The sequence below is a fragment of the Kineothrix alysoides genome (assembly GCF_000732725.1).
Lineage (GTDB): Bacteria > Bacillota > Clostridia > Lachnospirales > Lachnospiraceae > Kineothrix > Kineothrix alysoides.
The window spans coordinates 2,249,192-2,304,341 of the sequence record NZ_JPNB01000001.1; the positions used below are offsets into that span (position 1 = coordinate 2,249,192).

Annotated in this window: 35 protein-coding genes (1 of these 35 only partly in view); 3 read left to right on the forward strand and 32 right to left on the reverse strand. The window is 36.7% G+C overall.

Annotated features, from left to right (window positions below):
- The 31 genes from CC90_RS0110755 to CC90_RS23110 all read right to left on the reverse strand — a co-directional run.
- Positions 1-505: the 5' portion of a 4'-phosphopantetheinyl transferase family protein gene (locus CC90_RS0110755; RefSeq protein ID WP_408606088.1), read on the reverse strand. The gene continues 194 nt to the left of window position 1, outside the view; only the first 505 of its 699 coding nucleotides appear in the window; it begins with the start codon at positions 503-505; the stop codon falls past the left edge of the window.
- 102 nt (positions 506-607) lie between these two features.
- Entirely contained in the window at positions 608-1,000 is a 393-nt protein-coding gene (locus tag CC90_RS23100; RefSeq protein ID WP_051869394.1) for an acetyl-CoA carboxylase biotin carboxyl carrier protein subunit, read from the reverse strand.
- Positions 1,001-1,051: 51 nt separating this feature from the next.
- Positions 1,052-2,560, reverse strand: a complete 1,509-nt coding sequence (locus CC90_RS0110765) for a pyruvate carboxylase subunit B (protein ID WP_081905944.1) — start codon at positions 2,558-2,560, stop codon at positions 1,052-1,054.
- A gap of 16 nt (positions 2,561-2,576) precedes the next feature.
- Positions 2,577-4,052 (reverse strand): acyl-CoA carboxylase subunit beta, encoded by a 1,476-nt coding sequence (locus CC90_RS0110770; protein WP_031390780.1) that lies wholly within the window; start codon positions 4,050-4,052, stop codon positions 2,577-2,579.
- 4 nt (positions 4,053-4,056) lie between these two features.
- Entirely contained in the window at positions 4,057-4,668 is a 612-nt protein-coding gene (locus CC90_RS0110775) for an accessory gene regulator B family protein (RefSeq protein WP_031390781.1), read from the reverse strand.
- A complete protein-coding gene (locus CC90_RS23725) occupies positions 4,668-4,823 on the reverse strand; it encodes a cyclic lactone autoinducer peptide (protein WP_081905945.1) in 156 nt (51 codons plus the stop codon). Before CC90_RS23725 ends, CC90_RS0110775 begins: the two co-directional genes overlap by 1 nt.
- A 146-nt stretch (positions 4,824-4,969) precedes the next feature.
- Entirely contained in the window at positions 4,970-5,647 is a 678-nt protein-coding gene (locus tag CC90_RS0110785) for a DUF4097 family beta strand repeat-containing protein (RefSeq protein WP_031390782.1), read from the reverse strand.
- Between the two features lie 16 nt (positions 5,648-5,663).
- A complete protein-coding gene (locus tag CC90_RS0110790; RefSeq protein WP_031390783.1) occupies positions 5,664-6,356 on the reverse strand; it encodes an ABC transporter ATP-binding protein in 693 nt (230 codons plus the stop codon).
- Positions 6,349-8,814 carry an ABC transporter permease gene (locus CC90_RS0110795; RefSeq protein ID WP_031390784.1) on the reverse strand — a complete coding sequence of 822 codons (2,466 nt, stop codon included), beginning with the start codon at positions 8,812-8,814 and terminating at the stop codon, positions 6,349-6,351. Before CC90_RS0110795 ends, CC90_RS0110790 begins: the two co-directional genes overlap by 8 nt.
- A 96-nt stretch (positions 8,815-8,910) precedes the next feature.
- Positions 8,911-10,182, reverse strand: a complete 1,272-nt coding sequence (locus CC90_RS0110800; RefSeq protein ID WP_051869395.1) for an MFS transporter — start codon at positions 10,180-10,182, stop codon at positions 8,911-8,913.
- A gap of 26 nt (positions 10,183-10,208) precedes the next feature.
- Positions 10,209-11,507 carry a condensation domain-containing protein gene (locus CC90_RS0110805; RefSeq protein ID WP_031390786.1) on the reverse strand — a complete coding sequence of 433 codons (1,299 nt, stop codon included), beginning with the start codon at positions 11,505-11,507 and terminating at the stop codon, positions 10,209-10,211.
- A 9-nt stretch (positions 11,508-11,516) separates the two neighbouring features.
- Positions 11,517-16,418 (reverse strand): non-ribosomal peptide synthetase, encoded by a 4,902-nt coding sequence (locus CC90_RS0110810; protein WP_031390787.1) that lies wholly within the window; start codon positions 16,416-16,418, stop codon positions 11,517-11,519.
- Positions 16,419-16,430: 12 nt separating this feature from the next.
- Positions 16,431-18,293, reverse strand: a complete 1,863-nt coding sequence (asnB, locus tag CC90_RS0110815; protein ID WP_031390788.1) for an asparagine synthase (glutamine-hydrolyzing) — start codon at positions 18,291-18,293, stop codon at positions 16,431-16,433.
- Positions 18,294-18,299: 6 nt separating this feature from the next.
- Positions 18,300-18,500, reverse strand: coding sequence for a hypothetical protein (locus CC90_RS23105; protein WP_242843276.1), 201 nt, complete (start codon positions 18,498-18,500; stop codon positions 18,300-18,302).
- A 75-nt stretch (positions 18,501-18,575) separates the two neighbouring features.
- Positions 18,576-19,088 carry an aspartate/glutamate racemase family protein gene (locus tag CC90_RS22320; protein ID WP_051869398.1) on the reverse strand — a complete coding sequence of 171 codons (513 nt, stop codon included), beginning with the start codon at positions 19,086-19,088 and terminating at the stop codon, positions 18,576-18,578.
- Between the two features lie 11 nt (positions 19,089-19,099).
- Positions 19,100-32,383, reverse strand: coding sequence for a non-ribosomal peptide synthetase (locus tag CC90_RS22325; RefSeq protein WP_035315316.1), 13,284 nt, complete (start codon positions 32,381-32,383; stop codon positions 19,100-19,102).
- A complete protein-coding gene (locus CC90_RS0110830; protein ID WP_031390790.1) occupies positions 32,367-33,296 on the reverse strand; it encodes an ACP S-malonyltransferase in 930 nt (309 codons plus the stop codon). The genes CC90_RS22325 and CC90_RS0110830 overlap by 17 nt, the downstream gene beginning before the upstream one ends.
- A complete protein-coding gene (locus CC90_RS0110835; protein WP_035315318.1) occupies positions 33,293-34,048 on the reverse strand; it encodes a thioesterase II family protein in 756 nt (251 codons plus the stop codon). Before CC90_RS0110835 ends, CC90_RS0110830 begins: the two co-directional genes overlap by 4 nt.
- Positions 34,049-34,050: 2 nt before the next feature.
- Positions 34,051-36,057, reverse strand: coding sequence for an SGNH/GDSL hydrolase family protein (locus tag CC90_RS0110840; protein WP_132038529.1), 2,007 nt, complete (start codon positions 36,055-36,057; stop codon positions 34,051-34,053).
- A 60-nt stretch (positions 36,058-36,117) separates the two neighbouring features.
- Positions 36,118-37,905, reverse strand: coding sequence for a carbamoyltransferase family protein (locus CC90_RS0110845; protein WP_031390793.1), 1,788 nt, complete (start codon positions 37,903-37,905; stop codon positions 36,118-36,120).
- Positions 37,906-37,963: 58 nt separating this feature from the next.
- Positions 37,964-38,752: a nitrilase-related carbon-nitrogen hydrolase gene (locus CC90_RS0110850; RefSeq protein ID WP_031390794.1), complete on the reverse strand. Its 789-nt coding sequence runs from the start codon at positions 38,750-38,752 to the stop codon at positions 37,964-37,966.
- A 174-nt stretch (positions 38,753-38,926) separates the two neighbouring features.
- Positions 38,927-40,243, reverse strand: a complete 1,317-nt coding sequence (locus tag CC90_RS0110855) for a sensor histidine kinase (RefSeq protein WP_031390795.1) — start codon at positions 40,241-40,243, stop codon at positions 38,927-38,929.
- Positions 40,244-40,259: 16 nt separating this feature from the next.
- Positions 40,260-41,000 (reverse strand): LytR/AlgR family response regulator transcription factor, encoded by a 741-nt coding sequence (locus tag CC90_RS0110860; protein ID WP_031390796.1) that lies wholly within the window; start codon positions 40,998-41,000, stop codon positions 40,260-40,262.
- A 501-nt stretch (positions 41,001-41,501) separates the two neighbouring features.
- Positions 41,502-41,648, reverse strand: coding sequence for a hypothetical protein (locus CC90_RS23730; RefSeq protein ID WP_165919312.1), 147 nt, complete (start codon positions 41,646-41,648; stop codon positions 41,502-41,504).
- Positions 41,649-41,804: 156 nt separating this feature from the next.
- Positions 41,805-43,403 (reverse strand): recombinase family protein, encoded by a 1,599-nt coding sequence (locus CC90_RS0110870; protein ID WP_165919314.1) that lies wholly within the window; start codon positions 43,401-43,403, stop codon positions 41,805-41,807.
- Positions 43,387-45,042 (reverse strand): recombinase family protein, encoded by a 1,656-nt coding sequence (locus CC90_RS0110875; RefSeq protein ID WP_165919315.1) that lies wholly within the window; start codon positions 45,040-45,042, stop codon positions 43,387-43,389. The genes CC90_RS0110870 and CC90_RS0110875 overlap by 17 nt, the downstream gene beginning before the upstream one ends.
- A 24-nt stretch (positions 45,043-45,066) precedes the next feature.
- Positions 45,067-46,722 carry a recombinase family protein gene (locus tag CC90_RS0110880; protein WP_031390799.1) on the reverse strand — a complete coding sequence of 552 codons (1,656 nt, stop codon included), beginning with the start codon at positions 46,720-46,722 and terminating at the stop codon, positions 45,067-45,069.
- 121 nt (positions 46,723-46,843) lie between these two features.
- Positions 46,844-47,134, reverse strand: coding sequence for a DUF6870 family protein (locus CC90_RS0110885; protein ID WP_031390800.1), 291 nt, complete (start codon positions 47,132-47,134; stop codon positions 46,844-46,846).
- A gap of 210 nt (positions 47,135-47,344) precedes the next feature.
- Positions 47,345-49,669: an ATP-dependent DNA helicase gene (locus CC90_RS0110895; protein ID WP_165919316.1), complete on the reverse strand. Its 2,325-nt coding sequence runs from the start codon at positions 49,667-49,669 to the stop codon at positions 47,345-47,347.
- A 525-nt stretch (positions 49,670-50,194) separates the two neighbouring features.
- A complete protein-coding gene (locus CC90_RS0110900) occupies positions 50,195-50,641 on the reverse strand; it encodes an RNA polymerase sigma factor (RefSeq protein ID WP_031390802.1) in 447 nt (148 codons plus the stop codon).
- Between the two features lie 1,175 nt (positions 50,642-51,816).
- Positions 51,817-52,482 carry a hypothetical protein gene (locus CC90_RS23110; protein WP_051869400.1) on the reverse strand — a complete coding sequence of 222 codons (666 nt, stop codon included), beginning with the start codon at positions 52,480-52,482 and terminating at the stop codon, positions 51,817-51,819.
- A 295-nt stretch (positions 52,483-52,777) separates the two neighbouring features.
- Here CC90_RS23110 and CC90_RS0110915 point away from each other — a divergent pair, with 295 nt between their 5' ends.
- The 3 genes from CC90_RS0110915 to CC90_RS0110925 are packed head-to-tail and all read left to right on the forward strand — an operon-like array spanning position 52,778 to position 54,611.
- Positions 52,778-53,203: a BlaI/MecI/CopY family transcriptional regulator gene (locus CC90_RS0110915; RefSeq protein ID WP_031390804.1), complete on the forward strand. Its 426-nt coding sequence runs from the start codon at positions 52,778-52,780 to the stop codon at positions 53,201-53,203.
- A 48-nt stretch (positions 53,204-53,251) separates the two neighbouring features.
- On the forward strand, positions 53,252-54,397 hold the full coding sequence (locus tag CC90_RS0110920) for a M56 family metallopeptidase (protein ID WP_031390805.1): 1,146 nt from the start codon (positions 53,252-53,254) through the stop codon (positions 54,395-54,397).
- On the forward strand, positions 54,390-54,611 hold the full coding sequence (locus CC90_RS0110925) for a hypothetical protein (protein WP_031390806.1): 222 nt from the start codon (positions 54,390-54,392) through the stop codon (positions 54,609-54,611). The genes CC90_RS0110920 and CC90_RS0110925 overlap by 8 nt, the downstream gene beginning before the upstream one ends.
- A 314-nt stretch (positions 54,612-54,925) precedes the next feature.
- On the opposite strand, the gene CC90_RS0110930 is transcribed toward CC90_RS0110925, so the two are convergent.
- The coding region (locus tag CC90_RS0110930) for a helix-turn-helix domain-containing protein (RefSeq protein WP_031390807.1) at positions 54,926-55,150 on the reverse strand (225 nt) is incomplete at its 5' end.

Genomic DNA, 55,150 nt, shown 5'->3' on the forward strand with positions numbered 1-55,150 from the left:
TAGAAAACCCTATTCCCAGCGCCTTAATGTATGCTTCCTTCAAAGACCAAATGTCATAGAAGCCTTGAAGTCTATCATTTACCTTTAAAGACAGCAAATAATCATTTTCCTCTTTGGTAAAAAAACGTTCCGCAATAGATAGTTCTATACTTTCAATTTCTTGTACATCTATACCCACAACAGAATTATTAATGACACAAACAACCCAATCTCCGGAATGAGACACATTAAAATATATTTTACCGCATTCAGATACAAAAGGTTTCCCATATTCGTTCTCAGTAATTTTAATCTCATCATTCCTCAAACCAAAGTTTTTTATAATTGCATACCTGGACAAGAGGCAGCCGAAAAGCGAACGCTGCCTGTCTTCCCAAAATCGATACCGCAGAATTCGTTCCTGATAATCCAAGTCTACCAACTTTAACAGTTCCTCATATAACGTGTCTGACAGGCGTATCCGACTGTTCACCGAATATATCTTCATACTGTGATTACCACTCATTCATAAATTATGCTTACCGCTTAGCATTATATTTTATGCTTTTGCAATGTAAGTACTTAGGAAAATTGTTCTATCGTTGTTTGGCGAAATAAAAATAATCATTTAAGTTTCTCTTTTTACTACAAATAACTCTTGATTGTTTTTCACGAAATCTCCCTCATGAATATTAATGTCCCGTATGAATCCATCAACATTGGAACTTATACTTATCTCCATTTTCATGGATTCGAGGCTTGCTATTTTTTCTCCTTTTTTCACTATCTGTCCATTCTTAACAATGATATTCAGAATTTTTCCCTGCATCGGGCTGTAAATCGTTTCCGTATTATTATCATCGATAAAATGAAAATCCGGCAATATATCCTCCATTGATACTTCTTTTACCATATCGCTCATTTCTATATTTTCTTTTTCAACCTCTGCTTCACAGCACACGCCATTGTCAGAAACATCAACACAATATTCTTTATCTCCCAAAACTATTCTATATTTCATGTTTTCCACTCCTTTACCCTCTTAATTTACAATAAAAAAAGAAGCCAAGATTTATCTTCCAACCTCGTTCAGCGCATTTATAGTCAGTGCCTCCACGGATGACCGTGTTTTATATGCAATAATTGATAGGATAATTGCCATTATCTTCCCGTCTGTCTTGTCTAAAATATCATCCCCAATCAGGTCATCATCTTTTTGCATTTCACAAATACTATAGAAATACTTATTATCCCTATCCTTAAAGAAATCACTTGCCAGAGCTGGAAACATTATCGATGTCAGGATATCACTCCTGCTGATTTCTGACATCTTACATCTTTCCTTAACGGCCTCATAAGCCGGAGGAATTGTAACAGATAACCTTTTAGAAGAAAAACCGGTAGTATTCGCTAACTTATACATTAGATCTTGATTCACTTTTCCGGGAGGTATACCATATTCACCCCTGAAATATGATTTCACTTCATCAATAACTTGTTTATATCGTTCTCCTAACAGTACATTTATTGTTGCCTGAGTTCCTATCATCTGGCTAATCGGTGTCACTAAGGGCGGATAACCCAGATCCTTCCTTATTCTGATAACCTCATCCTCCACTTCGGATATTCTCTCTTCTGCATTCTGTATCCTTAACTGCGAAAGGAGATTCGAGTACATTCCGCCCGGAATTTGATTTTTAATCGTCCGGGGGTGTGTCATAAGGGTCTGAGGCAATAGTGTTCCTGCTTTTATTTCCGATTCCATTACTCTTTCAAAATGTTCGTTTATGAGCTGCACCCTATCTATATCTATGCTTACTTTTCTCCCTGATTCCGTAGCTGTACGGCAAATCACCTCCGTCGCGGGCTGAGAGGTTCCCCCGGAAAAACTTGAGACAGCCGTATCTACTATATCAACACCTGCCTCAATCGCCTTCAAATATGTCATATATGCATATCCTGTACTGCAATGGGAATGCAAAACAATGGGTACCCTGATACAACTTTTCAACTCTTTTATCAGCTCAAATGCAACGGATGGCAATAATATTCCTGACATATCTTTAATACATACCGAATCTGCCCCCATATTTTCCATTTGCCTTGCCAATAAAATATAGTTATCAATGCTATGGACCGGACTGACTGTATAACAGATCGTACACGAAGCATGAGCCCCGTTCTTAATAGTTTCATTGACTGCAACTTCTATATTTCTGATATCATTCATAGCATCAAATATACGTATGATATCTATCCCTTTTTCTATTGAATTATATACAAACTTTCGTACTACATCGTCAGAATAATGCCTATATCCCAATAAGCTCTGTCCCCTGAGCAGCATCTGCAATTTTGTATTAGGCATTTTCTTTCTTATGTATTTCAATCTTTCCCATGGATCTTCACGAAGATACCGAATACAGGAATCGAAAACTGCACCTCCCCAACATTCCACCGAATAATATCCCGCCTGATCCATTTCCGGTAAAATATCTTCAAATTGATTCCTTGTCATTCTGGTTGCAATCAGCGATTGATTGGCATCGCGCAAGACAGTTTCTGTTATTTTCAGCTCCATTCAGACACCTCCAAAATCATAAAGGAATATTACTGTGCTTTTTCAAAATACGATTCGTTTCTTTTTCTCTTTGCAAAGAACATAGATCATACGATATCCTATGACGGATTTCCTCCGGCCTTATCACATCGTCAACGTAACCGCAATTCAGCCCTTGCGTTGCATTCATATATTTCAGCTTATATTCTTCCATTTTATTTTGAAAAATATATTGATATTTCTCCCCGTCATCCTTACACTCTTTTAGCTCTTTTGCATATAATATTTCCGTCGCTCCTTCTGCTCCCATTACTGCGATTTCCGCACCTGGCAGCGCATACACATAATCCGCCCCCAAATGTTTGCTTCCCATCGCTATATACGCGCCGCCATATGCTTTCCTTACAACGATCGTAATCTTAATGCTTGTTGCTTCTGCATATGCAAACAGCAATTTAGCTCCATGTCTGATAATTCCGTTATGTTCTTGTTCTAATCCCGGTAAATATCCCGGTGTATCCACAAATGTGATGACCGGAATATTAAATGAATCGCAAAAGCGTATGAATCTGGCTCCTTTATCACTTGAATCGCAATCCAAAGCACCCCCATTATTCATTGGCTGATTTGCTATGATCCCAACTGTTTCTCCGCATATTTGGGCAAATCCCACTACCAACGAGCCTGCATAATCCGTATGAATTTCAAAAAAACTGCTTGAATCAACACATTGCAAAAGCAGTTTTTTTATGTCATAAGGTATCTGAGGCTCTTTTGGCAACACTGGTTTCCAATCCACAGGTTGTCCCAGTAAAGAGATATCTGCTTTCTTAACACTTCCTCCATACCAGGAAGGAAGCATGTCGATCAAACTGCGCACTTTCTGAAAACACATCTTTTCACTGCTGCAAACTACATGCGCAACTCCTGAAACTCTGGAATGGACATTTGCACCGCCTAATTCTTCCGCCATACATATTTCACCCGTAATCTTTTCGATTACTTTAGGTCCGGTAATATACATATTACTAATTGAATTCACGCAGAAAATAAAATCACTGATTGCCGGAGAATAAGAAGCAGCTCCTGCACATGGCCCCAGCACCATGGAAAGCTGCGGTATGTATCCGGAAGCTCGCGTATTGGCATACATCATCTCCCCGCAGCCCGCCAAAGATTTTATTCCTTCGTTAATTCTCGCACCCCCGGAATCATAGATTCCAACGACCGGACATTTATTTTCAATAGCCATATTAATAATATGCGCTATTTTTTCACCATGACAAAGTCCAATGGAGCCACCATGTATCGTAAAATCCTGAGAAAAGGAAAAAACACATTTTCCATTGACTAACCCTCTTCCTGTTATTACACCATCATACTCGTATCTGCCTTTTTCATCTTTCCTATTGCCGCCGATTTCAAAAAATGTATCCCTGTCAAACAATAACTTCAAACGTTCTATCGCATGATACTTCTTTTTCTCATGCTGCATTTGAATATTATAATCCATGGTTTTATCCCCTCAGTTTTCTATGTACAAGGCCACCATATCCTTTTCTTTTTAAATACACAGCAAGTAAAGAAACCGCCTGTACAACATGTGCCATTACAATCACCAAACCAAATTTATTCATTTCAAAAAAGCAAAAAAATATGAGTGCCAAAAATAATTCTATTATCAAAATGAATCGAATATATTTTTTATATGCTTGCTTTTCTTTATCGCTCAATTTTTTTGCATCGCTTTGTATTGGCGCCAAAAGTAATATGACAACAGCACAAATCACTTCTATGATAAGAACAGGCATATAACCCATAACTAAGTGGAATCCCTTGGCAACGAGTACGATAGCTGCTACAATTATGTTAGACAATATGATACATATCCATCCTTCAGAAGCATGATAACCGCCGCAATAACTTCTCAAAGGTATAAACATCATCAAAAACAGAGCTACACTTGTTAATTCTCTCGAAATTAACCCAATTATTATAGCTATAATAATATTTATCATGACCTCTAACACCAGTGTATAACCGTACTGGTATACACTGGTGTCTTCTTCAGAAATCATTCCGTTTTCAATCTGTTTGTTAAGAATACAATGAACAACTTTTAAGATCATTATTGAACCCTTTTAAACTTGTTTGCCGCTTCCGGAAATTCAGGTTGATGAAATGCCCAAATACAACATACATTTGCCGTATGTACTACCAGCATAAGCGCAAAGCAATTCATAACACCGAGCATTCTGCATACAACATTTTTTTTCGTTTTCATACAATATACCTCCATGCTTTTTTCGTCATTCTACATTTATCTGCATAAATATACAATGCTACTGGCAATTTTTGTAATTTGAAAGACAGTTTTTGTATTTTATACTTCCGGTATAGCAAAAAACTTTATTCCATTTATACGCATGCTTAACAAAACTTTACTGTGACCGTTCCATTTGATGTCTTCAAATCCATCTTTTTATCTCCGTATTTACAATCGTCAGGTATCTGTACGTTTGCATTCATTGTTTTTGCACGTACTTGAAAATCATCCGGAATTCCATAAACCGTGCAATCAATTGATGCGTTAGAAGTCTTACATCTCATCTCCCCGTCAAAAAGAATTTTTTCAGCATTAATATATGCATTAAAGGTTTTAAGTGTAATATCGCTTTGGGAGATAACATTCATGATTCTGATAGGACCATTGTTCGTTTTTACAAATATACTGTTCGCCTTGCAATCATAAATGTCTACATTACTGTTATTTGTTAGTAAATTTAAATTTCCTGTCACTCCTTTTTCAATATATATATTTTTATTCTTTGTTTTTATTTCAATATCCAGCAAATCATTCTCGGGTACTTTCAGAATCAGTTCTTTTGTCTCTCTGCCCCAGTTTAATATATGCCGGTGCCATTTAACTTTCTTCTTAATTTCTAGAATACCACTGTTTAACGAAGTGCTGTAGCTTTCTCCATCTTCATCATATAAATTAATATATATTTTGCTATCCGGAGACTGAAGTAGCCTGACCACAGTGTTAAAATCATGAACTGTAATTTTTTTCACATCATTTATTAAATAACTTTTAGTTTGATACATGGCTCCCCCTTATTTATCATGCATTTAAAATGATACCATCCTTCATCGAAATAATTTTCTGTCCATATTCCGCTGCTTTATTTGAATGTGTGACCTGAATAATCGTTGTATTTTTTTCCTTATTAATTCTTCTAAACAAATCCATTATCTGTATTCCTGACTTGCTGTCCAGATTACCGATCGGTTCATCTGCCAAAATAATATCAGGATCGGTAATCAATGTGCGTGCTATCGCTACCCTCTGCTGCTGTCCGCCGGATAATTCCCTGGGGGTAAAATCCTTTCTGTCAGTAAGTCCGACAAAGTTCAGAATGTCCTTTAATTTGTCCTGAAAGTTTAAAACTTTTTTACCATCCATAACAATTGGTAATAATATATTTTCGCTGACGGTTAAATTCGGTATGAGATTATAAAATTGAAAAATAAACCCTAATTTATTCCGTCTGACCGATCCCTTTTCTTTATCTGTCATTTTTCCAAAGCTTTTTCCTTCGATCAATACCTCTCCGCTATTCGGTGTGTCAAGTCCTCCCAGAATATATAATAATGTGCTTTTTCCACAACCGGAAGGACCCATAATAGAAATAAATTCTCCTTGTCCTACGGATAAATTCAGATTCTTTAAAATCTGAAATTCTTCTTTGCCTATCTGATACATCTTACTGATCCCTCTGGCATCAATCGCTTTTTTATTTTCATTATTATTCATACTTAAGCTCCTTTACAATATTCATTTCACCAATTTTTTTGATTGGACCTATAACCGTCAGCGATAATATAATAAATATTGCAGCCATTATACCGATCATAATTGACGGATTCAGATTGAAATCAATGATAAGCCCCAATCCGTTTGTAAATTTAGGGATACTCATAACTATAGGTACGCTGAGCAGGACAATCGTAATTATTATTCCCACATATGAAGCAACGGTTTCCCATATGAGCATGCTCTTTAATTGATGCATATCCATACACACACTATATAAAGTCGCAAATTCTTTTTTCCTCTGTATAAATGAAACGATCAGATTACTCGATATCCCGATAATGATCACGCAGCCGCATAAAATAACTGATGCTATTAATATTCCTAAAATGGTATTTACTGTCGCTACCTGCTGTGAAAGAAATTCTTCTGCTGTCATGACGGAAATATCTGTATCAACATAATCTTCCGCTATTTGGTCCGATATCATTTCCGGATTGGACTGCGTAATAGCAAGGATGCGTTCCGGAACTTCATCAAAGATTCTTTTATAATTATCCAGACTGATACCGACAAACACCCTGTCTGTTGTTCCTTTGGAACAATCCCATATATCTGCAACAACAAAATCCGCAGCCTTAGTTGTTTTTTTGTCGTCGTAATAAAGCTTTATTTTATCCCCTACCTTGATGTTCTGGACACGGGCCCAATATTGATCTATGACAATTCCATTTTTTATCTTTGATAATTTGGCATCCAGATCCGTTCCGTTATAACGCAGTGCTTTCATATATTGATTAAGCTCAGAAAACTTATCTATTCCGTAAACTCTGCAATATCCGTTTGCATAATCTCCATATGCCATTACTTCATAGGATTCATATGCACCCGACACTCCCTGATAAGAAGCAATGTCCTCTTCGCTTACGTTCTCATCCCCATTCAATATGGCGATCATATCAAAACCATAAGAATCCAAATCCATCTGCGCCGTGTTGGCAATCCCATTAATGATCGTTGCAATAATCATGAATATCATACTGATGACTACAATCATACTGCTGTTATTTCTGATGAAACGATTATTTTTCAAATTATTGATACCTAATTCTGCGCTTCCGTTAAGCAGATGGGCTTTATTAAATAGTCCCAGTATTTTTACCAGTATAAACTGTACAAGAAATACCCCTCCTGCAATCAAAGCACTGATTCCAAGCAAGCCTATGATAAAATTATCCTTCTGGTTAAAAAAATATAACAGCAGGCTAATTTCAAAGGCAACGATCGTCTTTGTCAAATAGTTACTTTTTCTTATTTCTTTACTGTCATCCACGCGTAATACTACATCTTTCAAGTTCTTCTTACTGACCCTTTTTACACTTACTAAAGCAACTGCAGGAGGGAGAAAAATACCGATGCCTGACGCGATAACGAAATACCATGTGTTAAAAGAAACGGCTGTCCTTACACCATATTCTTTATATTGATTAAATAAGTCCGCTACATAGGGCAGCCCTGCCATACCCGCAATAATACCGATCGCAGTTCCAATGAAACCATATGCCATGAATTCCATTAACAAAACCTTTTCTATTTTTACCTGATCCGTACCGATGCTCCTGAACGTTCCGATAATTGGGATTCTGTCTGTTACAATGACTTCGGCAATTGACGATATGATATATCCGCCAACCAAAATTATTATACACAAAACAATCAGCATGGAACTGCTTACCGTCTGCATCTGAAAATGCAGATTATCATATTCCTCTCCGGCGGCTATTGACAAGTCTTTATTTTCTAATCTTAATTTTTCAACGGCATCCGTTGTATCTCCGGCGGCTTTCAATCTCAGCTTTGAAATCATATTTTCCGTCCCAAGAATTCCGTTTGCATCATCAAGGCTTATCAACAACTGAATATTTCCTTTTTCTTCATAAAAAGTTTTATTGCTTTCACCTATTGCGGCTACCGTAAATTCATGCGGTTGGGAATGAACGTATACCGTAACCGTATCACCGGTATTTAAGCGATACTCTTTCGATGTCTTTGCGCTTATAACGCATTCTCCTCTTTGAAGTTCCTTCACATTATTCAATAAATTGACGGAACCCATATTAATATATTCCTGTATATCTACCCCGCGTATATCTGCCTTTAAGCTCTTACCATTTGCTATAAATTTTCCATAAAGAGTCAGTATGCGTTCTATCTTTTCGACTGTAACTCCCCCGTAATTTACTTGATTTTCATTAAAATCACTTTGACCTTCCATTGTTATATTCGCGTCGCCGATCGACGCACGATATACACTTTCATACGTTCCTTCCACTACCTGTTGTAAATTTAATGTAATAATAGAAACGCAGGAAGCCAATACCACAATGACGAGTACAATGGCGCTCCGTACCTTGTTTTCAAATATATTCCGAACTATATATTTCGATAATATTAACACCTTTTGTCCTCCGTTTTCCTATTTTTACATTTTACCATGAAAATTCCTCCTTTATTTTGCTGTTATATATATAAGTGAGGCAATATCTGTAAAACGTTACAGGTTTTCTATATCTTTTACAAAAAATCCTTTAATTTGTTTATTACAAACGGCAAAGGTGCTTACTAATAATACAATAATACTGGATAAAACTATTCCGGATTCAATATTGATCTTCTCAATCAAAAATCCATACAGCCATATTCCTATAGGTGCCGCGATTGTTATACAGCAGACAACTACTCCATAAATACTTGCACGAATATTTTCCGGAACAGAGATTTGCAGATAGGTTAGCAGAGGGATATTTATAATACTGTTCAAGGTTCCTCCGACCAGCAAAACCGCACTAAATATAATTGCACCTAATATTACGGAATTATTTATTTTTCCAAGCAATAAAGGCGCTGCCCAAAATAAGATGACAATTCCCTGAACCTGTAATAAGCTAAAAATCCTTTTTGTAACTTTGGATTGGACTGCCTTAACGGAAACAACTAATGCACCCGCTATTATACCCAGAGACCAAACTCCCTGGACCACCCCATATTGAGTAGATGACAGCATCATAATTTTATATCCTAAAAAGGGTAATACTACCGAGGTCAGAGGGATGGAAACGAAATTAATGGCTAATACAATCAAGAGCAGATAGAAAATAACTTTTTCTTTCCTTATATAAGCAAAAACATTATTTAAATTCTTGCGGTAACTATCTCCGCTTACAATTTCATTTTCAAAATAAACCAAGCCTATTTCTACCAGCGCGGCAAGAAAATATACTATCGTAATAATTCCAACCAACAGCTTGAAGTCCATCACGGTATAAAAAACACCGCCCAATACCGGCCCTAAGATGTTAACGATCGCGCCGATTCCCTGATAGCTTGAGTTCATCTGCATTACTTTTTCCTTTTGAAAGAAATTGGGAATTGCTGAATATATAGTGATGGAAAAGACCGACTGAACCGTACTGATGAGCATAGAATACAATATTAATATTCCAATACCGTTTAAATTTCCCATCAGCATACTTAATAACAGAAACATGATTAAGCCGCTTAATAAATCACAAATAATGATAATTTTCTTTTTATCACTTTTATCAATCAAAACACCCGCAAAAATGTTTACAAAAATACCCGGAACCATACCTATTGCCAATACAGTAGAAAACATGGTTGCTGATCCTGTCGTATCCAATATGTATAGGCTCAGGGCAAATTTAAAAATTGAACTGCCCAGCTCAGAAGCAATACGCCCGAACATAAAGCATATTGAATTTCTTAAAACACTTGTATCTTTTTGAAACGTTCTTATATTATCCATTTTATCCTCCAATTCATTCATTCGGTTTATGATATCAAATCCATTTGTGAATCTAATACACTGCTGCTTAAATCATTTGACAAATTACATTTAATGTGAAGTACATCGTCCCATATAAGTGCGGTAAACAAAATTGTCCTCTCAGAGTTGTTTTTACTTATGCTATTAATATTTTTGTCAAACTCTTCATTATTTTGCACTTCACCAATAAAGTTAAATAAAATTTTTATCATCTTATAGCATTCCGATAGGTATTTTGTGACTTTTTCAAATCCTTTCGGTGACCATTCCTTCGTTAAAAACATAAGAAAATTAATATTCTTTTCTCTTTTAATGTTCAACAGGTTCATTAATCCGGAAATATTTTCTCTATTTTTGCTATCATAAACAACAGGAACAAAATCGATAAATAAACCTATTAAATCCATATAAACATTATTTTCATAGATGCGTCCCATGTTTACCATAAATAACGGAACCTGCGTCATATATAAATACTTTTTACATATATCTGATATAATTTCGACTGACTGAGTAAACGGGTCTTTATCTACCGATAGATGACATTCATAATATTCAGGCAATATTATGTGTTTTTGTGCATTAAGTGAAATGTTCATATTTATCATGCGCTGGTAGAACTCACCAATTTTAAACATTGTGATCAGTTCATTTTCTTTAATATTTACCGGTCCTTTTCTCATTTGCTTTAAGTATGAGGAATATTCTGTTGTTATGACTTGATTTATTTTACCTTTTTGCAGCAGCTCCTCATAAAAACAAAATAAGTTTTCCAGTAATATATTCGCACTCATTGCATCGAATATGATATGGCACATCGGCGCCATTATAATAAAGCTTTCCTTCGTATCTCTAATAATACAGATTCGATATTTTATCGTATTCAGAAGCTTGTACTCATGCAAATACACTTTTTCAATACATTCATTTATTATTCTTTCTCTGGAGTTCTCCGGATAAGCGGTAATATCCACGATAGGAATCCTTATATTGTCATTAAATTGATGTACCTGCCATTTATATGTATTCGCTTCCTTAATCAAACAACTTCTTAAAAACCCCTGCTGCTCAATCAAACAATTAAATGCCAGATTCAATGCTTTTTCATCCAGCTCTAACTCTATCCTTTTGCAAAAGCCCGAATAGTCGGGGTTGTCCAGATAAATACTTTGAGCGGGTCCCAGTTCATGATAACCAATTATAGGCATATGAAGTATTTGATCAGAAAAATATATATTTTGCTCTAATAGTGAATTTATTATCTGCGAAAAGTCTTCCTGTATTTCCGTATATTTTTTCTTCATTTCTCCTCCTTATATTAAATTTAAATCAGAAATACTTTTTATTGTTTGCCGCGAATAAATATCGGATACCTTAATATCGAATCCTGCTTCCTTCGATTTTGAAATAATCTGAATAACGTTTAGGGAATGTCCCCCAATTTCAAAGAAATTATCGTCAATTCCAATATCTTCTCTCTTCAGGACCTCTTTCCATATCTGCAGCAAATGCATTTCATTACTGTTTCTGGGTGAAGCCTTATCCGTTATCTCTAATTCATCCTCAATATAGGAATCAAGCAGCTTTCGTTTATCTATTTTCCCGCCTGCTGTGACTGGTATATGTTCCACACGCATCACATAGGAAGGTATCATATAAGAAGGAAGCTCTTGTTTCAGATAGTTTAGCAAATCCCCTTTCTTTACTTTTTCATTACCGGCATAAAATGCATATAATTCATCTGTATCGCTCTTTGCGACGACTGAGTCTGTGATTCCCTGATACATCCGGATTCGGGCCTCCACCTGACCTATCTCTATTCTGAATCCCCTTATTTTCACCTGTTCATCGCATCTGCCGAGTATCTCGATATTTCCTTCTTCATTCCATAAAACCTGATCGCCTGTTCTATACATCCTTTGTCCGGAAACTGCAACAAATTTTTCTCCGGAAAGTTCTTCATTATTTAAATATCCTGCCCCCACTCCGACACCGCCTACATATAGTTCCCCGGGAATTCCAATAGGACAAATGTCCCTATTCTCATTCAAAATAGTACAGAGTGTATTTTTTATCGGCTTTCCAATATTGCTTGCATTTTTATCATTTACAATATTTAGAGTCGCGCATATGGTAGTCTCCGTCGGTCCATATGCATTAATGAAAATCCGGTCTTTATTCCATTTCTCCAAAAGTTCCTCGGAACAGTTTTCTCCTGCCGATACGACCACCCTTAGTTCTGAAAGCTTTTCGGGATCTATTATTCTTAGCAGGGATGGAGTTAACGTTGCTATATTAATATTTTCATCCCGCAGAAATAAATCGATTTCATCCCTCTGCTTTCCGTTACGGTCTAATATACAAAGCGTTCCTCCGTTGAGTAAGGTTGTAAATATCTCCCACACCGACATATCGAAGCTTAAAGATGAAAACTGCAGAACCCGGGCTTTACTCTTGATTCTCATTACGCTTCCCATACTTTGGGCAACGTTAACCAGACCTTTATGCTTTAGCATAACCCCTTTCGGTACACCTGTTGTTCCGGATGTATAAATAATATACGCCAAATCCTCTTCATTATGGCAGCCATCCGTACACGCTTTCTTTGTTCCTTCTGCCTTCTCCTGCAGTACAGCATCATACTTCACGATTTCTGTGCCGCCCTTTTGCCTGTCTCTTATTTGTTCCAATACGTCATTTATATTGTTATCTTTGCTTTCTTCTGAAATTAAGATCTTCATTCTGCTATCATTTACCATAGACTCTATCAGCTTCGGCGGATAATATCCCACACCGACAGGCAAATAAACGGCACCTGCCTTTAATATACCCAACATGGCTATTATGGCATTATGTATCTTATTCATGTAAATACCTACGATATCCCCCCTCCGGATACCTTTAGTACTTAAATATTCTGCCAGATCCTCGGCCTTCGTATATAGCTCTCCATAGGTCATGATTTGTTTTACATTTTCTTCATCATAATACTCTATTGCGGTAATATCTGCGTTTTCCCGGCTGCACCGATCGAACATTGCATCAACCGTTCCAAATCCCGAGTTCTGATCTATGTTTCCCATGAATTCAAAAATACTCTTCTTTTCTCCTTCATCAAGCATCTCCATATCTTCAATGCCTGCTTCCGGGCATGTCAGACAGTTGATCAACAAGGTCCTGAAACGCTGCGCAAAACGACATATCGTTTTTTCTTTGAATAATCCTGTCTTGTACTCTATTCCAAACGAAAAAGCATGATCTGCCTCTGTAACATGAAGACAAAAATCAAATCTGGCATTCTCTATTTTTAATTTAATAGGGGTAAATTCCAAATTCTCGAGCTTTATTTGCTGCCTGCTCTCATTTTGAAAATCGAATACGAAATCAAATAGAGGATTTCTTCCTGCCTCATATTGGATATTTAATTGTTCCACCAGCAGATTAAATGCATACTCTTGATTTTCGTATGCCTCAACTGCCGTATTCTTAATCACATCCAAGAAGTCTGAAAAGCTGATTTTTCTTTTAAATGTATTATGTAAAGCTAACGTATTGATAAATGGTCCTATAATATTGTTTTCTTCCGGCCTCATTCTGCCTGCGGCAACCGTTCCTACGGTAATATCATTCTGCCCGGTGTAACGGTAAAGTAATAAAACATAAATTGCAAGAAACAGCAAATTAGGGGTGATACAATTCTTTGCGGCAAAATCATATGCCATTTCAGAAAGTTCACTTGCCATATCGAAATAAATCAACCTGCCCTTATTACTATTGGACTTCCTTCTTTCATAATCTGTTTTAAAGTTAAGAAGCGGCGGTATTTCTTTAAAAGCATCCAGCCAATACTTCTCTTGTTTTAAATATGACTCCCTTTTGCGATATCTTATACTCCAATCACAATAATCATCATACTGAATTTCCGCTTTTTCCGTCTCTGTTCCCGCATACGCATCCGTAATCTGTTTAATCATGATTTCCATGGATATAGCGTCTCCGATAATATGATGGATATCTACTGCAAACAGATGTCTGTCTCCCGCCCGCATTAATGCTCCTCGAATTAATGGTGCATTTTCCAGGTCAAAAGGCCGGATAAAACTCTCCACATATTGTCCGGCATCCTTTTCTTCCATATTGCCGGATATAAGTGAGAAATCGATATCTTCTACTATCTCCTGTTGAATTTCATTGTTGTTCTGTACAAACTTTACACGAAGCGTAACGTTATTGCTGATAACTTTTTTTATTGCATTCTCCAATTTTTCCTTATCGATCTTCCCTGTTACCCAATAAGCGGCAGGCATATTATATACCGTAGATTCCATATCGGAGCGCCACAAGGCGTACATTCTTTTTTGTGTATCTGAAAGAGGGAATACATTCCCCCGGTTAATATGGCGAATTTTTTCTTCCTCTGCCCCTTTTTCCCGTTTTTCAATAATTGCTGCCAGATTTTCAATCGTTGCATTTGAAAAAATTTCAGATAAAGACAATTCCACATCAAATTCCCTGTTTATTCTTGTAATCATGGTCATAATATTTAAAGAATGACCGCCGATATGCAGAAAATTCTGATCTACTCCAACCTCATTGATTTCCAATATATCTTTCCAGATATCGGCCATTTTCGCTTCAATATCATTAGAGGGTTTCTTCAAATCATTTTTAAGTTCTGCCTTATAATTCTCCAAAGCTTGATAGTCCATCTTACCGTTAGACAGCAGCGGCATTTCTTGCAATCCAATGTATAAAACAGGGATAATATTATCGTTCATTCTGGCATTCAAGAAGTTTTTAAGTTCTTCTTGATCTATGGCCTCATCTGCCGTATAAAATGCCGCCATAATTTTATCCGCATTATCCTTCTGCTTCATTACAACTGCCGCATTTCTGATGCCGTTAAATTCTGTCATATGCTTTTCTATTTCACTTAATTCGACACGAATACCCCTGATTTTGACTTGTCTGTCAATTCTTCCGTGAAACTCAATATTTCCGTCGTTAAGAACCTTCCCCAGATCACCTGTCTTATATAAAATATCGGAGTCACCATTTGAATACGGGTTCGTGATAAAGCATCCTGCATTTAAGTCCTTATTGTAATATCCTAAAGACCTGTAAGGCGTTCTGATATATATCTCCCCAATCGTTCCTTTGGGACGTACCTTTTGGTGTTCATCCAATATAATGACTGCCGCGCCTTTCATCGGCACACCGATAGGAACACTGCCTCTTTCAATATCTCTGCTGCTGATTACATGATACATTTTTATCATTGTCGTCTCTGTAGCACCATACATATTGACCAAGGTTATTCTCTCACCGAAAATGCCGTACCATTCTTTTAATGCTTTTATATTTAATTTTTCGCCTGCCATCAGAACATATTTCAGTTCCTTAAAATCATCCTTTGACGGCTTGTTTTCAACCATTGCATGAAATATGCCAGGCGTACAATGTATGTGAGTTACCTTCATGCTATTGATCCATGAAACCAGCTTGTTTATATTCAGCACACCTTCTTTATTCTCCGGTATTGCAACCGTTCCCCCGGTGAGAAGGGCTGCAAAAATATCCCTCAGTATCGGATCATGTCCTGGTGTTGTCAACTGACTGACTACAGCATTTTCCCATCCGGAAAATGTTTCCGTCTCCCATTCGATGAAATGTCTTAAAGATTTGTTGCATCCTATAATCGCTTTTGGTTTTCCTGTCGAACCGGATGTATAGAATATGTAAATGGGGTCATCCGGAGTATATAAAGCCTCATTATACTCCGATTTAATTACTTTCCTGTCATTTCGATCCATTTCATCAATAATCAATATCTGATTTTCTTCCGCATTCTTGCCAATGATACCGGCAACTCTGTCATAATTAGTTCTATCGGTAATAATCAATCTGCCATCAATTTCTTCGTACATATTTTTTAATCGATTATCGGGAATATCCGTATCAAAGGGTACAAATATAAACGCGCCTTTCAGACAGGCTATTATTGACAGAAGCAAATCAGTTCTCTTTTCCATAAACAGAATAATCTGATCCGATTTTTTTAATCCTTTTTTATGCAATTGCTCTAATATCATATCCGAATGATTATTCACTTCCTCATATGACATTTTTTCATCTCCGCAGACATAAGCCTGCCGACTGCTGTATTCCTGCAGCTTTTCATACATTATCTGCTGAAAGATCAATTTTTCACTCATTTTTCTTCTCTCCTAACCAACCATTTTATACTTGTCCAACAACATTTCTGTAGTTAACACAATCATAAGAAAATCGCTGTCATATGGTACATTTAATTTAAAATCCGGCTGTAAATATAATTTTTTCAACTCCTCAACCTTTTCGGGGTTAAAAATTCCATGCCTCTTTATTCTCTCAAAAGAAAGAATATCTTCTACAAATTCACGGTCAGATTTTAATATTTCCGAACTGCCCGGCGCCGTAAAGGCAAACTTAGGCCTTTTGAGAATTTCTTCCGGGACGTACTTTTTTGCCGCTCTTTTCAGCACATATTTTTCATCAAAATCCTTAAGCTTTATAAAAGGCGGCATTTTAAGAACAAAGCTAATGACATCTTTATCTAAAAACGGAAATCTTGCTTCGACAGAATGTGAAAAAGCCATTCTATCTCCATGATCCCCAAGTAAATGGTCAGCCATCCGTAGCTTAAAATCTATGTACGATCTTTTATGCAATAAATCCACGTTTTGAATTTTATTTTTATCTATAATAGAATGATTAAGGCAGTTGATGTCATGAAAGACAGCGTTTACTTCACCGGAATAAATTTCTCTTTTTATCTTTTCATACGCATAAAAATTGATTTCATATAAGAAGTCGGAATCTCCCCATACTTTATCCCTCCATAATTGCTCCTTTTCCCAATCATCTGTCTTTTGTCTTGGACTCATTTGGTTGAACTTATCAAAACGATATCCTATATATCCTCCGAATAGTTCATCAGCCCCTTCCCCTGTCAATATTACTTTGATTCCCTTCGCATGAGCCATTTCGGCTAATTTCATCGTCGCTATGTTATAGGACTCTTTCAGCGAACATTCTGCATGATATACTGCTCTGTTCAGCCCGCCGACCAGGTCACACAAGCCAAGATTATATTCATTGTGACGTGTATTTACATTGCTCGCCATCAATCTTTGATATTTACCTTCCGAAATATCCCGGTCTGAGAAATCGATGGAAAAGGATTCCTTTTTATCCGTATCTATTTGATTGATTTTTCCTGCTATAACGGAGGAATCCAATCCGCCGCTGACATAAAATCCCACCGGTACATCGGCTTGCAGCCTATACTTTACTGCCTTGGTCAAAAGTTCATCCAGCCTTTCCACGTAATAATCTTCTTTTTCCTCATGCTCGAGTTCCCTATTTTCAGGATATAATACATCCCAATACTCTTCGATCCTGAAGTTCGTATAATCCTTAATAATAATGCGGTGTCCCGGTTTCAGGCTGAAAATTCCCTGAAACATAGTCCGGGGACTTATTAAGCCGGGAAAAGTCATGATTTGGTCCAAACCTGTAATATCCAATTTTCTCATCACTGCGGGATGCTCTATAATCGCCTTGATCTCGGAACCAAAAATAAACAAACCATCTGTAATCGTATAGAAAAATGGAGCAATTCCCACATGATCCCGTGCACATATTATCTCATTCTTCAATCGGTCAAATAAGAAAAATGCAAATTGGCCATTCAACTTTTCTATAAACTCGACCCCATATTCCTCATAAAGATGGATGATACATTCACAGTCACTTCTCGTTCTGAAACGATGTCCCTTTGCTTCCAACTCCTGAGTCAGTTCCTTATAGTTATATATCTCACCGTTACATATAGTAAAAATAGATTCACTTTCATTAAATATAGGCTGCATACCATTATCGATATCAATAATGCTTAATCGATTAAATCCTATTCCCAGATTCCTTTCTATTTTTTCTGCAGATGCATCAGGGCCCCGGTGTGCCAGCTTTTCATTCATGCACTTAAGAATATCGCCGTCTATCCTATCTCTTTGCTGCATGTCAAAGACTCCACATATACCACACATTCTTTTTCACCCTTTCTCACTTCTGTCCTGTAACTTACATAGTTTCTTTTTATCCGCTTCCCTTACCAATGCTCTCGCCAAAATATAGGACGTATCGATTACCGGAATATCATCAATCTGATTTATATCAATTGCAAGCTGCAGTTCAGTACAGGCTAATACAATCATGTCAATGCCTGAATCCTGCATCTTCCGAATACAGTCCAAGATGTGATTTCTTGCAATATCCGAGACTTTTACTCCATTTGCCTTAATTCCATATTTGTGATTATATATTGCTTTCTAAATCTTATGGTATTGATCATACTCACTTGGAAATACGGCATCATATCCTGCTTCTGTCAAGGATTCCCTATATAAGCCGGATATGTACGTGCCCAAGGATGACAACACGCCGACTCTCTTTACCTCAGGGTAATAATTGGTTATAAATTTTATTACTTCATCCACCATGTTGATTAGAACGACTTTGCTCTTTCTCTCTCTCAGGTCATTGCTTATCACACTCATAATAGGCAGAGCATGAGCCGTATTACATGGGATGCCAATTATATTGGCACCCGCATTTTCTAATTCTTTGATTATTTCAATTATTTCATAAGCCGGATTAACTTTGGTTTTTCCCAACAGATAACTGCTCCTGTCCGGAATGTCGCATGGACGTGAAATCATTATTAACGGTAAATGATCTTGATCCTTATTGGCTATGGTATTCAAAAACACTTTTTCTGCCGTATCCATGCTTGCATATGGTCCCAAACCTCCGACTATCCCAATAGTATTTGATTTAGACATAGTTCCCCCTTTTATAAAGCAACCATAAAATCATTCAGCAAATCTTCCATTTCTTCTCCGTCTGCCAGCGCTATATCCCCATATATGATTTGATGATCATTTATTAACTGTTCCATGACTCTTGTCAGATATCCTTTTATTGAATCGAGTAAATTCATATCACAGGTATTCCCATTATAGATAATATTAAATTCGTATCCATCCTCTTTTGGCTCAACAATAAATGTTAAATTAAATATGGTTTGTTCAAATTCAGTTACTTTATTAAGCACAAACCCCAGCTTGTCCTTATCTGAGAGACGATTTCGATAATTATTATAATTCGCATAATTTTCAAAGCTGAACATATTATCAAATAATTCGCCTTTTATCATACATAAGGATTGTATCTGTGCTAACGAAAGATAAGAATACTGATTATGTTTTTCCATATCATCCTGAATGGTTTTGGCTATTTCAACCAGCGAGGCCTCATACGGCAGCCGTATTCTAAGCGGCAAAGTATTGATAAATAATCCGACCACACTTTCTACATTCATTATTTCCGGGCTTCTGCCGGATACAACAACGCCATAAACAACTTCCTCTTTTCCGGAATATTTTCCGAGTATTATTCCCCATAGTGCCTGAAATAAGGCAGCCATGGTAATTCTCGAATCACCCGCAATTTTTTTCAGCATCTCAATGCAGGAATTATCAACGGCAAATCTATATTCCTCCCGTTTAAAGTCTTTTACCTCTGCCGCCAAAGGATCTTTGGTTTGACTCCCCCCATGATAACCCTGTAAATAATTTTTCCAATACTTTAAAGCAGCCTGTTCATTTCTGCTCTTAATCCATTCCGCGTATACCGAATAGGAGGGGGCTGCCGGAAGCAATACAGTCTCCCCTTTCAGCATTCCCGTATAGATATTTACCAGTTCTTCCAATATGAGATCAATACACCATCCGTCCATCAATATATGATGGAAGCTCCAGACAAGATAATTCATATTATTTCGAGCTTTGAGCAGAAACATCCGCATTGGTACTTCCTCGTCAATCGAAAAACCGTTCGCAATATCGGATTTGCAAAAATCAAGAAGGTAACTCTTCAGATCATCTTTACTTCCGGTAATATCCAAACCTTGAATTTTAAAACGGTATTCTTTTAATACAATTTGCTGCGGTTGGCTGCAATCCTCATAGTTATAGCAGGATCTTAAGGCATCGTGGCGGTCTATGATCATCTGAAAGCTCTTTTCCAGCAACTCCGTCCTGACTTGTCCTTCCAGTTCAAGCATCACCTGCTCGAAGTAAATACTCGAACCGGGATTCATGCGCTGATCAAATATCATTCCCTTTTGCATCGGGGGAAGCTCATTAATTTGTTCTATATTATTCTCGTATTTATTAAGCAGCCGTTGAAGTTCTTCTATACTGATCACTTTGTTTTTATAGTCGGAAGGTGTGTTTATGGTTTTCTTTTGCTTTTTACAGTGCTGTACTATTCCATCCAATTCTCCCGAAAATGCTAATGCAAGAAATTGAATAATTTCGTCCTTGATAACCGCACCATTATACGTAATGCTTACCTTCAATACGTCGTCTTGTACAATTGCATCAAAGCTTATAAGGTGATGTCTCTCTTGCTTTTCAGAACAGGTTTTTCCGTAATTAAATTCAACCACTCGTATCTGATCAGTATCCTTCCCCTTACTGATATGTCCTAAAAAGTTAAATACGATGTCAGGCTTCGTTCCCTTCAGTTTTACAGCTTTGTCCGAATATTGAAGCAGACCGTACCCAATACCGTTCTTTGGCACTTTTCTGAACCTTTCTTTGATATTGATGATCGCGTCCTTTATATTTTCCACTTCATTGCTGTACACACCAAAAGGATATTGTGAAGTAAACCAGCCTATGGTCCTTACAACATTAATATCAGAACTGATCTCTTCTCTGCCGTGGCTTTCAACATCTATCAAATAATCATTTTTACCAAATGTCTTTGTTAATGCCCTGGCAAAAGCCGCAAATAAAATTTCCTGCGTGTTCGTTCCATATATCTTATTTATTTTATATAAGACATCTCCGGTTTTCTCTTTCCCTATTTCCGTTTCATATTTTGTTTCATCTTTTATTGAACCATATTCCGCCTCTCCTACTGTCAGCGATTTATATTTATGGCTCACAGTCTGTTCCCAATACTTCTTTTCCTGCAATACCTGATAGGATCCCGCATATTTTTTTAATGCCTTGGCCCACGACTTAAAAGACGTTGTTTTCTGAGGAAATTTATATTCCTTTTCACAGACAGCGGCATCATAAGCTTCCGCAAGATCCTCCAGCAGAATGCGCCAGGATACACCATCGATGACCAGATGATGAATCGCTATGAAAAGGTAGTCTGTATCTTTGCTATGATATAGTTTCGCTTTGACCATCTGCCCGCTCTTTAATTGAAACGACCGCTGAAGATTGTTTGAGTCATCACAGATATATTGCAGACAATCCGCTTCTTGCGTAATATCCTCATATGCAAGTACTTCCTGCCTTTCATTAAAGCCTTCCATATTCTGCAATAGCCCATTTTTCCCTATTTCAAAAGATGTCCGCAGCGCATCATGATGCTCTATCAATTCACGCATCACCTTTTCCAAACACTCTGCCTGAAAGCCATGTTTATTTTCCAGCAAGACCGTTTGATTAAAATGCTCTCTGTCTATTGTTATGTTCTCTACAAACCACTTTTGGATCGGAGTACAATCAACCTCACCCGTAACAATCTGCTGAGAGGAATATACTTCTATACTCTTCATACATAATGCCATTTCACGTACCGTCTGTTTATGCATAATATCACTGATCGCTATTTCTATCCCCTGCTGTCTGCACAATGCTACTATCTGAATAGCTTTGATAGAATCCCCGCCAATCTCAAAAAAGTTTTGGTCTGCAAACACCTTATCAATACCTAATACCCGCTCCCATATCCCGCACAAAAAGACTTCATTCTCTGTTTCAGGCTGTATACCTGCCGGACTATCACTAAATTGAGTCCTGTATTCCAACAGAATTTTCCTATCTGCTTTTCCAACCGATGTATACGGTATCTGCTTGATCTGCAACATGTAAGCAGGAACCATGTAATCAGGAAGAAGCTGCCTGAGATATTGCTTCACTTCCTCCGGCCTCATCTCACAGTCTGCCGTATAATAAGCATACAGATCAAAATTATTCTGTTTGTTTAACTCCGCTAGAACTACACAATTGCTTATTTTTTCATGTTCCAATATTCGGTTTTCAACTTCCCCCAGCTCTACTCTATAGCCTCTTATTTTTATTTGAGAATCATTTCTTCCAATAAAATCAATTGCTCCGTCTTTTGTCCATTTTCCCATGTCACCTGTTTTATAAAGCCTGTCTCCGGCTACGTATGGATTAGATACAAAACTTATATTCGTTTTTTCTTCATCTTTCAGATAGCCTTCCGTTAACCGGTCACCCCCAATATATATTTCACCTTCCGTCTCTATCGGCCGTAAATTCATATGCCTGTCCAAGATATATATACTGCTTCCGCAGACGGCCTTTCCTATCGTTATATTTTCAGTCTCACGTAAATTACGTTTTATCGTTGTAACCACTGTGTTTTCAGTAGGTCCATATTCATTGACAAGTTCTATGGCCGGATTAAGTGCTTTACAGTCTCCGACTAATTTCCTTGTCACCCTCTCTCCTGCCAGAGTGACATATTTTAACGATTCCAGTTCCTCCTTACGGGCAAGTGATAACAACGCACTAAATAATGTAGGTACCGCTATGAAATGTGTAACCTTTTCAGTTTGAACAGCATGTAAGATGCTCAGCGGATCCTTCATGTGCTCCTGATCCAGCAGTATTAATCTGGAACCGCATATGATTGGAGTTAATGCGCTTGTCAGAAATCCGTCAAATGCATAGCTGAATAATTGGAGGATACTGTCTTCCTTATTGAAACCATATTCCTGTTTTCGCCAACTGATTGTCTTGCCGATACTTTGATGCGTGATTTGTACACCCTTCGGAGTTCCTGTCGTACCGGAAGTAAATATTGTGTATGCAATACTGCTGCCGTCAATAAGATCTTCCAGATTGCTTCCATCCTCTACCTGCTCCAACCCGCTTATATCGATTATTTCACAAGCACATATCTCACTCAACTGATGGAGCTTTTTATTCACATGTTCCATTTCATGTGTTAAAATAAATTTCGTATCCGTTATACCCATCATGTATTTTATACGGTCTGCCGGAAGTTCCGGATATAGCGGCAAGTATGCAGCGCCCGCCTTAAATACTGCCAATAAGGCAATTATCAATTCTAATGAGCTTTCAAAAAAAATACCCACCGACGTACCTTCTCCAATACCTTTTTGACGCAATATCCTGGCGAGCTTATTCGACTTTTCATTTAGCTCCTGATAATTCAAATTTTCTTCTCTCGCTCTGCTGCCTTCATAATTCTTTATATAAGTAACAGCCGTCTCTAACGGAGTATCTTCAGCCTGTTTCTCAAATAGTGTTTTGATTACGTCATTTTTCTGCTCGGGTGCCTTTATACATAAGGTATTTAAAATTTTATGCTCCTCTTCTTTTGTCAGCATGCTTATTTCCATTACCCGTCTGTTTTTATCGGCGGCTAAGTTTGTTAATGTTTCAATATATCTGTCCGTAAAAATACGTATATCTTTTTCACAATATAAATTTTTATCATAATCGATGATAAACTTGAGCTTTCCGTTATCCGTCATATAGTTAAATGCAATGTCGAAATCAACCTCTTTAGCCTTTGTTTCAAAGACTTCATATTGCACCCCATATATGCTGATAATATCTTCCAAATTACTTTGCATGGAAAACAGATAATTGGTAAGCGGGTTTTTAATTCCATCTCTTTCAAGATGCAGTTCATTAATTAAAGCATCCGCCGGATAATCCTGATTATTCATTGCGCCAATTACTTTTTGCTTTACATTATCCAGAAAATCGCATACCATCTGTTCTCCATCTACCTCATTTCTTATATATAAGGTATTCACAAACATTCCAATCAGATTTTCCGTTTCCGAAGTACATCTGCTGTCACAAGGTACTGCTGTTATAATTTCATTTGTGTTTCCGTATCTGGAAAGCAGAATCTGGTACGCCGCAAACATTACCATGAATTCGGAACATTCCTGCATTTTTGCAAACTTTTTAACTTCGTCGGACAGCCCTTCCTTTGCATATGCAATAACGGTATTACTATTATCGATATCTCCTTTTTCACCATCTGAATTTCTAAAGGGTAATATTAATTTTGTAATTTCCATGCAATATTCGTTCATCCAATAACTTTTTTGCCGGTTATATTGTTCCGTCAACATCATCCGGTTTGCGTGGACCGCAAAATCCTTATATGTAATTGGCAGCGGTTCCATCCGTTTTCCTTGATATCTTTGGATTAATTCATTCAAAAAGATCATTGAAGAAGTACCGTCTGCGACGATATGGTGCATGATACAGGCTAAAATCATCCGTTCATCAGGCAGACTGATCATCAATACACGCATCAAATATCCCTTTTCAAGATCAAAGGGCAAATTATAATAATCGATACATTTTTCCGCTTCTTCCAATGAATCCGCCCTCAAATCATAAACTTCAACATCTCTCTTTTCATTGACTTTTTGATAAACATCTTGCCCTGTCATATAAAAAGAGGATTGTAAAATATCATGTCTATCGGCGATTTTATTTATGCATTCGCTTAATCTTATTTTATCTGTCCCTTCATTTATCAAGATCGCGCCGCAAATATTGTTTTTGGTAGATTGGGGATCGAGCATAGAGCTTATAAATATTTCTTTTTGACCGGAAGTAACCGGATAATATTCTCTGTATGGGGTTCTTTCTATTTTCACCGTATTTCCGGCATCTCCAATGCTATCCAGATATTTGCCCAGGGATTGAATGGTACGGCATCGGAATAGTTCCTGCCAGTCCGGTAATATTTCAAACTGCTCCGCTACCTTTCCCCGAAGCAGAGACAATTTTAATGAGTTGCCCCCAATAGTAAAGAAATCTTCCGTTATGCTGCGGACACTCTTCCCCAGAATATCCTTCCATATATTCCATAATATTTTTTCTGTCTGACTTTGCGGCAATATAATGCTTCCCGCAACTCTTTCATTTAACAATTTTTCAGTTCTATCCAGCCGAAAATCCCGCTCAATCAAAAAGCCGTCTAATCCTTCTGCTACATCTTCCATCATTTCCCGGAAGCAGCTTATCCACTCTTCAATCAGTCCGCCATCGAACATCTGCGGATTATATTTGAATTGAATATCCAATTCAGAGTTGATTTGCATAATATTAACAAATATACTATTACTACTTATTTTAGGGAGCTGCGTTCCGATTTCCGTCTTGCACTTATCAAACAATGGTACGAATACTTTATCCAAGTTAAATACAATATCAATATCAGGAACTTTACTGATATCTAATCCTTCGACCAAATTTGATAATGAATATTTCTGATATCTGTTAATCTCTAAAAATGCATTTTTTACCCTTTGCATATGTTCTGAAAATGTGACTTGTTCTTCGACATTAATGCATAAAGGTAAAATGCTGTCGCACATTCCAATCAGTGAATAGCCTTCACAGCAGCTTTGGTCGGCAAAAGGTATTCCTACGATTACCGTTCCTCTCGCTGTAAGCCTGTGAAGATACCATACAAATATCGAAAGCAGCATTGTAAACAAAGTATTTCCATTCTTTTTGGCCAGTTGGTCGAGCTGATTGGCTGCTCCCTCATTTATTTTAAATGAATAAATAGCTTCAGGGGCGATTCTATCCCCATTCATCTGGATAGAACGCGGGAGTATCGCTCTTTCTTGTATCGAACTGAATTTATCTCTCCAGAACAATACCGCCTCTTCTTTTTCCGGTAAATACAGCACCTTTCTTTTCCACTCCAGGTATTCAACAAACTGCATGGAATCCCCAGCCTTCTGTTTGAAATCATTTGCAAAGGCTGTATAAGCTTCGGCCAGCTCATTGATAAATACGTTCATTGACCATCCGTCAATCATAATATGATGACAAACAAATAATAGCTTAAACTTTTCAACTCCGGTTTTTACTATGGCCAGCCTGTATAATGGAGCCTTATCCAATTCAAACGGTCTGCTTACTTCGTCCGATAAATAAGAGTCCAGCCGGGGGCCTTCCTCCATTTCAATATAATCCGGAACAACACACGCTTTACTTTGATAAATCAGCCGCCCTTTTTCTATATCCACTGCCATACTTAATGCGTCATGCTGTTTGTGCACTGTACTGATTGCTTTTTCAAGAGCTTCCTTGACCAAGTTTCCCGATAGGTTCAATACAACAGATTCATTGCAGCACAGCGAGACATCGCATGACATAGAAATGCCATCTGAAATTTCTCTCTGCGCATCAGTAAGGGGATACTCACTAACTATAGTTTTTTTTTTCGAAGATTCTAAAAAGCCGTTTTCTCTCAGTTCATAAATTGCTTCATAAATTGCATCTTCAATATTTTCAATATCCTGCTCCGTATGTGCCGACGAAAAGAAGCAGTTGCGTCCTTCCCAAATATACACTCCCTTACTTACAAGAACATAATAGAAGAGTTCCAAGTCCCCATTTAACACGAACCTGAATAAAGATCCAAAACAGACCATGTGAATCGGAACACCTTCGTTTGCAAAAAAATCATTCATTTTATTTACAAACTTTTCTGTTTTTTGGTTAATTCCATTTTGTATATTCTCTTCCGCTAATTTTGTCAATACTGCATCTGCAGCTGCCATAGCCATCGGGTGATGGCAGAAGGTACCTGCAACAAAGGTTCTTATTTCCTCATTAGGCGGACAGGAATGATCGCCAAAGCTCCAATAGCCTCCATCAATACTGTCCATAAATTTTGACTTTCCGGCTACCACTCCAATGGGCATACCTCCACCTATTATTTTTCCATAGGTCGCAAGATCTGCTGTTACACCATACCATTCCTGCGCACCGCCATTACATATTCTGAAGCCTGTGATAACCTCATCAAAAATAAGCGCGCATTTACCTTCTTCTGTTATTTCGCGTAACTTTTTTATAAACTCAACAGGTCTGAAATCCGGTCGCCTGCTCTGGACCGGCTCCACCATGACAGCAGCTATCTCTTCCATATGATTCTTAATGAAAGTCAAGCTTTCTTCGGTACCATAGTTTAATACATAAATGTCATTTACCATATTGTTCAATATTCCCGGCGCCATAGTCATAGTATCCGTTTCATCCATACCTTGAACACCTAGCACACCATCAAACGTACCATGGTAGGAGCCGGCAAAAATAACCGCCTTATCTCGTCTGGTTACCGCTCTGGCAATTCTTAAAGCCACCATATCCGCTTCCGTTCCGGAATTATAAAATGCTACTCGTTCCACACCCGTCATCGTACAGATTTTTTCTGCTACTCTACCTGCAAGATGCGACATCGGTCCTAATGAAAAGCCTTCCTTCAGCTGTTTCTCCAATGCGTCCGTAACAAACTCCGGATTATGTCCAAACAAATTAACCCCGAATCCCATTGTTAAATCTATATATTCATTTCCGTCAACATCCCATATTTTTGACCCTTTGGCCCGGGGAGAAACTAATTGATAAACCATTTCCTTGAATATAGGTCTAAAGCCTGCAACATTTCTATTGTTTGCATAAACTTTTCTATAATTCTGGATATCATTCTTACTTCCGGCGGTTTTCGTACAATATTTTTCGATCAAACGCTGAATATACGCTTCTTGTCTATCCGTCATATCCTCGTGCACGGCAAAATTTAATCTTTGATAAGGCCTGTACTGAACAACCTTGCCGCTCTTTTTTGGCAGGGCCATATTTTTAGCCTTCGGAGAAATATTATTTTCCTTATCTATTGCCTTTGAAACATCGCCAACGGTATTATCGTTGTAAAATTCCGCATTGTTCAATAAGGATAATTGCATTCTCATAATGTCTAACTGCTTATCAATAATCGTTTTAGCGTTCCCGTCGGCCATGATATTGCTATACGTCCGGCCTGTTGTATCCTTTTGCTTTATCTCATTTAAACTATTCGCGCTATAGTCATTATTATCTTTTAAGCTTTCTTCCTTCTCACCTTCGTCAATGCTGTTGCTCTGCAAATATTCCGCAAGCTTTGCAACGGATGACAATCCGTTAAATAAGTCATTCACAGGTATATCGATCTTATAAATATTTCTGACGGAATTCTTAATCTGCATCAGTCCCATCGAATCGATACCCATGCTGATAAACTGTTCATTGATATCAACATCCTGTTCCTTTAATCCGGAAACACTGCATACCATGCTAACAATTCTGCCCTTAACAGAACTAAAATTACCATCTCTTTTCTGAACTTCGTCCGACATTTCCATACCTCTATCTTCAATAATGTCAATCCAGCATCTGTGTTTTTCAAAACAATATGTGGGAATGCTTATTTTTGAATATACTTCTCCGCTGTAAACCTTGCCCCAGCTTATCGGAGCTCCCTGCACATAATAACGGGCAAGCTTTGTATAAGATTTTTCATCCGCTTCATTATTCTCAAGCGTAACATTTAACTGTTCCGCTTCCTGTGCCAGTCTCGCCCTTTCATCACGGGTGATTTCATAATCTCTAGTCTTAATACCATCATTATTGATCACCTTATGTATACCGTAATAAATCAGTTCGTTTTCTTCACTCTTTCTTTTTTCCAAAAACTTACCCAGTTTATTCAATAGTTCTTCATTGTCATGTACTACGATAGCAAGACGATATTCAAAATGCTTTCTTCTGCTGGTGGACATATAGCATATATTCTCAATTTTTTCTGCTGCACCCTCTTCCTGCAGGTAATAAGTATATTCTTTTGCAAGATTGATAAGCGCCTTTTCCGTTTTTGCAGAAATGGTAAAAATATTGCATTTTCGTTTTATGCCGAGATCTCTTTTTTCATGGCCTTCGAGTACGACATGACAATTTGTACCGCTAAATCCAAACGAGCTGATTCCACATTTGAAATCTTTACCTTTTTCGGAACAAGATTGTAATTTATCCGCAATATAAACAGGAGAACCGCTTATCTTGATTCTCTCATTAATTTTTTTAAAATGAACTAACGGTGGTATCATTCCATATCGTTCCATTAATACAACCTTAATCAAACTTGCGATACCTGCCGCTTCAAAAAGATGACCTATATTTGATTTTACGGAACCGACCGCACAGAATTCTTTCTTGTCCGTATATCGTCCCAATGCCCTGCTTATACCTTCAATTTCAATCGGATCTCCCAGCTTCGTCCCCGTACCATGTGCTTCAATATAATTTAACGCGGCCGGATCTATTTTGGCATCTTTCCATGCGTTACATAACAGTTCCGTTTGGGAAAGGCTATTCGGGGCCGTTATCCCGGCTGTTTTTCCGTCTTGATTGACTGCACTCCCTTTAATTACCGCATAGATATTGTCATGATCTTTTTGGGCCTGCTCCAAAGATTTCAGAATGACAACGCCAACGCCTTCTCCGCAGCCGGTTCCATCCGAACTGTCATCAAAAGCTTTTGCTCTGCAATCGGATGCTTCAATTCCTATTTTAGTTTTGACCGGAAGCAGATTTACTCTTACTCCACCTGCTGCAGCCATATCGCATTCACCGTTTTGTATCGCCTTGCATGCAATGTGCACGGCCGTCAAGGAAGAAGAACATGCCGTATCAATGGTAACGGAAGGCCCTTTTAAATCGAGAGCGTATGAAACTCTTCCCGATATCATAGAATACAAATTTCCTACCGCATAATCCGAATGATTATCTCTTATAGAAAGCGAAACCAGCCGTTCATAGTCAAATATGGATTTTGATGCTCCGACATACACTCCAATTTTATTATCTACACCCTCATCCGTGATATAACCCGAATCCTCCAGTGCCTTATATGCACTTTGAAGAAACAGCCGCTGACAGGGATTTAATAATTCCGCTTCCTTTGGCATAATTTTAAAGAAAGAGTAGTCAAACCCTGCGATTTCATCCAGGTAACCTCCTTCTACCAGCTCTTTTTCCGTAAAATCTTTTGCTATAGCATGGATATAATTCTTAACGTCGTTCCTGCGTCCTTCCGGATATTCCCCAATACAGTCAATTCCGGCTTTCAGGTTCATCCAATATTCTTTTGCGTTGCCGGCACCGGGAAATCTGCAATCTAAACCAATTATTGCTATATCTTGTTTATTTTTGTCTTCCTTATCCTCCTCCGACGCTGTTTCCTTCCTTACCCCTGCCAAATCATGAAGATAGCGTGCAAGCTGCTGGACTGTAGAATAAGAAAAAATATCTGATACCGTAACTGTTGCGTTAAATTTCTCCTTGATCACTTCAGCAATCTTAATCAATTGCAATGACGAAAATCCTGCCGCAAAAAAACTGTCTTCCACATCTAATGCAACGCTATCATCAATCTGGCTGAATATTTTCAGCAGTTCATTTTCGATTGGTGTAACATCATTATCTGCCTGTATTGCCTTTTCCTGTCGTTGCGTATCATAAAATTTAAATTCATTGTTTTCAAAACGTTTCTTCAATTCATTTCGCTTAATTTTTCCCGAATCAGTCTTGGGGATAGCCTCTATCTGTGTTATAAAATCGACCTTCCAAATACCATGGGAATTTAAGGTAACTTTAATCTCATCCGCCAATTTCATAAATTCGTTATCTTCCATCGCATCTTCAATAAAGACAGCAATACTGTCTTCTTTTGTATTTCTATTGTATACCCCACTGGCAGCAACCTTACCCGGTTTAACTCCCTCTACCCGCTCACAAAGCCGTTCAATGTCATTCGGATAATAATTCTGTCCGTTAATCAATATTAATTCTTTTGCACGTCCTGTAATGATCAGTCCCCCATTTCTTAAAAAACCGATATCACCTGTTTTTAACCAGCCATCCGGAGCAAACATTTCATTTGTAGCTGCGGAATCGTTATAATATCCCCGCATTACGGTTTTTCCGCGCACTTGAATATGTCCGATTCGATCCTCTCCCAAATCGGAATTATCATCATCACAAATTCTTAATTCACAAGATGGCAAAGCACTTCCCACGTCCACAAATGTAATCGTATTATTATTAACTTCCGTGACTTCCCGGATTTTTTCTCCTATATTAATCTGATTTCTGTCTAAATTAATGCCGGTAAAGTTCTTTTCGATATCTAACACGGTAATAACTACCGTTGCTTCTGTCATTCCGTATCCGGGGTAAATTACATTTTCTTTTAAGCCATAGCACTGCATTGTTTTAATAAATGCCTGACACGCCTGCGCATCAATTGGTTCCGCTCCATTCCAGATAATCCGGATGGACGATAAATCCCAATCAAAATTACCCTTTGCCGCGATAGACATCAAATATTTGAATCCAAAGTTAGGGGATGCTGTAACAGAAGGGTGATACTTGCTCACTTTATCCATATAGCAAACAGGATTATACACGAACAGTGACTTTGGCATAATGTATTGTTCTAAGCCCTTGACCAGAGGAAGGATATGCATAACAATTAATCCCAAATTATGTGTCAGCGGAAGCCAGCTCATCAGCGTATCACTATCTGTTAATTTTTCCTTTTCCGCAACACCTTCCACAACAAGCATGATATTTTCATGTGTAATCTCCGCTCCTTTAGGCGCCCCGGTTGAACCTGATGAAAATTGAATCATTGCGATATCCGTCGGCTCTGCGTTAATGATTTTACCAACCTTTTCTTCCGCAAGAAGCTTCTTTGAGTCAATAAATTTTTCCGTCGCCAATTCAGCCTTCTGAGGATATTCCCTCTCCAGATATCTCCTATAGTTCTGAAATGCCTGCTCATTGCTGACAATATATGGATTCTCGACTTTTTCCCATATATTATAAAAAAGCAGATAATTTTCATCAGATGCTGCCGTTGCTATAGGAACAGGTATTATCCCGCCTAAAATACATGCCCAAAAAATATGTATAAAATCATCGACTTCCTCCAATTGAAAAATAAGCTTATCTCCTTTTGACATTCCCATTTTCTGCAGTCCGTATAAGCATTTACATGAAGCGGCATATACTTCACTATAGCTTTCATTGTATTCCGTTTCGCTATTCGTAATATAAGTGATTCCTCGATCCTGTTTCTGTGCCGTATAAGTAAATGAACTAACTAAATCAACATATTTTTTCATTGCCGGTACCTTCCATCTTTAAAATTTTATCTGCTGATTTTACATTGATTGACGGGTCTTCTCTCTTTAAAATATTGGTCAGCACACATCCCGGACCAACTTCCCAATATTCATCAATATTCATTTTTTTAAGGTAATCCATTGTTTGTCTCCACTTTACCGTTTTTACCATCTGCCGGCCAAGCAGCGGATATACCTGTGTTTCATCAAAATAAGGTCTTCCGGTAACATTGGAGAAAACTACCTTCTTCATTTCATGGAACTTGGCATGGCATAATGTTTCATTAAACTCCTTTTGTGCCTCCAACATATAATTCGTATGAAATGCACCCAGATTGTTGATCACTTTCCCATGAAATAGGTCCTCTGTTCCTTCTACCAGCCTTTTCACTGCTTTTGAAGAGCCTGCAACAATTTTCTGTTCCTTACTGTTATCACAAGATAAACTTACAAAATCAATATCATCCGAAAATCTGATGCATTCTTCCATAATCACGTCATTGGAAGCACTTCCCATATTTGCCATAGCAAATTTTCCTTCTCCGCCAAACTTCCCCATTACCGTTCCTCTTATCTGAACGAGCTTTACCGCGTCTTCAAAGTTCAGGCATTCCGAGCAAGTTAATGCCGCATATTCTCCTATACTATGTCCCGCAAAAAATTGGATAGGGCTTTCTATTTCCCTTTTTACGACATCAAAAATAGCTATGCACAAAACCATAATACCTATTTGTGCATACTCTGTTCTCTGGAGCATCTTTTCATCTTGGCAGATGCTATAGACATCTTTATCAATAACCTCCGATGCCCTGTTAAAAATATCTCTCACGCTTTGATATTGCAGGTAAAAATCCCGCCCCATTCCTTTATATTGAGATGCTTGTCCCGGAAATAACGCCGCTATTCTTTTCATATATTTCTTCTCTTCCGCCTTCGCTTATCATAAAAATAATTATCAACCACTTTATTTATGTTGTTAATAACTTCCGGCCCTTCTTCCTGAATAAAGAAATGGTTTCCGGGAAATATAATTTCGCTGTATACACCACTTGTATAAGCCGCCCACTGATTTATCTCACTGCTTTTTAACGTAGTATCATCGCTCCCATACATAACGGTCATATCACATTTCAATTTCTCTCTTTTCGGGATCAAATTATATGTTTCAACCAGTTTAAAATCATTTCTTAAAATAGTTAGAAAATACTCGCTGGTCTCCTTGTTGTCTAAAATTTCCTTTGGTGTTCCTCCGTAGCTCATTACCAGCTCTTTGAGTCTATCCTCTCTTAAATTAGAAAGAACCGTTTCGCTGCCGCAATGCGGAGGGTTTTTAGCCAAAAAAAAGGTATGGACCAATTCATTCTTCTGATACTGCTGCAGTTTTCCGGCGATTTCAAAGGCTAACAAACTTCCCATGCTGTATCCTAAAAGTATGACCGGATTTTCGTTTATTTTATCTTTGAGTTTGTTATACAGGTCATCGGCTGCTTCATATATATCCTGATATGGCCTTTCATTTATTCTGGTACCTCTTCCCGCCAGTTCTATAATCTGTAAATCGATTCTGGAATCCAGCAATCGTCTCCATTTACTGTAAATGTAAGAAGATGCACCGGCATAAGGGAAACAAAAAAGCTTAACTTTCTCTTTGAAAATTTCCTCCATTTTTATTCTCCTGTTAAAATGAACTTGTGAATTTCTCCATAAACAGGAACCAGTTCAGGAATAATACCCTTCTCAATTTCCTCTATCACTTTATTTTCTTGAATTCTCATATCTGCATCTAACGAAGGCCATTCAATCCGTATATCATTCATTCCTTCTTTTACAAACTTCTCACTTATATACACCTTTAATTTATTCCAGCCGCATACGATTTCACTCGAACTTATTTCATGTTCATTAATGAAAATTTTTATTTTCTTCGGGTTTTTATTTCCATTATTAACCTGGCAAACTAAATATAGATGAATACCCAAGGGGTTCCCTGTTGTAAATGCAAATCCGGTGTTTTTATTGTATGCTGCCAGGAAGCCATATCTTTTTAATTTTGCCGGGATAGAGGGCCAATTGTACTGTGCTTCTTTCTGCGACAACGAGTTTACATAATAATCCGAATCCAACAAATTGACTTCTCCTCGTTCAATTCCGTAGGCACTATTCCTTACTTCCATAATATGCTTCAAGAGATTAGCATCATTTAAAACATCTCCAATAATATTTATCAATTTACGATCAAGCAGCAGACCTTTATTTTCGGTTAAGTACCGTTGCTCTTGTTCCGATATTATTCCTATATATCCCTCAGCTCTTTTACTCATCCAAACCGGTAAGTTTCTGCACTGAAAATCAATGAATGCTTTCATTGTTTCTTTTATCTCCGGCCACTCCCTGAGTGCAGTTTCCAAGTGATATTTAATTATGTCTTCTTCCTGCCCCCAATGTGCATTATGTATTGCCGAAAGGAAATGTGCGTGACTTTCCGTACTTTTATCAACTATTAAGCCATTATATATGTTCGTGGAAATATCTTGACTTAAAATAGAGCTTGCCACCTTCTGCATAAGCAGTTTTATGCCTTTTGATGTCAAATGGCAATAATCCATAAAAAATTCCCTGCCAATCACACCGCCTTCACTGCTGAATACATCATGCATATCCACATATCGGATACGATCATTTTTACAGGCTTCATTTTTTAACGCTTTCTGTACCGCAGAAAATGCCCTGGGCGTACTAACCTTGGGATAAATCATAGTTATGTCTTTAATTTTAATAAAAATTTTTTCTGCTTGATCAACCATTCCCAAATGCTTGTAAGATTCTGCCAGAGCATACCAAAGTTCAGTACCTGCATATCCTTTGATTTCTTCTGATTCCAGCAATTTAATACAATTTTCATATTCTCCGGCCGCCATCATTGCTTTGGTTTTTTTCAAAAGCTGATTCCATCTGCCGCAGTCTCCGCCCATCAACCAGTTCGCAGCAATTTCCGGATCCTTCCAATCGTTCAGGTTGAACTCAGGTATGACGATCACTACCGGAATTCCCTTATCCGTAAAAGCCCTTAACTGTTTATACATCTTTTCAACATTGGCGGCTAAATGAGCATCGCTATACCGCAATAATCCGTTCAGACCTTCTTCCCTGATCACTTCGCTGACTTCCAGATTATATTTTTCCCAGATTTTATGAATATCCCAGTTATTCCCGGCAAAAACGACCAGTACATCGGGTTCCAAAACGGCACTTTCCTCAATCAGGTTTATCAGCATATCGTAACTTAAGTCCGTTCGCGCAAGATCAACCACTTCATATTGACCCGCATCCGCATTATTTAAAATACTGTTTAATTCCAAGGCAGGATTATATATAGGATCATAAAAATAGCCGCGTGCCGCAGATTCTCCAATCAATACAACTCTATTTCTTCCCTTTTTTGGCGCAATACTCATATTTTTTGCCCAAAAATTAATTTCATCCAACTTACTCTGATCAACGGTAAAGCCTTCCGTATTGCCCTGCGCATCTCGCTGCCAGATACCGACCTTATCCGACTCTTCCGTTCTTTCTGCTTCTTCCTCATCTCTATAGTTTTGATTTAAATACATCAATGCAATATTTTTTAATATGCCTTTTTCATCTTTTTGAGCTAAACGGCTCAGTTGCTTCATATACTTTCTTTCCGTATTGCTTGGCCTGTGCATGTTATTCACCTTCCCCTTTCACTTTATTTATAGCAACGTATAAACCATACTGTTTACATTTGATTTTTTGATTTTTTCGCGTCCTGCAAAATATAACCATATTTCAGGAATATCTTCTTTGAGCAATATATAGTCTTCCAAAACAAGCACATCCATCTTCGATCTTATAAAGCATTTAATTGCATCAATAGGAGAACAGACAATAGGTTCTCCCCTCATGTTAAAAGAAGTATTTAAAACAAGAGGGCATCCTGTTTTCTCATCAAATTTTTGAATCAATCTGGCATATCTGCCGTTATCCTCTTCCGTAACTGTCTGCAGACGGCCGGAACCATCTACGTGTGTTATCGCCGGTAATTCCAAATCCGACGTAACTTGGCAGGTCTCCAGCATATATGGAGACTCATAATCTATGCTGAAATGTTCCTGAACCTTGTGGCTTAATACGGAAGGAGCGAAAGGGCGAAAGCTTTCCCGCAGCTTAACCATGCCGTTAATTCTGTCTCGCATATCCTCTTTTCTGGGATCCGCTATTATGGATCTTGCGCCCAATGCTCTTGGCCCAAATTCCATTCTTCCATGAAACCAACCGATTACATTCCCGTCGACCAGCTTATCACTGACATAATCAAGCATCTCCGCCTCCTTACTTCTGAAATCCAGATAATTAACAGATGCTTCATCCAAGATATTAAGTATATAATCTGAGGAATATTCCGGTCCGAGATATGCATTTTTAAGAGGCTGTATGTGTCCGCCGAATAATTTTTTGTAAATATATGCTGCTGCACCGATAGCTCCTCCCGCATCACCTGCCGCCGGCTGTACAAAAACATTCTTAAACGGACCATCCTTATGAAGTTTACCTACCGCCACACAATTAAGAGCTACTCCTCCTGCCAGACAGAGATTATTGCTCGGATGCTTTTTATAAATATACATGGCTTTTTCAAATAAAAGTTCTTCAATAACCACCTGAATACTTTTTGCCATATCCATATGGAATTGCAAAAGCTTGCTTTCGGGCGTCCGCCCTTTATATCCGAATAATTCTTCCATTTTTTCCGAGTACATGGCATCATCTGTAACATAGGAGAAATACTCATCTTTTAATTTGAAACTGCCATCACGATGTTCTTCGATTATCTGATAAATTTTATCTACCTGATTTGCCTCGCCATATGGCGCAAGCCCCATTACTTTATACTCACCATCATTTACTTCAAATCCAAGATAAGACGTGATTGCGCTATATAGAAGACCTATGGAATCCGGAAAATCTACACTTTCAAATATATTAATATCATCCCTGTCCGCATAACCATATGTCATGCACTGCCACTCTCCTACGCCATCCACTGTCAGAATATCCGCGTCCTCATATCCTGAAAAATAAAATGAACTGGCACCGTGTGAAAGATGATGTTTTATAAAATGTATATCTCCCTGATATCCCAATTTCTCATTGATTTCTCTTTCAAATTTTTTAGAATCGAGTAATATTCCCGCAATTCCCCTCATTCTTTCACTGGAATTATTTTTTTGAAGCCCCATCCATATTTGTCTTGAAATCTTATCATATGGTTCTTCATAATATGCTAAAGCATCAACATCCTGCACATCCACCCCTGCTGCTTCCAGACAATATCTAAAAGCATTTACCGGCGCCGAAGAATCATGTTTGATTCTTGTAAACCTTTCTTCCTGCGCCGAGGCAACTAACTCCCCGTTTTTGATGATACAGCACGATGCATCATGATATCCAAATGAAACCCCTATAATCACATTTTCCTTTTTATCTGGTTTTGTACTCATTTTTATCTCCTCTCATAAGATATTCTTTCACTTTACGCTTCCAGCCCCGCATTATTTATTATGTGATTTTCTCACTTAACAACCGACAGTATAAATCGTTCCTTCTGTCCCGTTTTATCGGAAATTTGTCTCTGTACACAGAAACATCGTCCTGTATTTCATAAATGAATACTCCATCACCGGACGACAAACATGTAAGAGCCTGTCCATCGGGCCCGAAAATTACGCTGTCTCCCGAATACACAGTATTATTCTGTATCCCTATACAATTAACACCTATCATATATACTTGGTTTTCAATAGCCCTGGCTCTCAGTAAGGTCAGCCAATGTTCCCGCCTCTCCTTTGGCCAGTTTGCCGGAACCACAATAAAATGAGCAGAATTTGAAGCATACTGGAACAGTTCCGGGAAACGTAAATCATAGCAAATAAATGTGGCCAAAAAAATATCATTAACTTTTCCTACTTTTATATGTTCGCCGCCAATATAATATAAATTTTCATTGGAATAAGAAAAAGGATGTATTTTTACATAATCATGAACAATTTCACCTTCCGGACTCATGATTGAATAATGATTCTCTCCCTTGCTGTCGTGCTTTCCTACCCAACCGAAGCCCACATTAATTTGATAATTTTCCGCATAACTTCTAACACTGTCAAAAATAACTTTTTTGTACTCATATACCTTGTTTACATTCATAGAAAACCCGGTAAAACTCATTTCAGGAAAAAGAGCAAGTTCTGCCTCTTCTCTTTTTGCTTTTAGCAATAATTGTTCTGCATTCTTTAGGTTTTCTTCTATCTTTTCAAATTCTATATTTAATTGGCATAATGCTATTTTCATATATATACCCTCGTTTGTATGCCTTGTCCTTTTGGGTATTTTACATTTATCTATATTATTCGACAATGGAGTTGGCGGTTTTTGTAATTTGAGAGGTTATTTTTGCATAAAAAAGGATATATATGCTTGCATTACGCATATATATCCATTCCAGTTTACTTTTATAATATCTGTTTACTTTATAGGCAAGACTAATATTGCCGTAAATATATCTCCTTCAACAAAACATTCTAAATATCCGTTATACTTCCCGGCAGTATTTTGTACACTTTGAATACCGATTCCATGAATCTCTTTTTCTTTTTTAGTAGAAACAAAACCACCTTTACTCCTAATAATTTCTCCCGCAAAATTGTTGGTTATTTTTACTACACAAAAGCCTCCTTCATTTTGCATAAAAATGCGGGTTCTAACATAATGTTCTTTCTCCCCTTGCTGTGCCGCCACAATTGCATTGTCCAATAAATTTCCTAGCATAGTTATCAAATCCGCATCAGAAACAATATCCGCAAGAGCCCCCGGCTCAACATATATATCAAAGAGAACTCCCACCTTATTTGCCTGGGACTCTTTCTCATTTAAAATAGCATTCATAACATGATTTTCACTATATATATTCATTGTATTATTCTCCAATTCTACATGTAATTCTCGAAGAATATCCAATATGCTTGCATTTTCATTTTTTCTTGCAAGTTCTCCTATCGTCTTTAAATAATGACTTGTATTATGAATAAATTCCTTGTACTTTTCATTGATTTCCTGTATTTGATTATAATAGCTTAAATCTGCATCCTGTCTGATTATTATCAACTCTTGTCTCATACTTAAAGACATTTCTTCTGAATATCGGTTAAATGCATAGAATATCAGAATGTTTCCAAGTAACATGAGAGCAAAACATGCTGACATAATAACTTTCATCAACGGCCGCTCACTAAAATCTATGCTCGAATAATAAGTAAGCAGCATAATACATAAACTTGCTATAGGAACACATAAGTACATTATAAATATTTTGTTATCCATACGATTTCTGGACTTATTGGAAAACTGCTTTATTATAACGACCAAAATATATGTCAACAGTTTCATGGCAAGCACCTGCCAGGGAATTTCCGATAAGCTAATTATACTCGTCTGTTCTAAAAAATAAGACGGTATCTCCAACAATACAACAAATAAAAACTCACAACCCAAAAATATCGAAAATAAAATAATATAATATACCAGCCTATTACCAATACCAGCAGAAAACAAAAGACTGGCATATATCCAAAACAGTATTAATGCACCAAACAAATTCGCATATGCATTTACCATCAAATTAAGCCCAAACAGAGAACCTGCAATTATAAGACTTAAAAAAACAACTTTTCCATATTTCTTAAAAGCTTCTCTCCGCTCAAAAAAATTATCAAAAAAATCAAAAAGTATATAAACTTCTATAATACAACTTAACAATAAAACGGCTTTATCCAAATATTCCATATCATCCTCATATATCTCAATATTTTTTAGCCATACTTTTAGCTAATTCCATTCTCAGTTCCTTCTCTTTTGAACGGGCAATCGATAAGATTGTACCATCGGTCAACTCCAGTTCCGTTATTGTTTTTCTCTTGATATATCTCAAATTCACAATATAACTGTTGTGAGCATATGCAAAGCCGTAATCTTTTAACACGCAATATAATTCGTCAACTCGTTCTTTACATGTTATACTGCTTTCAAAATCATATTTTTTAATATTAGGACAAATATATATACTGCTGCCATTTTTGGCAATCGCTATATATAATATTTCCTGCGGTTTTAATTTTACAGTGTTATAATACCAGTTCCCAACAATATACGGTTCCTCTTTCCGCTCTTTCATCTCTTTTATAATTATTCTCATTTCCTGATTTATGCGGGCATCCGTATAGCTTTTCAACAAATAGCGAAATGGAGCCGATTCAAAACATTCCACTGTAGGCCGGCACACACCTGAACAAAACACTAAAATTGATGTAGGAAAACTTTTTCTGAATTGCTTAGCTGTCTCATTTCCATCTAATTGTCTCATCTGCATATCCAGTATCAGTAAATCGACATTTTCTTGTGCTGTACATCCTTCTATTAGTTCCTCTCCTGAATAATATTCATGGAAAAAAACCTCATTTTCATTCAACTCACAATTTAAAATCATCCTTTTCACATACTGCACAAACCTCTTATCGTCATCGCAAATTGCTACATGGTACATAGGTATCCCCCTCCCTATAAACTCTCTCCATATTTATGTATTTGTGACCATATAGCAAATATTTTAATTGATATATTCTTTTATGTCTATAATTTTGTTTATTTTGTCGATATATGCAACAATTTTCCTTCAATTATGAGATTATTTTCCCGAATTCTTATGTGAGATTTCTCTGAACTCCAAAATCTCAAATAACTTTTACCTATTTTTATTATATTAACACAACTTTTTGTTGTTGAAAACGCTTTTATGTCATAAAGACTAAGAAAATATTCTCTTTTCTCAAAATTATAGATATTTATTCCTTTAACTTGTCCACTCAAGGATTGCCGCTACTGAGATATATGCAGAGGTAACCGTTTCTCGAAAAAAGCCAGCCTTAACAAATTTTAATGCAAGAAATCTTATGATTATATAATTGCTTAAAGTCAACTGATTTAATTCGGGCGACTTTACTTCTATAAATTTATAATTTTAGAAAGTATTGTCTATAGTTCTTTTTCAAATCGGCAAACTATCCGCCAAACAAAGCGCCCCATACCCCACCCTCGCATTCGGATAAATCGCCTCTCCCCGTAACGGTCTTGCACCTCTCCTCAAATAAGCCCGCACCTTCTCCCCGTAAAGATACGGATCATTTCCTTTCACAATCCCCCCTGCTGTCAAGTAATTGCTACGAAGTTTTTGAACACTTTTTGTTCTTTTTTGAGTCAATTTTCCTAAAAACACATGGTTTCGTGTTGTATTATTGTCACTTTTCCACTATTTTTATTATATTATTGCTTCCTTCACTAATGAATCGTGTTACATTATTGTCACGTCTTTTTGCTCGTCATATCCCTGTTCGCAGAACGTCCAATGGATATCGATACTTTTTTCCTTGTCAATATCTATCCTGTCTATAAATATATCTGCTATATCTTTTGTAAGTATTGTAATACCCGCATAGTTCAAGTATTTCTCATAATCTTTAGAATTAGTTTCCAGCAGAACGGCACAAATTTCCTTTTGCTTTTCTATTTCTTTCAAAATAGTCTGTTTATTGCAAATCTGCTGTTCCAATTGTCGGCGGTATGCCATATACTCTTCCTTCGTATACTTTCCCATATGGTAGTTTTCCAATGCTAAAGCCTTGACCGTTATCAGCTCAGAAATCTCCGCATCAATTTCTTTGGCTTCTCTCTCGTTTCTCTCAAGTACCTTCTTCTGTGTCTTAAAAACTTCTCTTTTTGTCTCTTCCATATTTACCAGTTCTATAATCTGTTTTCGAATTTCCTGCAACACGACTTCTTCCAAAATCTCATTGCTAATACTGTCAGCAATACATTCATTGTCACTGTTCAGTTTTTGATTCTGACAATAATAAAATAGCTTACCACCTGCAAGTTTCATCACTTGTAAATTTCGTTTACAATATCCACAGTATACTTTTCCTTTCAATGCATATAAGATCGGCTGCCGCTCTACCTTTCTTCTATTCAAGAAGTTTTCCTGTACCTCATAAAATATAGATTTGTCAATGATAGGTACATGATGATTTTTAAATACCTTCCATTCTTCTCTTGGCTTTATGATTCTACGAGTTCCTCCTACCTCTTCTTGCATCCATTTGTTATAAACCATATTTCCAATATAACTTTCATCTAATAATATGGTTCTTACGGTCCCTGGTTGCCAATATTTACGCTCTTGCTGCAATTCTTTTCGATTCTGCTTCTTTCTCAAATTTTTATATTCTAGTGGTGTAAGTATATTATCATCATTTAATTTTTTGCAAATTTGGGTTAGATTTCTTCCCGTTAAAGCCAGTTCGAATATATGCCGGATTACTTCCGCTTCTTTTGGTACAATTATCAATTCATTGGAATTACTTTCGTTCTTCTTGTACCCAAAAGGAGTGTTTCCAGTTGCATACTTTCCCTGATTTTTTCTTTCCAACACCGCACTTCTCGTCTTCTCAGAAACATCTTTACAATAAAAATCTGCCATCAGACTTTTAAAACCGATATCAATATCTGCCGTCTTTCCCACATAATCTTTACTGTCATAGTGATCCATAATGGAGATAAATCGGATACCCATAAACGGAAAAATCTGCTCCATATAAGTTCCCAGTTCAATATAGTCTCTCGAAAATCTTGACAGATCTTTTACAATCACGCACCTTACTTCGTTCATCCTTATTTTTTCAAGCAAAGCTTGCATCCCCGGCCTGTTCATTGTTGTCCCGGAAATGCCATCATCGTAAAACTCACAGTATTCATGGTCGGAAAACTCTCTGTGCTCTGAAAGATATCTTTTAATCAACAGTCTTTGATTGGTAATGCTATTGCTTTCCACCTTAATATCATCATCTTCTACGGAAAGGCGGTAGTAACCCGCAATCTTATCTTTCGGCATCATATCCACCTCCATTGCTAAAACAGAACATAATATCAAGATTTCCATCCGGCGAAACAATTATTTTTTCAACTAACGCTTCTACTAAGTGAATATTTAACTTTTTACATCTTTTTGCACTTTGGAGAGAACGCAAATATTTATTCTCTTCCTCCGCCCTTAATTCACTTTTTCGTATCTTCCGTTTTAATTCCTCCAGCCTTTTTTCACAGAACTTTTCATATTCTACCTTATTCTCTATAAAACTAAGATACTCTTGCCGATTGATACAATCTTCTTTATATTTCATATACATAGTACCAGCCTGAGTAATAAGCTTTTGCTTCTCCTGTGTGATTTTTCGCTGTTCTTCACGATAGCCATCTGTTTTCCTCACACATTCCAAGCAGTTCATAGTTGTTAATTTCTTGGCCGTAAATCCCTGTTTATTCAGTGTCTTCTTAATCTGTTCTGATACAAATTTTTCAATCTGTTCTTCCCTGATATAATTTCTCGAACACTTTCTTTCATCAATATAATAAGCGCTCTTGCAGTAATAAGCATAACTTTTCTTTCCATCAATCCTACTTTGATAAGAAACTGCTTTCATTTTTTTTCCACAGTTTTTGCAATATAGGATATTGCAGAAAATATTCTCTTCTTGAAATGTACTTTTTTCATCCCAATTTTTCTTACTTTTGTTCAAACCCGCATTTACCTTTTCAAACAACTCTAATTCTACAATCGGTTCATGACAACTTTCTACGGTAATCCACTCTTTTTCCGTTGTCTGTCTGATTCCTTTCTGTCCTTCCACCAGCATTGACTTACTCCGGCATTGTACCAGTCTTCCACAATATACCGGATTAGATAATACTCCTCTAATAACGCTTGGATTCCACTGATGCAGCACCTCACCACTTTTGCAGTAAACATGCCCATATTTATTGCAGTCGCTGATTCTATGTATCTTTTTTTCATAAAGAGATGATACCATCTCTTTAAAAGATGCTCCATCCTCATAGTTTTGAAATAAATAACGAACAATTTCAGCACTTTGAGGATTAATCACTAACTTTCGTATCCCATTTATTTTTGATACACCATATCCAAAAGGGGCAAAGCTTCCTATATATCCACCACTTTCTGCAGCTATTCTCCTGGATGCTGTTACCCTTATTGAAATATCTTTTGCATACATATCGTTTGCTAGATTTTTAATATTCATTACCATTTTTCTTCTTGAAACATCTTCTGACATGGAATCAAAATCATCAGCAACAGCAATAAACCTAACTCCCAAGAACGGGAAAATTTTTTCTATATAATTACCTGTCTCCAAATAATCTCTTCCAAATCTTGATAAATCTTTTACAATAATGCAATCCACTACATGGTTTCTAACATCATTCATTAACCGCTTAAATCCTGCCCTTTCAAAGGATGTTCCGGAAGTACCACGGTCAATATAAACATCATATATTACCATCTCCTGCCTTCTCCCAGCCCTACTATTCAAATCATCAATATATTGTCTAACAATTTCTATTTGGTTTTCAATAGATTCTGATTTTCTATCATTGTGGTCCACTGACAAGCGGCTATATATTCCAACAGAATATGTTATAATTGAAGTTCCCTTTATTCTTACTGGTTCCTCCATATATCTTTTCGCTGTCCTTGCCATTTAAATCACCTCCTGTAAAGAGGTCTTTTCGTGACATATTTCCTGCATAACAGATAATTTATCCATTTCATTTGCAAAACGAAACTCTATTTCCAGCCTTTTGTCCTCATAAACATAAATTTTACTTACTGTTGTTATCAAAAGTTCTCTGCAAAGTTCAGGTAATTCTAATGTTTCCTTTATTTTTTCAATTTGTGACTTTGCCATAATTCCATTTTGAAACATATCTTTTATAACTTTTTTCTGTGCCGCAATTACGTTTTCCAGTTCCATACATTTGCTTTCATATAAATTATGAAATTCATCAAATTCCTTCTTATTAATGAGCCCTTCTTTTAAATCAAGAAACAGGATACTCTTTAAATTATAGTATCTATTGTATTCTGCACGTAATGCCGCTATCTGTGAATCATACTCTACAACCTGTTCATAATTCACATTTAAACGTTCAAGGTAACTTGAAACTTCTGAATAAGATACCATTATTTCCAAATGCTTTTTTATTTCTTTGAATATAATCCGCTTTAATCGTTCTTCTTCTATACTATGGCGGCTACATCCTAAAGACTTATTTTTTGTCTGACAAATATAATAAACATTCTTTTTTCCTTTATATTTATTTATTCTCTTTATCATTGGAGCCTTGCAGTCCGCACATATTAGAACTCCACTAAATAGGTTACTCATATCCGTATTTTGGGAAGCTCTTCCATCATATTTTAACAAGTCCTGAACCATCCAAAACTCCATATCTGAGACAATGGCCTCATGGGTGTTCTTAACACATATCCACTCTTCCTGAGATTTATCAATCCTTTTCTTTATCTTATAATTTATCTTTTCTTGTTTCCCTTGAACCATATCTCCTATATAAACCTGATTTACCAAGATACGCTTCACTGATGTTGCCGCCCATTTAGCGGTAGATGCCCCTTCAAATCCTGTATAATACCTCACTCCAATTGATTTCTTATACTCCATTGGAGACAAAACTCCAGTTACATTTAACTTATCTGCAATTGTCCCCATGCTCATTCCAGCAATTTTCCAAGCAAATATTTTTCTAACGATATCTGACGCATACTCATCTACGATCAAACGATTCTTATCATTTGGATTCTTTTGATATCCATAGGCAGTAAATGCACTGATACATTTTCCCTCTATACGTTTCATCTTCTGCTGGGACTTTACTTTTATTGATATATCTCTGCAATAACTGTCATTTACAAAATTTTTAACAGGAAGTATCAAACCTTTGTCAGTCCTATCCGCATATAAACTGTCATAGTTATCCGTAATCGCAATAAAGCGTACATTTAAAGCCGGGAAGGTTTTTTGAATAAACCGCCCGGCTTCTATATAATCTCGTCCAAATCTCGATAAATCTTTTACCAGCACACAGTTCACCTTGCCTGCATGAATATCTTCCATCATCCTTCCGAACTCCGGTCTATCAAAATTCGCTCCAGAGTAACCATCGTCAATATAAATGTCAAATATACGCAGTTCTTCATGATCTTGAATATATGACCTCAACAAATCACGCTGGCTGCTGATACTATTACTTTCTATCTTATTCCTGCCATCAATGTCTGTATCATCTTTAGAAAGACGCAGATAAAGGGCAGTATCATAAATATCTATTTTGCTCATTTGCATCACTCCTGACTTTTTATTCGCTACTAAGAAGCCACACAAACATTGTGCTAAAGTCAGGATTCCGCTTTCAATCCTGACTTTAGATTAACATAACTTTTTTATCTTGTCGAGCCTTTTAATACTTCAATTCTGCAATTTGTTTCATATAATATTTCATAGCATCCGTTGCCGAATAGTCGTTTTGACTGAAGTGTACTCTTACAACATAATCTTCATTCAAGTGGGTAGACAAATCTCCTTTTGCAATAGATACAAACTCTTCTAACTTATCCTTAATAGATTTTTCTTTATCAATATTTATTTCATCAATATCCCATAAATCATCTCTGTTTATTTCCATCATATTATTTTTCGGAATCTTGCCGCTAATAATGCTCATATTCTGTGGTTCTTCTATAGTCAGCAATTTTTTCGTCCTCCTTCCTCTCTTTACATTATGCTGAATACAGATTGTCCTATGCCGTATCATGGCTCATTTATTCATGCCCTTATCGGCCATTCCATAATTCCTCGCTATCTTTCATACATCTCCCTGCATTTCTGAAAGACAAATATAATAAAGTAAAAATAATCAGTAGGATGGCCGTTCCCACACCTGCCATTATCAAAATCACTTTCATTCTTTCACTTCCTCCCCATAAAAGTAATCTTCCGCTTTATTCCTTATAATAAAACCTGTCACCTCTTCTACTCGGTCAGTAACTGGCATAGCTGGTATCGTATCCAATATTTCTCTCCGGTATCTTCCTTTTAGGGATGCCCTGCTATCCAAAATTGAAAATACTGCGGTGTCATTCTCCCTGCGGATGCCCCGTCCAAACCACTGGCGGAGTTTAATCAGCATCTCTGGGATAATGACTTCCTTCCTATATAAACCAAAACTTTCTTTCTCACCATAGGTGGTCTCATACTGCGTCTTTTGATACTCCATGACCGGATCTGGCACTGGAAAGGGCAGTTTGACCACAATCAAGGATGAAAGGATATCTCCCGCAAGATCAATTCCTTCTCCAGCACTATCACTGGCAAACAAAACCCCATTCCCACTCCTCCTGAAATTTCCAATAATATCAAGCCTGCCCCTTCCCATGAGGAACAGCGGATAATCAGATAGTTCGTCTTTCAGTCCATAATAAATACGCTCCATAAGCCAGTAAGAAGTAAACAGAATTAGTGTATGCCCATGTGTTGCACGGACAATCTTACTGATTTCCTCCATAACAGCCTTTATGTAATTTTCCTCTCTGATATTCGGAAAAGGCATCCGTTCCGGAATATATAAAAGTCCATTTTTATGATAATCAAAGGGGGACGGTTTGCTTGTCTCCACGATCCTTCCCGCTGAAACATATTGGATTCCTGTATTCTTTTTGAAGTGGGTAAAATCTCCGCGGACCGACATGGTGCCGGAAGTAATAATTGCTGGCATGTGCCTGCTCCATATATCCTGAAATAACATGCGTTCCAGCTCCATAGGTATCGCACAAAGGGCAAGATTACCGTTATTCCCTTTTTCCATCCAACATATAAAATGATTGCTATTTAAAAAGACGGTGAGCTTGTCCGTCAATCTTTGGCACTGTCTGCGGATAGAACGTTCCCTCTGTCCCGTACCACCATTTTCCCGGCAAAGCAGTGGTAACTGTTCCATCCCGTTAATCATTTGCTTCAGATAAAAGCGTTCCATCATACCTAACTTTATTTCCACCCGGCTTTCTTCCCTCGTATGTCTTCCACTTAGTCCCCCTGCCATTCGTTCAAATATCCGGCGGTTCCAGTTTTCCAACTGACTACACAGCAATACCAGCTTTTCTGCTCTCTTTTCATCAAGTAAGGAATAACTTTCATGTATCTTTAACATCCGAAGGATCTGTTCCATTTCCTGCTCTTCCCACTCCGTACTATACATCTGCCTGGCAACATCCACTAATTTATGTGATTCATCAAATACAATCGCACCATAGTCTGGAAATAATGCCTTTCGTCCCTGTTTTCTACCGATCATTTCTGCTAATATGTAGTTATGGTTGGTAATCTGAAAATCATATACCCCTGAGAGACACTTTTTGCGAAAACGCATAAAGCGGCAAATCGGTGCATACGAACAATTATCTCTGCACTGGAATACGTTAATCCTTCCTTTTACATAAGCTGTCAGCGGAGCATTATCCAAATCCAGTTTCCTTTCTTCTATTCCCTGAAGCTTTTCCAGATCTGCCAACAAGTCTATGTCCCGGTCTCTCTGCATATGCTGAACGGATGCCTCATAAGTTTTTAACCTGGAATCACATACATAATGGCTCTTCCCTTTCCTTATGACGAAAGATAAAGGACGATCTATGATATGATGCTCCAGAAGAATGGCTGATATCTGCGGGATATATTCTTCTGTTAATGCTTTCTGTAAAGCAATCGTTGATGTGGAGATAACTGCTGGTGCTTTCTTTTCTGAAAATAAGTTATGGATCGTTAAAGCCAATATATAAGCATGCGTCTTTCCTGTCCCAACCTCTGCTTCGCATAATGCCAGCTTGTTCTCTTGTAAGGCTTTCAGCATTACAAAAGACAATTCTTTTTGCTTTTCCCGTAGTCTCATCCCATGCTGTGGCAGTATTGTATCAAATAAAAAAGCAAGCAGGTTCTCCGCTCTTAGACTCCCATTTATTATTTCTTTGTCCATATGGCTGATTTCCAGTCCTGCAATGCGTTCTGCAATTTTAGGATACTGCGCCTTATCAATCGGCTGTTTTTTCGTAAACAAATATTTTGAAGTAAAATCATCAATATTTACTGCACGGTAGGACATGCTATCTCCATTCTCTCTTTCCAATAATACGCAATCTCCCACCAGTAAAACAGCATCTTCCTTTTCCTTAAAAATTCCGGCCTCATATAATCTGTTCTTCACATCTGCCGGACAAATCAGTATCATTGTCTCCATTATTTATCGCCTCCTAATGTTCTTGTACTGTCCGAAAGCAGCACATACATAGGTTGGAAGGTATTGCCTGTCTTTTTTCTTTAACAAAAATAATTCCCTCCAGCCCATGGCTTCTGCTGCTTTTCATTTAAAAGTGCATCAGCCATTCTGGCGGTAACCAGACATCATAGAAGCCGCCCCATATTCTTTCTCAAATATGGGTGTACGTTCTCCCGCTGCCTCCTTGAGCGGGCCATAAACATGGAAGTATCATAATTATCCGGCAGGTGTCATCGCATACGCCCCACCACAGGGCGGTACGGTCACGGATAGAGATCGCTTGGAAGTTATACTTCCGCATGGCGTATCCTGACCGGGTGCTTTCCGGTTGCCCGGCCTGCCGTTTTCTGTGCCTGATGCACATTGTGTCTAAAACACAAATCCTATTCAATTGTCAAAGTTCGTTGAATAGGGTTTGTCTGGCATCTGGCAAAGAAAAACCCCTTCACTGACTTTGCCGTCAAGTGAAGGGGGCTGCCGAAAAATTTATAATAAATTTTTCAATTTCTCTAATATTTTATATTTTCTGGACTGTAAAGTAGTTCTGGCAATTCCCTGTTGCTTTGCTAATTCAGCTTCACTGATTTCCTGATAGAACAGAGCATAGATTATAGCTGCTTCTTCCTTTGTCAGCATATGTAACGCTTTATTTAGCCTTTCTATCATGACTGCCCGTACCGCTGCGTCTTCCACAGTTTCTGCATCCTCTGCAAACTGTCTTTCTGCCTCTATGAGCCTTTCATAGGAATCTTCTCTGCTTGGAATTATGATGACTTCTCCGGTTTCTTTATCCACTCTGTTCTGATCTTCTTTCAAATCATGAGTAAAATACTTTTCTTTTCGTTTTCCTTTATAATAAGCATCATATAACTCCTTGCTGACTTCAAAGCTCTGCCCATTTATTCCAACATAATATGTATCTCTTTCTGCCATCTGTGGCACTCTCCTTTCCGGTTTTTGAAGTATTCAAAACCGGAAAAGGTGGTGCTCTGCTCCAAAAGTAAAATATATTACTCGCTAGTTTTTGGTAAAAAGAAAAACCAAATAACCTTTTTGGTTGTTTGGTTTTAGTCTTTTTACATATATATGATGTATGATAATTCTCTATAATATAGTATCTTTGTTTCTGTACAAAAAACAAAAGTGATAGAAAAACTACTTTCACTTTATTAGCAGATATTTTTTCTTTTGTAGAATCCCCCAATTCTTCCTTCGTCTTTTCTCTTTATTCAGTCTTATCTTTTGATTTTAATGATAAACATGATATAATCATATTTAACTGGAACAATATAATATAATTATGATTAATAATCATACTAATTGACAAATTCCATGTATCGTCCAAATTACAATCTCAAAGAGAGCATATTCTTATTTACTTTTCGACAATCTCATTCAAGCACCTTATATATCGGTAAATATACTTTTTCATCCCGATATTTCTAACAACGTGCATACACTGAAAAAGCCTTTGGCTATATATAATTTGATAGTTCCATAATCCCCTCACTTACTTTTATATGATACAGTTTTTCCCAGAACCTGGTAAAGAAAACATAATTTGAAGAACAACACTAGAAAACAATGTCTCCGTGAAAATCAACTAACTTTAAATGTTATTTTTAGAAAGATATAACTTTTACGACTTATTTTAGCCAAACAGATTTTCCCTCTTATCTATTTTCCTTATCTCTTCCATCTCTTTGTTTGACAGATAGAAGTCAAAAATTTTCTTATTATCAATTACTTTATTTCTATGTGAGGACTTGGGGATTACTACATTGCTATTGAAATACATTAACTTTTCATTTATTTCTTCATATGATAATTTGCTCCTACGCATTGGCCCACAATCTTTACTATGCCTATATTGTTTGCCACTTTTTTATATTAAATTCAGACGATATTATATGCGGATACTTGCTAATTATATCTCAATATGTCACTCATAATCTAGCATATACAATCCTCCAAAATTAATTATATTTACAATTTGCATTTATAAAAGCTAGTAAACAAAATTATACCGCCAATCATATTTGAGATTGGCGGTATTTCTATATTGACTATTTGCTTGAGATCAACTCGCAGCATTTAATACTAATATCTTATGAAACAGAACCATTACTATTACAGTAAAATTCTATGAAGCATCCTCTATTATATTCTACTGTACTGCCCTGTGGCTTCCACCAACCTGTTGCCGTCACGCATGCAGTTCTATGTGTATCAGCAAAGTAGTAATCATAACTAATCTGTGACCATAATCCGGCATCTGCACTTGTTGATGTAACTTTTGATACACCTGAGAAAACTTGACGATTTGCACTTGCATTATACTGTGTGGTAAAGGTTCCCGTTACAGAAATCTTATAAGTTTTATTATTTGCTGATATAGAACCAGTCTTTGTCTTTATAGCGGTAGACCGCGGAGAAATTCCTCCTTTAATCGGCTCGGTAGTTTCACTGTCAGAGACAATAAATTCTGCAGCCGCAATTTCTGCAGCAGATGCACTTATTGATGCGCGAAACTCTTCTGGTGTTATCCATTGATCATCCTGAAATTCTTTGGCCGGTATTACCCTCATTGGGATTCCTACCTCTTCGCTAATTTCACTTACAATGGTAAGATACTCCTGATAGTATTCTTCTTTCATTTGAGCACTTGGAGCATTTGATGCAAAAGCTGTTAATGATAATGAAAACAAAGAGATTATTAATATCGATGTTCTTATTGCGTATTTAATTTTCTTAGCTGTATCTTTTAATTTCATAAGTTATCCCCTTTTCTATAAGTGTTATACAATAAAGTTCCGTACATTTTCCTAATTCAATGGATTCACCCCTTTCACATATAATTGACTTAATATTTTTATTATTGTTTTAATAAATTAAATATAGCATATCAGATATGAAAATTAATTACAAGCTAAAAATATAATAAATATCATGTTAATATTCAATATGATTTGACAATATTTTTTTTATAATATATAATTTTAATAACATAAATTTAATAAATAATTTTAATAACATAAATTTAATAAATAATTTAGTATAGGAGTTTTTATGAATGATAATAATTCCATTTATAATTTGACCAAACGTGAAAAAGAAATTATGAATATTCTATGGGATTCTGATAAACCACTTATGGCGGCTGAGATAGCTTGCAAAGGCAAAAACCTGACAATTAATACAGTCAGGGCGGTATTAACTAAATTAAGCAGCATGGACTTAATTCTAGTAACAGGTGTCGAATATAGTGGCACTGTATTAAGTCGCTGTTACCAACCATCTCAGAGTAAGAAAATTTATAATATGCAAAAATTTGTAGATTCTTTTTTAAGTGAAGGTTTATCTACTTCAAACCTTGTTGCTACCTTATTGGAAAAAGAACATGATACAACTAGGTATATGCAAGAACTTGATGAATTGGAGAGATTGGTTAACGAAAAAAAAGAAAAATTAAAAGATAAAAAGACTTGTGATTAAGTTTTTTACTAGTGATAATTAACTGAAAATATAATTAGAGGAAATGCTATGAGCAATATATTTAATACATTATTATTCAACTCTATTGTTGGTACAATTGTACTAATATTTGTTTATTTTATCTTACAAAGATTTCCAGCAATCTTAAGAAAAAGGTATTATTTCCTTCTTATAAGCTTGCTAATCACTGCTTCACATCTTATACTCCCTTTTGATTATCCATTTGTATTCAATATAAAAGTAACTAACGTATTACCGGAAATATATTTATTTCTATATAATCCTATCATTACAATAAATAATTTTACCTTTAGCATATTTCAAGTATTTACAGTTATTTGGATAATTGGTAGTATTTATTGTCTTGGCAAACTGATATGGAATTACTCTTCTTTTACCATAGTAACGCATCATTTAAGAAGCTCAACCGATAAGCATTTATATCAAATATTAGAAAACGTCTTGAGTAATTATAAACATCCTGTATGTTTTCGTTTAGTTACTTCAGAGCATGAATCTACTCCCTTTATATTTGGGATAAAAAATCCTTGTATAGTGATTCCAAATATTCAATTGTCTGATGACGAATGGTATTATGTATTATCACATGAAATTGCACATTATTATCAAAGAGATCTGATAATAAAGTTCCTTTTCGAACTATTTCATGCGATATATTGGTGGAATCCTCTCTTTTATATGATTAAACTGCTCATATCAAATTTGCTTGAAGTAAAAGTAGATATAATAGTAACCAATCATTTAGAAATTGAACAAAAATACTCATATTTACAATGTTTATTAAAAATTGCAAGATTAAAGGAAAGTCAAAAAAACTTTAAATTTGCTGCCACTTTTCAAGCAAATAGTTCTTATTCTATATCAAGAAGAATAAAGGCTATACTTGTTGATGAAGATAGAACATTTAACTTTCATTTACATAATTTTTTAACTTTCACTTTAGTTTTTTGTGTTTTGATTCTGCCTATTTTTATCACGTTTTCTCCATATAGTGTACCTCAAGAAATTGAAAAACAATATTTTTCTAATGGAAATTCTTTTTTTATTGCTCTTCCAAACGGTACATTTGATTTATATGTGGATAATGTTTTCATTAAAAATCTCGATTCTGTTGGATCATTTGAAGATGATATTATAATATACACTCAACCTAAGGAGGCCAAAAATGATTAAGAAAAAAAGCTATCTACTAATTCTACTCTCAATTTTATTAATATTTACAACTGTTCCTGTTAACGCTGCCAACAATATTACTTACAATATAAAAGCAGACGAACGTGCATACCAATATGAATGGCGCTATAAATTTGAAAATGGCTTTGTCTACCGACGCCTTTACAATTGTACAACACAACAATGGGCTGGCAATTGGGAATTAGTTGGATGAATTGAAATAGTGTCTATATCTTTTCCTTAATCGTCACAAATATAGCAGGTATTGGTTGCGTCCATACGCTCAGCAACAAAACAGAGCTCTCCTCTCTATTAAAATTTATTTTTTGTATTATGGAAATTTCCCTGCTTTTTAATTACTGAGCCTTTCATACACAATCTGATACATTTTAGGAAACAGTGATAACTATGTACACACAACTTGATGAAATATAAAAAAATTGCTATGAAATCAAACTGACCTCCAAAAATTAAATTTTAAAATTTAACTTCTGGAGGTCAGTTTAATCTCTTATATATCTTAATATTTTACATAATATTCATTAAATCAAACAACACCTTCTTTTTCTCATCTGATAACTCATTCCATTTCTTAAACAACTTCCACTGTTCCTCTGTTAATTCAATAGGAGTTTTGTCTGCTGAAAAGAACTGAGCCAATGTTATACCAAATGCATTACATATTGCCTCAAGTGTTGGTATAGTTGGCGCATTATTTCTTTTAAAAATATTGGAAATAGTCGATTGAGATAA

Coding starts and splice junctions, on each gene's coding strand:
- CC90_RS23100 (WP_051869394.1), bottom strand. CDS start 1,000: ATGAAATATAGAATAGTTTTGGGAGATAAAGAATATTGTGTTGATGTT.
- CC90_RS0110850 (WP_031390794.1), bottom strand. CDS start 38,752: ATGAAAATAGCATTATGCCAATTAAATATAGAATTTGAAAAGATAGAA.
- CC90_RS23110 (WP_051869400.1), bottom strand. CDS start 52,482: ATGAAATTAAAAGATACAGCTAAGAAAATTAAATACGCAATAAGAACA.
- CC90_RS0110925 (WP_031390806.1), top strand. CDS start 54,390: ATGATTAAGAAAAAAAGCTATCTACTAATTCTACTCTCAATTTTATTA.
- CC90_RS0110900 (WP_031390802.1), bottom strand. CDS start 50,641: ATGGCAGAAAGAGATACATATTATGTTGGAATAAATGGGCAGAGCTTT.
- CC90_RS0110895 (WP_165919316.1), bottom strand. CDS start 49,669: ATGGAGACAATGATACTGATTTGTCCGGCAGATGTGAAGAACAGATTA.
- asnB (WP_031390788.1), bottom strand. CDS start 18,293: ATGTGTGGTATATGTGGAGTCTTTGACATGCAGCAAAGAGATAGGATA.
- CC90_RS0110830 (WP_031390790.1), bottom strand. CDS start 33,296: ATGAAAAGAATAGCGGCGTTATTTCCGGGACAAGCATCTCAATATAAA.
- CC90_RS0110775 (WP_031390781.1), bottom strand. CDS start 4,668: ATGATCTTAAAAGTTGTTCATTGTATTCTTAACAAACAGATTGAAAAC.
- CC90_RS0110770 (WP_031390780.1), bottom strand. CDS start 4,052: ATGGATTATAATATTCAAATGCAGCATGAGAAAAAGAAGTATCATGCG.
- CC90_RS0110835 (WP_035315318.1), bottom strand. CDS start 34,048: ATGGAGGAAATTTTCAAAGAGAAAGTTAAGCTTTTTTGTTTCCCTTAT.
- CC90_RS0110765 (WP_081905944.1), bottom strand. CDS start 2,560: ATGGAGCTGAAAATAACAGAAACTGTCTTGCGCGATGCCAATCAATCG.
- CC90_RS0110785 (WP_031390782.1), bottom strand. CDS start 5,647: ATGTATCAAACTAAAAGTTATTTAATAAATGATGTGAAAAAAATTACA.
- CC90_RS0110810 (WP_031390787.1), bottom strand. CDS start 16,418: ATGAGTGAAAAATTGATCTTTCAGCAGATAATGTATGAAAAGCTGCAG.
- CC90_RS0110915 (WP_031390804.1), top strand. CDS start 52,778: ATGAATGATAATAATTCCATTTATAATTTGACCAAACGTGAAAAAGAA.
- CC90_RS0110880 (WP_031390799.1), bottom strand. CDS start 46,722: ATGAGCAAAATAGATATTTATGATACTGCCCTTTATCTGCGTCTTTCT.
- CC90_RS0110860 (WP_031390796.1), bottom strand. CDS start 41,000: ATGTACCATGTAGCAATTTGCGATGACGATAAGAGGTTTGTGCAGTAT.
- CC90_RS0110790 (WP_031390783.1), bottom strand. CDS start 6,356: ATGAATAATAATGAAAATAAAAAAGCGATTGATGCCAGAGGGATCAGT.
- CC90_RS0110805 (WP_031390786.1), bottom strand. CDS start 11,507: ATGAAGAAAAAATATACGGAAATACAGGAAGACTTTTCGCAGATAATA.
- CC90_RS0110800 (WP_051869395.1), bottom strand. CDS start 10,182: ATGGATAATATAAGAACGTTTCAAAAAGATACAAGTGTTTTAAGAAAT.
- CC90_RS23725 (WP_081905945.1), bottom strand. CDS start 4,823: ATGAAAACGAAAAAAAATGTTGTATGCAGAATGCTCGGTGTTATGAAT.
- CC90_RS0110870 (WP_165919314.1), bottom strand. CDS start 43,403: ATGATGCCGAAAGATAAGATTGCGGGTTACTACCGCCTTTCCGTAGAA.
- CC90_RS0110845 (WP_031390793.1), bottom strand. CDS start 37,905: ATGAGTACAAAACCAGATAAAAAGGAAAATGTGATTATAGGGGTTTCA.
- CC90_RS0110840 (WP_132038529.1), bottom strand. CDS start 36,057: ATGAAGCAACTGAGCCGTTTAGCTCAAAAAGATGAAAAAGGCATATTA.
- CC90_RS0110875 (WP_165919315.1), bottom strand. CDS start 45,042: ATGGAGGAACCAGTAAGAATAAAGGGAACTTCAATTATAACATATTCT.
- CC90_RS22320 (WP_051869398.1), bottom strand. CDS start 19,088: ATGTCTAAATCAAATACTATTGGGATAGTCGGAGGTTTGGGACCATAT.
- CC90_RS22325 (WP_035315316.1), bottom strand. CDS start 32,383: ATGAAAAAATATGTTGATTTAGTTAGTTCATTTACTTATACGGCACAG.
- CC90_RS0110855 (WP_031390795.1), bottom strand. CDS start 40,243: ATGGAATATTTGGATAAAGCCGTTTTATTGTTAAGTTGTATTATAGAA.
- CC90_RS0110920 (WP_031390805.1), top strand. CDS start 53,252: ATGAGCAATATATTTAATACATTATTATTCAACTCTATTGTTGGTACA.